Origin of the sequence: Reyranella sp. (assembly GCF_004297265.1) — a bacterium.
Lineage (GTDB): Bacteria > Pseudomonadota > Alphaproteobacteria > Reyranellales > Reyranellaceae > Reyranella.
On the sequence record NZ_SCUT01000061.1, the window covers coordinates 1 to 57,671 of the forward strand.

The window sequence follows — 57,671 nt, forward strand, 5'->3', positions numbered from 1 at the left end:
GCCGACAGGTTCGAGCGATCCCAGTCGAAGAACACCATGAACGACGGCGGCGCAACCACCGGCGGCGGCGGCGGCGGAGCGGCCGGCGGCGCGTTGAACTTGTAGGTCACGCCGGCCAGCGCCAGGATGTTGTTGTTCTGGAAGCTGACATTGCCGAATGGCGTGTTCACGCTCGGATTGGTCGTGCCGACGTAACGGCCTTCGATCAGGAAGCGGAGCTGCTCGCTTACGTTGTAGGCGACGCCGACCATACCCTGATAGGCGAACTGCGTGCTGCCCAGCGAGGAGTTGCTGTCGACGAACGCGACACCCGCGCCGGCGCCGATATAAGGCGTGATGACCGAGGTCGGCATGAAGTCGTACAGCAGGTTCGCCATCACGCTGAGCTGACCAACCTTGCCGTTGATCGCCGTGCCCGGAATGTTGGCCGAAGTCGGGATCTGCCCGTAGCCGGCCTCGAGTTCTACGCGCGGACCGACGAAGTCGTAACCGGCCTTGCCGCCAACCGACCAACCGGTCCATGTCTGGGTATTGGAATTGGACCCGATGAACCAAGCGGCACCGCCGCCTGCGCCGATGTAGAAACCCTCTTGGGCGTTGATCGTCTGGGCACCAGCAACGTTCGGCAGCAATAGTCCCAGACCCAGCAGAGCCAAACCAGCTTTCTTCATAATTCTCCCCACGCTCAAGTGAATTTTAGCGGGCTATTGTTGTAACCATACCACAAGTACCACGCTCAACTCATGGAACAGTTTTGTTATCGCACAACCAGTCTCTCACTGTGGCCTCCAGGCAACACTCCTAAAGGCAGTTTGCCTCCTTAGCTTCGAATGCCACTTCGCTCCACGGCGCTGTAGAATTTTCCACCGAGTACGGCCGCGATCTCTCCTCTGCTTCCTGCGGCGCATTCCTGGATGCCAAGATCGTTCAACAAGGCGGCCAGGCTGTCGTCCGTTGTCGTCGGGCCGCAGCGCGGCAGATTGGGAACGGCGCCGAGGCCTCTGGCCACCAGCCGGTACTGTCCAGCATAGGGTGGAAGATCCGGAATGAGCAGGATATCGAGCACGTCACGGTCATCGGGGGCGGCGGCTCCCGCGACGCCCAATCTCCCGAAGTTCAGTCTCTTGCGACGTGGATCGGCGCGAATTCTCGCAACGTCGAGCGCCCTCCTCACAGGCCGAAGTGGATCTCTATGGATGAAGTTCCCCACCGTGCCAGCGTAGCCGGGGTGGAGCGTCTCGATGGTTGCTTGCGCAGCCTCCACCAGAGCGTCCCGCTCCTTGCCGAATGAAGTGCCGCCACGATGCCAGACGAAGAGGCCGGTCGCCGCCACGTGGCGCCACCCTGCCGCCGCCGCCCGGAGGCAGAAGTCATTCTCCTCGCCGTAGCCGCGCCCGAATCGCTCTTGGTCGAAGGCGCCGACCTGATCGAGACAGGCTCGGCTCACTGCCATGCAAAAGCCGACACCGGTTGGAATTTCCACGATGGGCATGGCCGTCGACGCACAGAGGCGGTCCCATTGCGCGACGCCGGCATCCGCCGGCAGGCGATTTTCGCAGAGCGTGGCCGGATAGCTCAGGATCGTCGCGGCATTGGAGAGAGGCGTCGCCGTCGCCGTCCTCGGCGTCCGCAGCGCCGCCAATAACCGATCGAGCCAGTCGCCGAACACCCGGGTATCCGAATTCAACAGGACGACGTCGCGACCGGGATGAAGCGCAATGCCGCGATTCACGGCCCCGACGAAGCCGATATTGCGCTCGTTTTCCATCAAGGTGATCAAGCCGCCTTCGGCCAATGCCTGCAATTCACTCCGCAACAGCGGGTCTCGCGAGGCGTCGTCCACGACCACCAGTTCGAAGGCCTCCCTCGTCACGGCCCCGAGCACACTGTCGATCGCCTGAAGCGCCAACGCCCGGCCGCCATAAACCGGCACGACGACATCGACCGTGGCGCGCGCGGTGTCCGGACGCCGGTGGCCCAGCAGGCGCCGGATATCGGGCATCGGAGGATCCGCCGGAGCAGCGGCGCCTCGCCCCTCTTCTCGGCCAAACCTCAGCCAATGGGCGAACGGCTCGTAGCCGGCCAGGGCGACATCCGGATTGTTCCGGCGATAGTCGAGGGGCGAGAAGCCTGGAACGGGAGACCAACCGCGCCCCGATCCGACCACCAGGTAGTGGAACGCCGCGGCGTCCGGCGACGAGAACGAACGGCCCGCCGAACGCGCATAGTGCGCGACATCGACGGTCCCCGGCGCAAGGCCGTGCTGGCGGCAGATGGCGCGCGTCCATCCCGGCAGCATTCGCGCCGTGGCCACCGCCGCGCCGCCACCATGGCGCAGTACACGAAGCAGCAGATCGCCGGCCCTCCTTGGCGATCGCCGCTCTCTCACCCGATCACCCACCGGTCGCGCAATTCCAGGAGCGCCGCCAGAAGCCTGTCGGTATCCGCCGCCAGTTCCCTTGGCAGCACGTGGCCTCGGCCGAGCCGACGCAGGCGTGCAGCCGGCGCACCGATGTCGAACGCGATGACGGGCAGCCCCTGCTTCAGTGCAGCCGTCAGCACGAACGACCAGGTTTCCGGCCAAATGGCCGGCAGGAAGACCGCATGCGGGGCGGCTTCGACGAGCAGGCGTCCCAGATCGTCCGACAGAAAGGGGCCTCCGACCGTGACACTTTGGGGCAGCGGTTCCGATGCGGGGCCCACGACCGACAGCAGCAGAGGCGCGCCGGCCTGCCCTGCCACATCAGCAAGGGCCTGCACGACGCGGAGGCCCTTGCTGACATTCAAGGAGCCCAAAGTGACGATGCGCAGGGGCTCGGTCGCGAGAACCCGTGGCGTATGTTCGGGCGGAACATCCGCGTCGCTCTCCGGCTCCCATACCGCGATCGGCTTGGACAGGTAGCGCCGCATCCGCGCGGCGACATCGTCGCTCGGTGCCACGATGCGCTCTGCGCCGCCAAGGAACGCCAGATGGTCACGTCGCCAGGAGAGCGGATCGAATTCCCGCATCTCGGCACCGTATTCCACGACACACTGAACGCAAGTTTCGGGCGGCGCCACGTCGCAAAATGCGCCGGTGCCGGTAACCAGGTCGATTCGCGGACACAACATGTAATAGTCATGCAGGACGACGTCATAGGGTACGCCCAGCCGCGCGCCTAGATCACGCACCCATGCCATCATATCCAGCGGACGATCGATGAGGTGATTTACCACGAGCCTCGTCACGCGACGCCGGCGGGCAAAATCGACAAGCTTATCGCGACCGGATGAGAGATCGAACGTTCGGTCGCCGATGACGACGAGAGTCGGCGCGTTCAGGATCGTTCTGGCACGGAGAACATTACGACCCGTGTCCTCGATATCCCGCTCATAGAGATCGAGGAAATGGCTGCTCCCGCCGCCGCGCCCGTGATGGAACACAAGCACGGCCTCGGCGCGTTCGCGCCACGGCGGACGATCGGCCCGGGCCTCCACCTCGTTGCGTGGAGATTTCTGCGCGTGCGGCTTCTCGAGATAATGGAACAGGGGATCCATTCCCGGCGGCCGCTGCAGGTTTTGCCGCCGATAGAACGCGGGATCGAAACCGGGGGCCGGCGCGCGGCGGGTCCGCCAGCCCAGAAGCGCGTAGTGGAGCAAGGGAGCCCGCGCAACACGCCGGCGCTGCGCCTCGTCGTCGAACTGACGGAGGTAGAAATCCCGGTCGAAACCGCGTTCGAGCACCGCCAGCCGCGGTGCCATGACATGAAGCACCGCAGGGCAGAGCACGCCGCCGAGCACGCGCCCGAGCACCATGCCCTCGACGAACAGGGTGACAAGCCCTGCGAATACCGCTTTGATCGCGACATCGGCCGCGAGTCGGACCCGTCCGGTCTGTCGTGGGTATGGTTTGTATCGCGAGGGCGTGCGGAGGCGCATCGCGCTAGTGATCGAGACGTGTGCGCCGCGCCGTGAGTGACAGCGCCGGATGGAAGAAAGGATCGTCGAGGACGGCATCCTTCCAGCTCTCCAGGAAGTGCCGTCTCTCCTTCGCATAGCGCTTCGCTACATTCGATCTGCCTCGTGTCGCGGACTCGTGATGCTTCAATACCGCGTAGGGCGTGAAGACCGTCTTCCATCCGCGCTGCCTCAATCGCAGACAAAGATCGACGTCGCCGAGTTCGATCGGATATCTCTTCGCGTCGAAGCCGCCGATCGCATCGAATTTGCCCTTCTCGACAGCCAGGCAGGCTCCCGTGACGGCCGAAACCTCGTGCGGGACGGTGAAGCGGTCGAGATATCCCCGGTGCTCGGGCCCTGCGCCATTGTCGATATGAGCTGCATAGCCGCCCAGGCCAAGCACGAGCCCGGCGTGCTGCAGGCGCCCGGACGGATAAACGAGCTTGGGCCCCACCGCACCGACATCGGGCCGCACTGCCCAGCTCACGAGAGTCGCCAGCCAATCCGGCTGCATCGCCGCCGTATCGTTGTTGAGGAAGACGAGAACCTGTCCTTCGGCAAGTTCTGCGGCTCGATTGCAAAGAGCTGAAAAGTTGAATGGCCCCGCCACATCGACGACCCGAGCCCATGAGTGCATGCGCACGCGCTCGAACAGATCGTGTGTGGCCGGCTCCTTGCTGCCGTTATCGACAATCACCAGATCGAAGTTGCGGGGCTCGGTCTTCTCGAGGCCCGCCAGGCACGCCGCCAGCAGGTCGGCACGGTCGCGGGTTGGAACGATCAGCGTGGCTGTGGCCCGTTCCATGGTCGGCCTGGCCACGATGACCGGAGTGCCCGTCTCCGCCGGCTTCCACGGTTTCGTGAGCAGAAGGCGGCGTATATGCCCCACGGGGCCGGCTTCCGCGGCAAAGAGCGCGTTCCACGCGGAGGGCCGCAACAACGCCGCCAAAGGCCGATCGGCATGCGCCTCAAGCGCCCGGCGGCGAAAATAGACAGCGCGCCCTACATAAGGTCGTGCCTCGTGGAAGATCGGACTCCAGTCGGGCTTGAGTTCGGGCGCGACGTGCCGTCGTCTGGCATCGATCGAGTCCTCATCGGCGTAGAACATCGAGCAGTCGGGGCGACCTGCCGCGAACTCGACCAGCGCCGCCATCGCGTAGTCTGCAACGACGTCGCCGGCCACGACCGGAAGAACGATGTCGGACGCTTCGAGCCCTTCCCACAGGAGCCCGGCCCTCGCATCGGCTTCGACACGGAAGGCCTGTCGATCCCCGCGATGTGTCATCTCCGCACCGACGAGGGTCAGCGACCAATTCGGATAGGTCTGTCGTTGGAGTGAGGCGAAGGTCGTATCGAGCGCCTCGGCTGATTTCTCGTCAATGGTATGGACGATCACGCGGATGTGAGGGCCCTGACGCCAGCTGTCCCGCTGCGCTTCCAGCCCCGCCAGATCCAGATCCCGGCCGTTGAGCGCGCGCCATTCGTGATAGCGCTCGAGGGGCGTGGCGCCAAGAACGTCTTGCAGGATCCCGCTCGCATCGCCACGAAGACCCACTGCGCCCAACCCCGCCGCCAGCAGGGTCTTGCCTGCGCTCCGCCCCCGCGCGAGAGAAACGACCTCCCGGAATGACAGGACTTCGCAGGATGCGAGGTGGAAGTCGGTAGCGGCACAACCGTCCGACAATATGATATTGACCCGGCGAGTGCCCTGCGGAACCAATCCCAGCCATTCTCCGGCCCCGAAAAACGCGGCGGGCAGCGCGGCTTGCACCTCTCCCCCGTCAGCGCCGAAGCGAATTGCGAGGCGGCCGGCCGAGCAATAAAGCGACGTCTGGTATCGCAGGCGCATCCATTGGCCGGCGGGCACGTTTCCGGCAAAGACCATCTCTAGTTGCACATTATTCGCAACTGTTTGGCAGGAATCGACGGTCTTGAGGGAGGTGCTGCGTTCAACCACGATCGACGACCGAGCAAGCCCCTGAAATTGATGCCGGTTTCACAACTTTATCACTCCTTGGTGCACATATTGCATCGCACAATTTCACGGCTTTGCTTATCATACGGCTCCTGAAGTCCTCTCTGAAATGAAGACGGCCTGCCTGTCGACAGTCGCGACGCAGGAACAACACAATTTCGCGTTTTGTTTGGGTTAGTAGTTTGATGTTACTTACGTTCTTTGTAACGACATCGAGCGGGGAGAAGAATTTGATGTTGTGCGCAGGGTCGAAGACGACGTTTTGTTGCGTCGGCGAACGAGCCTTCCAATGACGCGTCGGGACGAAGTAGCGATTGTGGGTTATGCCTGCCGCCTCCCCGGCGCGCGGGACAGTGGCGGCTTTTGGAGGCTCCTGCGCCACAACCTTTGCAGTGTCAGCCAGATCACGCCCGACCGCTTCCCGACCCAGGCATACTATCACCCATCACCGGACCAGATCGGCCGCAGCTATTCTTTCGCCGCCGGCGTAATCGAAGATGTGTGGGGCTTCGACGCCACCGCCTTCGGCATGAGTCCGCGAGAGGCCGAGCAGGTCGACCCACAGCATCGTCATCTCCTCGAAGTGACCCATGACGCGCTGGCGCACGCCGGCATCCGGCCGTCGCTTCTGGCGGGCAGTCCCGTTGGCGTCTATGTGGGCGCATCCTCGGTCGACCACGCCGCGCGCTTCTTCGCTGATCCCTCCGCTGCCGGAATGCACATGATGACGGGCAACTCGCTCAGCATCATGGCCAATCGCATTTCCTACACGTTTGACCTGAAGGGTCCGAGCCTGGCAGTCGATACTGCCTGCTCGTCCTCGTTCGTCGCGCTGAATCTCGCGGCGGAAGCAATCCGCAGCGGCGCTATCGAGACGGCAATCGTTGGCGGCGTCAATCTGCTCCTGTCGCCGTTCTCCTATATCGGTTTCTCCCGCGCTTCCATGTTGTCGCCGACCGGGCTCTGCCGTCCGTTCGATGCATCGGCGGACGGCTATGTCCGCTCCGAAGGCGCGATCGTAGTGGTGCTGCGTTCCATGTCCTCGGCACTGAAATCCCGCAGCCGCATCCATGCGGTGATCGTCGGCTCCGGCGTCAACCAGGACGGCCGCACGACCGGCATGTCACTGCCCTCCGCCGAATCACAGAGGCTGCTCCTGGAACAGGTCTACGGAGACTTCCGGGTCGACCCCGCCGACCTGGGCTTCGTCGAGGCGCACGGCACCGGCACGCGGGTCGGCGATCCCATCGAGGCTGACGCGCTTGGCAAGGGCCTTGCGCAGAAGCGTACGCAGCCCCTGCCCATTGGCTCGGTAAAATCGAATGTGGGCCACCTCGAGCCGGTGTCCGGGCTGGCGGGCCTGCTGAAATCGGTCATGGCCCTCGACCGGGGTCTCGTTCCCGCGACCCTGCATCAGCGCGCGCCGAACCCCGACATTCCGTTCGACGATCTCAATCTGGAGGTGATCGCTCAGAATCGCCGCTTGCCCGACCGGCGGGGCCCGGAACTGGTCGGTGTCAATTCCTTCGGATTCGGAGGCACCAACGCGCACATCATCTTGCGCAGCGAGAAGTCCGTCGCGCATCTCGTTCAGGTCGGCAATGCCGCCGCGCCACCGCCACTGCTGTTGACGGCCCACAATGGCGAGGCCTTGACGGCCCTGGCAAGCCGCTATGTCGACGCGTGGCCCGCCACGACACGCGAAGCCACGGCCTTCATCTCGGCCGCCGCCTATCTGCGCGATGCGCTACCGCACCGCCTCGTCGTAAGGGGCAAGACGACGGACGAGATTCGGCATCATCTCGCCTCCTTCGCAAAGGGCGAGGAGGCCGCCGCGGTCCTCACCGGCCAGGCGCTGGGCATCGATCAGCCGCTCACCTTTCTCTTCTCCGGCAACGGCTCCCAATGGGCCGGCATGGGCCGCGACGCGTGGGAGAGCAATCCGGTCTTCCGCGATGCGCTCAGGGACATCGACGATCATTTCGCCAAGGCTCAGAAATGGTCGATCGTCGATACTTTGTTCGCCGATGACCTGGCGCCACGCCTGCGGCGGGCAACCTATTCGCAGCCCCTGCTTCTTGCGCTGCAAGTCGCCACTGTCCGTGCGCTCGAAGAGCGAGGCATCGTGGCGAGCGCCACCCTGGGCCACAGCGTCGGCGAGATCGCCGCGGCCTGGTGTGCCGGCGCGCTCAGCCTCGACCAGGCCATCGAAGTCGTGGTCGCCCGCAGCCGCAACCAGGAAAGCGTGCGGGGCAGCGGGGGCATGGCGGCGCTGATGCTGAGCGATCGCGAGGCTCGACGCTTTCTCAAGACCGCCGGCGCGCACAGCGTCGAGATTGCGGCCATCAACAGCTGGCGCAGCGTTACGGTCTCGGGAACCTTTGCGGATATCGACCGCGTGCTTCAGGCCGCGGCCGACATGCGGATCAGTGCACGGCGGCTCGACCTGGATTATCCATTCCACTGCGCGTTGATCGATCCCGTGCGCAGTCCGCTGTTGCACGAATTGCAGGGACTGCGCCCTCTGCCTCCCCACAAGAAGTTCGTGTCGTCGGTCACCGGCGGCGCGGTTGCTCCGGAGACGCTCGGCGCAGACCACTGGTGGCGCAACGTCCGTGAGCCCGTCCAGTTCGAGCCGGCGTTGAACGGCCTGTTGAACGACGGCATTCGCGTCTTTCTCGAAGTTGGGCCGAGACCCATTCTGGCCAGCTACGTGCGCGACGTGCTTCGCGAAGCCGGAGCGCGAGGCGTCGTCATCGAGACGCTGAGCGAGAGCGATGGGCAGTCCGCCCTCGATCCGATCGAGCGGGCAGCGTCAAAGGTTGCGCTGGCCGGTGGCAAGATCGAGATGCAGCGGTTCTTCGGCCCAGCTCCGGCTTCCGCCATCGTCCTGCCGCACTACCCCTGGCAGCATGCCCAATTCAAGGTGCCGACGACCGGCGAAGCCAGCACCACGCTGCTGCCTCATGCCCATCCTCTTCTCGGCGCGGGTCTCCGCAAGGACAGCGCCGAATGGTTTTCCACGGTCGATCCGGCTCTCTACCCCTGGATTGCCGACCACAAGGTCGGCGATGTCCCGGTGCTTCCGGCGACGGCCTATGTGGAGATCATGCTGGCCGCGGCACGTGAAACTCATCCGGAAGGAGCTCTGGAACTTCGCGACCTGGATATCCTTCGGCCGCTCGTCTTCGAGGGCAAAATCACTTTCGAGATCTCGGTGCGGTTGGCGCACGAGACGGGAGTGGTCGAATTGCTGTCGCGACAGCGCGGCGGAGGCGCCGGCGCCGACTGGACTCTCAACGCTCGCGGCATCATCGGCCGCTCGCCGATTGCCGGCAAGGCGACCCTCCCGCCGGCGACGCCGGCACATGCCATCGTCGTCCCGCAGAGCAGCGTTTATGCCTGGGCCCGCGATCTCGGCTTCGACTATGGACCGACGTTCCAGCGCGTCCGGCAGGTCGTCTTTCCCGCGCCGAAGTTCGCGGTCGCCAGTCTCCATCGGCCGGAAGCACTGGTGAACGGGGCGCGTATCATCGATCTCACGGCACTGGATGCCGCGTTCCACGCCCTGTTCGCCACGGAAGAAGCGGGCGTGGCAGACATGCCGATGAAGCGCATGCTGCCTGTCCGCTTCGGCTGCATTCGCGTGTTCCAGTCCGGCACGATCGCCACGCGCATCACCGCACGCACCCTCAGGCAGTCGCCGAGTTCGATTGTCGTCGATATCGACCTGTGGGACGAGAGCGGAACAATCGTCGCAACAGCCCAGAATGTCCGTCTCGTCGAGGCTCCCGCCGAGCTGGCCGCGGACCCCAAGTCGCTCAGCTATCGCACCGCCGCTTGGCATCTTGAGCGCGCCGGCAAGCCTTCGACGCTCGCCTCCGGGCATGTATCCGTGGAACGACCCGCGGGGAGCGCAGCCGCCCTCTCCGAAGCTTTGCTTCTGCTGGAGGCTGGAACGCTACGTGCAACATGGTCGGCACTCCAGAGTCGCCCGCCTTGCGGTTCGCAGGAGCATCAAGAGCCGGCCGATGGTGGTGATGGCGCATCGTGGGCTTCGTTCCTCCGAACTGCGCTGCTCTGGCATCTCGAAGCGAAGAACCTCGCCGTGGATCTCGACGGAGCCCGTATACTGGTTCCCTCATGTGATCTTCCCGAGATCGACTCCATTGTCAGCACGCTGCTGCTTCGTCACCCGACAATGGGTGCGGAAGCCGCCAGCGTCTCGCGTCTCGAGAACATCATCCGTCGCCTGAGCGACGGGGACCCGACGGCCGTGAGCGAACTCGGCTCGCCGCACTGGCGCAATCTGGGTGTGGCCTCCAATCAGATTGGCTGGCTGCGCGATGCCGTCATTCGCGACGTCGCGGCTTCTCTGTCGCGTCACGACAGTAAGTGCCTGTTGCGCCTGTTGATGATCGGCGCCGATCATTTTGCCACGGCCGTCGATCTCAGCCTGCGCTTCGCCAACGTCGAGATCACCCTGACCGACTTGGACGACGATCGCCTCGAACAGGCACGGGCCGCCATCGGCGACGGCGCCCCGCTCGTGCGCTGCCTGGCCTGGTCGCAGCTGGAGACTCTGCGTCCTGCTTCGCTGGACCTCGCCTTCGCTGTCGATGCTCTGAGCGAGGCCGCCGCCGGCAGCGACGACGGGATCACGATCATTACGAGGCTGCTGCGCCCAGACGCGCCGCTCATCGCGGGCGAGCTGGCGCCCAGCGCCTTCTGGGACATCGTTCGCGGCAGCCGGCGGCGCTGGTGGGCGCGCTCGGCGAATGCCGAGTTCCCGGTCGGTGCACTGTTGACCGACCAGGAATGGATCGACGAACTCGAAACGGCGGGCTTCAGCGCCATTTCGGTATCTCCCGCCTTCGGCGAGGCACGCGTCGGCGTGGTCGTTCATGGCCTGGCCGGCAGCAGTATCGATCGCAGCACGACGGCCGCGGTCGAACCAGCCGTCTTCTCCTGGCAGGGCACTGCGGCGGCCGATCTCCAGGCCCTCGTCGGCCATCGCGGCTCCGAGGCGACGCGACTGGACCAGGCCGCGACGACCGATCACGTACTGTCGATCTCGTCGGACGACGGCTCGGCCGACCCGGTGGGGGCCCTCGCCGGTCATCTCGACGCGATCGCCGACCGGTGCCGGCGGCTGGCGGACGCGTCGGCCCGCCTCTGGATCGTCGTCGATTTCGGCCAGGTGGATGAACTCGGCCCCCTCGAGCAGCCGCTCTGGTGTGCGCTGATGGCCGCGACGCGGGTAGCGCGCAACGAGTATCCGGGCCTCCACATTCGCTGCGTCGGCCTGGCAGGCCAACCGCGCCTCCATGTGATCAAGCGGGCTGCCGACGAGATGCTGATCCCGGGCGAGGAACGCGAAGTGTTCATCCAGGGCGACAACCGCACGGTCTTTCGCCTCGAGCGGGGAACCGCCGCTCCGCGCCCGCCACAGCCTCCGGCGAGCGACATGGCATTGCGCCTCGTGACGCGTCAGGGCTCGGGCCGGGGCGCGCTCGGCTGGATTCCGGAACCGCGCCGGGCACCGGAGGCTGGCGAGGTCGAAATCGAGGTCGCGACCACCGGCCTCAACTTCCGCGACGTGATGTGGAACCTGCGCCTTCTGCCGGAAGAGGCCCTGGAAGACGGTTACGCCGGTCCCGGTCTCGGAATGGAGTGCGCCGGCACGGTGGTCCGCACGGGGCCTGACGTCGAAGGTCTGGTGGTCGGCGATCGTGTCCTCGCCTTTGCGCCTGGCGCCTTCGCCAGCCACCTCGTTGTGAAGACTTTCGCGGTGAGCAAGTTGCCGAGCCAGCTGTCGTTCGAGGACGCCACGACGCTGCCGGTCGCATTCCTCACCGCCTATTACTCCCTTGTGCATCTTGCCCGCCTTGAAGCCGGCGAAATCGTCCTGATCCATGGCGGCGCCGGCGCCGTGGGGCTGGCCGCCATGCAGATCGCCAAGCATCGCGGCGCGACCGTCATCGCGACGGCCGGCAGCGGTGAGAAGCGCGCCCTCCTGCGTAGCCTCGGCGCCGACTTCGTCTGCAACTCCCGCACCCTCGCCTTCGCCGAAGACGTGATGAGTTTCACGAATGGCAAGGGCGTCGACGTTGTCCTCAACTCGCTGGCCGGCGAGGCGATGATCCGTTCGATGGATTGCCTCAAGCCGTTCGGTCGCTTCATCGAGCTGGGCAAGCGCGACTTCTACGCCAATACCCATCTCGGATTGCGGCCATTGCGCCGCAATCTGAGCTACTTCGGCGTCGACATCGACCAGCTCATCGGCGCCCACAAGGCATTGTCCCAGCAGCTGTTCAGGGACGTGATCGGCTTCTTCGCCGAGGGTGAATTCTCGCCGCTTCCGCATCGTGTCTTCGACGGAGCGCATATCCCCGAAGCGTTCCGGCTGATGCAGCGCGCCGGCCATATCGGGAAGATCGTCGTGACGCCGGCCCGGCAGGCCAGCGTCTCGGAGGCGTCCGTCAACACCTTCCCGGTCGACGCCGAGGGTTGGCACGTCGTGATTGGCGGCACCAGCGGGTTCGGCTTCGCGGCTGCGGAATGGCTGGCCGATCGGAATGCCCGCTACATCGCGCTGATCAGCCGCTCGGGTCTTCTGTCCGACTCCGTCGCTACCCAGGTCGATGTGTTGCGCGAAAAGGGCGTGGCCGTAGAGGTAGCGGCCGTAGACGTAACGGACGCCGGCGCCCTCGACCGCTTCATCGATCAACTCGGCAGCGACCGCCCGATCAAGGGCATCGTGCATGCGGCCATGGTCCTCGACGACAGATTGATCCAGGGCATCGACCGCGAGTCGATCGAAACGGTCCTGCAACCCAAGGCCACAGGCGCCTTGCACCTCGAGAAACTCGCCGGAAGGTTGGCGCTCGACTACCTCCTGCTCTTCTCGTCGGCCACGACGCTGTTCGGCAATCCGGGACAGTTCAACTATGTCGCGGGAAACGCCTATATCGAAGGCATCGCCCGTCGCCTGCGCGCAAAGGGGCTTCCCGCGCTCGCCGTTGCCTGGGGGGCGATCGAGGATGCCGGCTATCTCGCTCGGCATATCGAGGCCAACGCGGGCCTTAAGCGGCGTTTTGGCTCCACGTTGATGCCCTCCCGCATGGCGCTGAACGGGCTGGACTGGGCCTTCGACCGCGAAGGAAACCAGCTTGCCGACGTCTGTGCGATCGCCAGGATCGACTGGGCCATGGCCAAGCGGGAGCTCGCGGCGGTACGGGCCCCGACTTTCAACGCCGTCGATACCGGCGCCGTGTCGCGGCAGGCCGGCCAGGCGGCCATCACTCTCGAGCGGTTGCGCGCCATGCCACCGGAAGAAGCGACGGAGGCCCTGCTCGACATCGTCGTGGAGGAAATCGCACGCGTTCTCCGCCTGCCTCCCAAGGAGGTGGATCGGCATCGACCGCTGGCCGAAATCGGCATGGATTCTCTGATGATGCTCGAGTTGCGAACGACGGTGGAGGCATCGCTCCAGATCGAGTTGCCGATGATGTCGCTGGCGAGCGGCATCACGCCGGCCGATGTGGCACGCCGCGTCACACCGCTCGTGACGGGTGAGACGACGCGCGAGGCGGTGCCGAGCACGCTGGCGACCCTATCTTCCAGTCACTTCGCGGAGCAGGCGGCCAAAGCGGATGCCTCGGAGCAGCGCGCGGCCATCAGCGCCGTGATGCATCGCGTCAAACAGATCGATGGTCCGTTATGAACCAGCCGCGATCGAACGCCGCTCAGGAGACGGTCGATCGGGTACGGCAGGCACTCGGTCAATCCGCCGCTCCCCAGGCCAGGCCGGGCCCCGGTCCGGCTCCGGGGGGCGGACGACGGGATTTCGATTTCACGACGCTCCCCGAGTACGAGATCCTGAAGATCTGGAAGGCGGTAGGCGATATCACCAGTATCGGCAACCCCTTCTATCGCCTGCACGACGGACGCGCCGGCAACACGACGTCGATCGACGGGCGAACGGTCGCGAATTTCTCCTCCTATGACTATCTCGGCCTGAACGGACATCCCGAGATCGCAGCGGCGGCCAAGGCCGCGATCGACCGGTTCGGTACATCGGTGTCGGCCAGCCGGCTCTCGGCCGGCGAAAGGCAGGTCCATCGCGATCTTGAGACGGCGCTGGCGCGCCTGAGCGGTACCGAGGACGCCATCGCCTTCGTCAGCGGCCATGGCACGAATGTGTCGGTGATCGGCGAGTTGCTGGGACCGGAAGACCTCATCGTGGCGGACGCCGTCATCCACAACAGCATCGTCGAGGGCGCCAAGCTGTCGGGCGCGAAGCGCATCCTCTGTCCGCACAACGACCTCGACGCCTTCGAACGCGCGTTGCGACTCAACCGGGCACGCTATCGACGGGCCCTGATCGTGGTCGAAGGGCTCTACGGCATGGACGGCGACGTCCCGGACCTTGCCGGCCTGATCAAGCTCAAGCGCCGGTACAACGCCTGGCTCATGGTCGACGAGGCGCACGCGACCGGCGCGCTCGGCCACACCGGTCGTGGTATCGCCGAGGAACAGGACATCGACCCGGCGGAAGTAGAGATCTGGATGGGCACGCTCAGCAAGACGCTGGCGGCTGCCGGCGGCTATATCGCGGGAAGCCGCGCCCTCATCGAACTGATCAAGTACACGTCGCCCGGTTTCGTCTTCAGCGTCGGCCTTTCGCCGCCGGTGGCGGCGGCGGCCACGGCCGCAGTCGACGTGATGATGCGCGAACCCTGGCGTGCCGCCGCGCTCCGCCGCAATGGGCTGGCCTTGCTCGCGAAGGCGAGGTCGCGCGGCCTCGACACTGGACTGAGCATCGGCGCGTCGGTCGTTCCGGTCATCGTGGGCAACTCACCGCAAACGGTGATGCTGTCCGAACGCCTGCTGGAACGTGGCTTCAACGTCGTGCCGGCGGTTTTCCCTGGTGTTGCCGAGAACCAGGCGCGGCTCCGGTTCTTCGTCACGTCGGAGCATACGCCCGAGCAGATCGACACGGTGATCGACGCCGTGGCAGAGGAGCTACCGAAGATTCGCAGCGGCTCTTCATTCGTCAGCACCATCGCCGGTCGCTGATCCGACATGGACTTCAGGACGATCGTCATCACCGGCGCGTCCAGCGGGATCGGCGCCGCTCTCGCCCGATCGCTCGCCGCACCGGGCCGCACGCTCGCCTTGCTGGGCCGCAATGCCGGGCGCCTCGAAGCGGTGGCGGCCGCCTGTCGGGCAAAGGGCGCGACGTGCATGATCGCCAGCCTCGACGTTTCCGACACCGATGCGCTCCAGGCCTTCCTCATGGAAGTCGGCCGGGAGACGGCCATCGACCTGCTCATCGCCAATGCCGGTATCCTGGACGGGCGATCGGCGGGCGAGGCCGTGGAGCGCGGCAGCGTTGCGCGCCGGGTGCTCGAAACCAATCTCCTGGCGACGCTCGATGTCGTCCATCTCGTGCTGCCCGCCATGCAGAGGAACGGGCGCGGCAGCATCGTCCTCGTGGCCTCGCTTGCCTCCCTGGTACCGCTGCCCGACGCTCCCGCCTACTCGGCCTCCAAGGCGGGCCTGTTGTCCTACGGACTCGCGCTGCGTGATGCCGTCGCCGCTGAGGGAATCAGGGTCGTCGTCGCCTGCCCCGGCTTCGTCGCCACCGCGATGGCGGACCGGCATCTCGGGCCTCGTCCCGGCGAGATCTCGGCCGACGACGCGGCGTCGCGGATTCTCACCGGCCTGCGACGCAATCGGGGCATGGTCGGCTTTCCCTTCGTCCCGTTCTGGCTCTCGCGCCTCAGCCTGCTCGTGCCGGAGGCGATCCGCCGCCGTGGCATGAAGAACACCCGCTTCCACGTGGGTCCGTAGGAGGACTGTCGCCGGGGCAACCGTCGACCGTGGCTGCCATCAGTGGCTCGACCTTTTCGCGCCGCTTCACCCCGAGAGTGCTTCATCGAGCGAAAGGCGCCTCTCGATAGCTCAGCTCTCGACGGCCTGCCGGCTCAGTACGGCCATTGCGAAGCAATGCTCGCCGGTCTGCCATCGGCGGTAGCGCTCGCTCCCCTCGACGCTCAGCATCTCACGCACGCGGCGGCGCAAAAAGGGCGGCACCCAGGCGACGGCGCGCGCGGCGCGGGGGCTTCGCTCGCGGAGCGATCGTCTGGCGCCTTCCGAGACATCACGAAGTGTGTCGACGGCCAGTCCCCCTAACCGCGCCAGGCGCTGGAAGCGCGCCCTGGCGTCGGCAAAGGTTGGCGACGAGTCAGCCAGGAGAAGTCGTCCAGAGAGTTTCAGGACCCGTATCGCCTCGCTCATGAACTCGGCTTCGGGGAAGTAGTTCAATGCGTCGACACAGACGAGGCAGTCGAAACGCCGGTCCTCGAACGGCAAGCGGGTCGCGTCGCTTTGCCGCAGATCGATGCCGAGCCGCCGGCCCCGCCAGGCAGCGACGGCGGATGCGTCGACGCCGATGGCGGAGCGCGGGCGGTACCGTCTCGATAGGTAGAGCAACCCGCCGCCGCACCCCGCTGCGACCTCGATCACGGCACTGCGCCGCCACGCTTCGGCGTCGAGTCCCGCGAGGGAAAACAGCTCGGCATAGAGTTGGAGCTGGAAGGCGTCGCCGGCCAGCGCAGGATCCGTAAGGATCTCAGCATCAACCGGAGCCAAGCCGACATTGAACGTCGTCGCCTGCCGGCTGCCCGGCCAAGCATATACCATCTCGTAGACAAGGCGGCGAGCCCAGGGGCTCTGCGGTATCAACGAAGTCAAACCAAGCCCCTGCTACAATACGGATGACACGAGATGGGTTAATCTCTCCGGATCATGCCAGCCGACCGCGAAATCCCCCTCACACGATCGAACCAAGGCTGGCTGTCGGTACCGGAGCAGTGGCTTATTGCATGGATCGTCCCGCGGTTGCCACGCTGGATGGCGCCCGACTTCCTGACCGCTCTCGGCTTTGTGGCCTCCGTCGCAGCCTGCGTGGCCTACCTGCCGGCAGCAGGGAACCCGGCATGGCTTTGGGTGGTGAACGCCGCCCTTGTCGTCAACTGGTTCGGCGATTCGCTGGACGGGGCCGTCGCCCGGCGACGCGGCATCGAACGGCCCCGGTACGGTTTCTTCCTCGACCAGTCGATCGACGTGCTGAGCCAGTTCCTGTTCGCGATCGGCCTCGGCCTGTCCGGGTTGGTCCGCATGGATGTCGCAGCCATCGGTCTTGCGACGTACCTCATGATGACCGCCCAGTCCCTGCTGCGCGCCGAGGTCTCCCGCACTTTTCATCTCGCCAGCGCCGGCTTCGGCCTGACCGAAGTGCGCTGCCTCTTTCTTGCACTCAACGCCGCGTTCTATCTGAAGCCGCCCGTGCCGCTCGACATCGCCGGAACGAGCCTGGGTTATGGTGACATGCTCGGCATCGTCTGGATCGCCGCCAATCTCGGCCTCTATGTCGCGGGCATGATAGGTCAGCTCGGCCAGCTCACCCGCGACGAGCCGCCGGCCGGGAAAGACCACTAATAGGAGATGCCAGCGCTGGCATGAGCTGTCGGAAATGAATCGAATGAAACGGCATATTTCTGTCATCGGGCTGGGCTATGTCGGCCTGCCCGTCGCCGTCGGTTTCGGCCGTGCCGGCTATCAGGTACTGGGCTTCGACACAGACAGCCGCCGCATTGCTGAACTCTCCCGTGGTCACGACCGCACGGGCGAGGTCGAGGCGGCTCTGCTCAAGGCACCCGGCCTGCGCTACTCCTCGGATCCCCGGGATCTCGCCGCCGGCGATTTCCACATCGTGACGGTGCCGACGCCGATCGACGCCAGCAAGCAGCCCGACCTCGCTCCGTTGAAACGCGCCTCCGAGACTATCGGCCGGACGCTCAAGCGCGGCGACATCGTGGTCTACGAGTCGACCGTCTATCCCGGCGTCACCGAAGACGTCTGCATTCCCGTGCTGGAAACGACCTCCGGGCTCAAATGGAAGACCGACTTCAACGTCGGCTACTCGCCGGAGCGCATCAATCCCGGCGACAAGGAGCGCCGCTTCGACAACATCCTGAAGATCGTGTCGGCCGACACGCCCGAGGTGCTCGACATCGTCGATGCGACCTATCGGGCCGTCGTGACGGCCGGCACCCACCGGGCCGGATCGATCAAGGTCGCCGAGTTTGCCAAGGTCCTCGAGAATACCCAGCGCGACATCAACATCGCGCTGATCAACGAGGTGGCGCTGATCTCCGACCGGCTCGGGATCGACACGCGCGACGTACTGGAGGCGGCCGGGACCAAGTGGAACTTCCTGCCCTTCAAGCCCGGCCTCGTCGGCGGCCATTGCATCGGCGTCGACCCTTTCTACATTGCCCACAAAGCTGAGGAAGTGGGTTATCACCCCCACGTCATCCACTCCGGTCGCCGGGTCAACGACAGCATGGGCGTGCACGTGGCCAACCGGGTGGTGCGCAGCGTAATGCGGCATGCCGGCAATGGCCGCCCCATCGTCACGGTGCTGGGCGTCACGTTCAAGGAGAATGTCCCCGACATCCGCAATACCCGCGTGGTCGACATCGTCCGCGAACTCGAGGATTTCGGGATCACGGTCCAACTTCACGACCCGATGGCCGACGGTGGACTGCTGCGGGAGGAATACGACCTCGGACTGACCCCGCTCGAGGAATTGAAGCCGGCCGATGCGGTGGTCCTGGCGGTCGCCCACCGCCTCTATCGCGAGGGCGGCTGGTCGCTCGTCAAGCCTCTGCTGAAGCCGGCTGCCGGCGGCTTCGTCGCCGACGTGACGGGCCTGCTCGACCGTGCCGCCACGCCCGAGGGTGTCACGCTCTGGCGCCTCTGAGGTGCCAGAGCCGAGCCGTACAGCGGCAGTGGAGAACTAACCCTTCGACGCCAGCGTGAGCGGCGGCCGGCCTGCGGCATTGGCCGCCATGTCGATACCCGAGCCGTAGTAGCCTCGGTAACGCGAGTAGTAGTCGCCATGATCGCCATAGCCGTAGCGTGCGTGCTTGGCCAGATTGACACGATTGATGACAACACCGACATGGGAGCTGACGTTCAGCAGCGCCGATATCGCCGTCTTCACGACTTCGCGCGGAGTCTTCGCCCACTGCACCATGAACACGGTGTAGTCGGCCAGGCGTGAGATGATGCGTGCATCCGAGACCGCCATCACCGGCGGACCGTCCAGGATCACGAGATCATAGCGCTCCGCAAAGACGCCGAGGGCTGCCTTCATGGCATGCGACTCGAGGATTTCCGGCGCGTTGGGCGTACTTGGACGGGCGCAGATATAGTCCACGCCCGACAGGTCGTGGCGCCGGGTGCACTCCTCCAGCGTCTTGATGCCCATCAGGTATTCGTCGATCGTGCCGCCACGATCCTTGAGGCCGAGCGCCGCCGAAAGACGAGCCTGGCGGAGGTCGAGGTCGACGATCAGCACGCGACGCGACGCGTTCATCTTCGTCAGCAGCCCGCCGAGAGCGGCCGCGAACGTCGTCTTGCCCTCGCTTGGCGTCGACGAGGTGATCGCGATGATGCGCGGCGGCCGGTCAAGGCTTCCAAGGCTGATGGCGGTAAACACCGCCCGTATCGACTCCGCGGCCGGCGACGTCGTGTTCTCGAGCACGTGCGTCACGACGTTGGAACGCGTGGTCGCCGGTCCCTTGACCTCCGGCACCATGCCGAGGACCCCGACGCCGGTGGCTTCCTCGACCTGGGAGGCCGAGCGGAACACGCGGTCCAGCTTCTCGGCAGCGACTGCGCCGGCCATGCCGAGGAGCGAGCCGATGATGAACGCCCCCATCAGGCCGGTCTTGTAGTTCGGCGACGACGGCGCGCCCGACGGATGGGCATAGGCGAGGATACGGGCATCGGCGCGCTGAATGTCCTGCTGCTCGCGCAGTTCCTTGAAGCGCGTCAAGAATCCTTCGTACAGGGTGCGATTGGACTGCGCCTCGCGCTCGAGCTGCTTCAACTCGGCCTCGTACTGGCTGGCCGCTCCGGAAACCACCGACGCCTTGTCGACCAGTTCCTTGAGTTCGTCCTCTTCCGACTTGGCCGCGTCGAGCTCTGCCCGGACAGCGAGCGTGATGCGCTGCGTCTCGGTGATGAAGCGAGCCCGGATCGAGGCAAGCTCGTTGCGGACCTGCTGGATTTTCGGATGGTTCTCACCTAGCTGTGACGAAAGCTCGGCGCTCTTGCGGGTAAGATCGACGTCCTGGATGCGCAGCGCCGACAGGGTGGCATTGCCCGACACTTCCGGGATGTTGGCGAGTTCGCCCGGGTTGAGGCTGGCCTTGCTCAGCGCGATCAGACGACCTTCCCGCTCGATGCGGCGGCCCTTGGCGGCGGTGTAGCGGGCGTTGAGATCGGACAGCGTCTGGGTCGAGACGGCGCCCTCCGGGCTGCCGGCCAGGCCCTTGTCGCGGCGATAGGCGGCGACCGCCTCCTCCGCCATCTGCAGGTTGCGACGCAACTCCGCCAGGCGCTGCTCCAGCCATTCCGTGGCGCGCCGGTTGGCCTCGTTCTTGGTGTCGATCTGGTCGGCGAGATAGGCCTCGGCGATCGCGTTGGCGATGCGCGCCGACATGGTGCCGTCGGGGCTTTCCACGGTGATCAGGATGACGAAGGTACGGCCGAGCAGCGTGACGCTCAGCCGGCCGGCGACGGCGCCGATCGCGGCGCGGCGGCGAGGATCGCTGTCGTCGGCCGGTCGGCCGGCGCGTGCCGGCGCAGTCGCGGGCGTCGCCTGCTGCGGTTTCGGCGGCGGTGCCAGCAGGGTGGAAATGCCGGTGCTCCACAGGTCCCGCAGCGGCTGGAGGGCATTGTCGATGAAGCCCGGTGGCTTGGTGCCGTTGAATTCGGGATTGTTGGCAAGGCCGAGCTTGTCGACGACGCGGCCGATCAGGAACTCGGACTGGATGACTTCCAGTTCGCTCTGGATTGCACCCATGTTGAGCGTGTCCACGCCCGACAGCGCGGCCTCGGTGCTCACCACCTTGAAGGTTCGCGTGTCGAGCATGATGCGCGACGACGCCTTGTAGAGGGGCGTGGCCTGGGCGATCACCAGCGCCATGAGCGCGGTCGCGATGAGGCCACAACCGATGATCAGCGCCTTGCGGCGGTTGAGCAGGCGCAACCACTCCCAAAGCTCGTTCGGCGATTCGACAGGACGCACCGGCGCAAGCACCGCCGCTTCCGATGCGGGCACCATACGATTCTGGCTGGGCTCATCCGCAATCTGGTCCGCCCTAGGCAACGATCCCATCCCACTACACTCCGCGAAAAAGACAACTCGCGACGACACCCGATCGAGCAACGCACCACATCGGTCCCTTCTCGGAACCGCATCCTGCACGCCACCGATCCTGCGGGCGGCCCCACGCCGCCCCATCCCCAAGTCCTACGCCGACGTTCTACTTCGAACGCCTTACGCCAACCTTCAAAACCAACGCTCCGGCACTCGGATGATGTCGCCCGGCCCCACCGGGGAATCTTCCGTAACCGTCTCTTCCTGCCCCTGCTGCGCATTGAACCGCTGAATGGTGATGCGCGTCTTCGAGGCACGCCGCGTGTACCCACCGGCGATTGCAATCGCCTGCAGGACGTTGATCCCCGATACGTAGGGGAACGATCCCGGACGGCTGATCTCGCCGATGATGTAGAACGGACGCCGGGATACCAGGTCAACGCTGACCCGCGGATTCCGGAGATAACCGCCCGAACGATAGCGGTCGGCCAGCATGGCCTCGATTTCCGGCGTCGACATGCCCAACACGACCACACGGCCCGCCATGCGCGGCGAGATCATTCCGGTCGAGTCGACCTCATATTCCCCGGACAGTTCCGTGTCTGACAGGACCGTCACACGCAACCGGTCGCCGGGCGCGACGCGGTATTCGCCGAGCCGCAGGTTCTGCGTGCCCTGCGAGGGCTGCTGGATCGTCATCGTCGACAAAGGCGGCTGCGGATCGCAGGCACTAACAGCCAGTGCCATTGCTACGAGGAGCGCGCCGAGGCAGCGGGAGAGGAAACTAGTCAGATTCACCGGATCACCGCGCTCCAACGACTCGAATAGAGATCACTTCCCTAGTGAACGACGGACCACCGTCGGCGACGTTGGTCGACCGTCCGCTGGTATGTTCGTACAGAGGGCCGATCTGGACCTGCGGGCGCAGGGAATACAGCAAACCCAGAGACGCGCGCCAGTAGTAATCGGTGCGCGGCCCTACGCCGGAACCTGGCACAGGGTTGTATTGTGCAAGATTGATGCCCGTACCCCCCACCATCTTCCAGGCGTCATGGATATCGTAGGTGAAGTCGATGCCGAGCGACGTCGAGATGTAGTTCTGGTAGTTGCTGTAGGCCGATTCGTTGACTGACCGCATGAACGCCGGCCGGATTGTCAGCGGCTCGTAACCGTTCCAGGAGCCCGACAATCCGAACGTCAAGGCCGGGGTAGAAATGCCGTCCACCAGGAAGGTCTGGTTCGTGTAGCCGACAAACCCCTCCAGACTGGTCTTTTCCGTGAGCTTGAAGGTCGCTCCGACGTTCACGTACCAGCCGTTCGAATCGCGCTGCTGCCCGTAGGAATTGATGAACTGGTCATAGATGCGCTGGTTCAGGCCGGGCGTGACCCACACGTCGATGCCATCCGCGATTTCGTACCCGACCCGAATCTGCTCTTCATACTCCATGCGATCGCGGCTTCCGGCCGGTAGGCCGCCCACGGGGACGATGCTGTTGTCGATGTATCTGTAGCGGGTAGCTGAAACCTTCGCGTCGTAGAAGAAACGGTTGAAGCGCTGATAGAGGCCGATCTGCACCGGAAGGGAATCAGCTACCGTCGGTGAGCTTGCAACCAACGCGTTGGGCGTGCCCAGTGCTTCCGTCTGGCGGCGGACGCCAACGAGGCCGGTGACGTAGAAATCCTGTTGGATGTCGAAGCGGCCGTCCGCCTGGACATAGCCGTTCCAGTAGTTCTGGGAGGTCGCATTCGAATAGAAGCCGAAGCCGCCGCCTGCCGCCACGCGCAGCGAATGGTTCAGCCAGTCGGACTTCAGCTCCAGGATCGGCTTGATGAGCGTATAGGGCGATCCAACGGTCGGCGCCGAGGTGGCGTAGACGTTGCTGTCGTACCCCCCTTGCACCTCGATCGACGGGTAGAGGGTGAAAGCGCCGATGGCGATGCCGGTCTCGCCTGCCCCCACGGAAGATACTGGCACGTCCGCCGGAATATCCACGGCCGGCGTCTGCTCGAACAATATCTCCGCAGCCGGCGACGCCGATTCCATCTGGGCATGCGCGACCGACCCCGCGCATGTCAGGAGGACCCAGCCGACAAAAGGCGACCAAATCAGTTGCGATCGATGCGCACGAATTGCCATGGGTTCTTGAGGCCATCCGGGTAGCGGTCCGAGGGTCGGCTGGAAGAAACTTCCCGGCAGACTCCCCTGGACACTACCTTGGACTCTGCTGCTGCGGCGTCGTCGGGTCATAGATAACCGGTGGGAGCGGCCCAGGCGGCCCCGGGAACGGAGGCGACGGGGGTTGGGGATTTCCGACCGGCGTATACGGCTGCTGCGGCGGCGGCGGCGGAAGGGTATTCACGAGGCTCACGAGCGTCGGACCGGAGGTCCCTCCCGGCTGGCCCAGCTGTTCCGCAATGAACTGCTGCCAGGTGGTGCCACCTACCGGACCATAGTTGGCGCCGTAGTACTGCGTGTCGTTGGGAGGAGGAATCAAGGGACCGCCAGCCGTGGTCAGGCCTTCAAGCCCGCCCGGAGGACCACCATCGGGGGCGATGTTCTGCAACGGCGCCGCATTCTGCAACGGGCCGGCATTCTGGAGCGGGCCGTTGCTCTGCAAGGGTCCGGCACTCTGCAAGGGACCTGCGCTCTGAAGCGGGCCGGCCGTCTGTATTGGACCGGTGCCCTGCAATGGCCCGGCATTCTGCAGCGGGCCCCCACCCTGTTGAGGTGCCTGCTGAGCCTGCTGCGGATCACCGGCCGGACCACCACCGGCGACTGCCGGTCCGCCGGGGCCTGCGCCCTGCATCGGGCCGGCCCCCTGCATCGGACCGGTTCCAGGCTGACTGGGACCTGCCCCTGGCTGGGAGGCGCTCTGTGGCGCCTGTGCGATCTCGGGACTAACTTGCGCAGACGCGCTTACGGCCCAAAGGAGGACCGATATCGCCGCGAAACCCTGCGTCCAGAGTGCAATTTTTAACATGTTACCCAACCTAACCGCGCCTCTGCGTGACGACGGGGTCAATTTTACGGAGGCAGCACACCCACTTGGCCCACCTCGAGAAGCTCGATTAGGTCCCACCCAAGTCAACGTACAAACTAGCGAATTGCATGCAAAAAGCCAAGGCCCCTGATCCGGTCCTGAGTTCCCTCATCCACGTAAGGATTTGCGACCCGAAGATGCCCTTGCCGTTAAAAATCTTGGCACCGAATTGTGGCAACATGCGAGAACAAGCTGCAGCAAAGACGCAAACAGGAAATTAACGGCCACCCAGAAGTCATTCCGTTCAGGTCGATGGATGCCTTGGGCCGGAACATTCGGTCATGGTTCGATCGGCCAGCGATTCGAGAGCCGCTCCGAAGCCTTCATAGTCTCCACATGAAACCCGCCAGTATCCTGCGGACGCCGAGCGGCCAAGCAGATCGACATCGGAATCGGCACTGCCGACAAAAAGCACCGGCCTGCCTGATTTGAGACAGGCGTAAATCTTGGACGGCATGACATAGCCGACGAAGGCATCGCGCAGGGTCACGAGGTGCGCGGCGGGTGCCCGGAGCAACCCGGCCAGCCTCTCCAACGGTATTGGGGTTGACCGATGGAACGGCAGACCTGCACTTCCGAGACGCTTGGCAACGTCCTCCGCGCCGGCCCCTGTGGCAGAAAGCCACAGCAGGACACGCCCGCTTCCCTGCCGGTGATGGAGTTCGTAGCCCCGCACGACGGTCTCAACCTCATGAGCAACGCCATAGTTGCCGGAATAGAGCAGCACGCACTTGCCAGCGAGGTCCGCGGGCAGGGGCTCGACGGGGCCATCCGGCACAAACGTCACGGGAGAGCCGTCCCGCACCAGGGCAATTCGGTCGGCTGGAACGCCCGTCACGCTCAAACGTCGCCGCTGGTCCTCGCCCAGGACCTCGAAGCCATCGACACGACGGCGCCAGAAGTTCGTCAATGCCAGCAGGAGGCTGAGGCCACGCGAGGGCCGGTCCCGCGCCGCGATCAGGCATTCCGGGTGGAAATCCGTGATCCGGTAGATGAGCCGTCCGCGCCACAGCAGCTTCAGGGGCACCAGCAGGTGAATGAGGAACGGCGGCGACCCGGTGAACAGGATGCCGTCGGCGGCCCGTAGCGGACCGAACGCCGCAAGGAGCAGGCGCAAGTTCGTGGCGATCGTCCACAGCATACGACCCGACAGCGACCCCCGCGGCACCGGGCGTGCCGGAAGACGGATTTCAGTCAGGCGGCCCCTGCCCCTTTCCTCATGGACCTTCGACCCGGCGCCCGTCGTCAAGCCGACCAGCGTGACCTCGTGTCCCTGCTGCGCCAGCCTCTGCGCGCGCATCTGCATGTACTGCCCGACGGCGCCGAAATCCGGCGGCAGCCAGTCGGCGATGATGACGATGCGGCGCTCCCTTGCCGGATCGAACGGGCTCTGCTCGAACAGTTCCGTCACGCGGCGGCTCCCGGTCGCGCCGCGCCGGCGATCGAACGGTAGAGTTCGGCCATCCGCCGGGCAACGGCAGGCCAGCCATAGTGATCGGTGACATGTGCCCGCCCCGCCTCGCCCTGCCGGCGGCAGAGCTCCGGGTCGGCGAACATCACCCGCAAGCCCGTGGCAATGGCGGAAGGCGTCGGGTCGACCACCAGCCCCGCCTGAGTATCACGCACGATCTCCGACATACCGACATCGGGCGTGGCCAGGACGGGTACGCCCCGCCGCATGGCCTCGAAGGCGGCGATCCCGAAATTCTCCGACAGCGATGTCATCGCGAAAAGGCGAGCCGCCGCGAACAATGCCTCCTTATCGGCGCCCGAGACATGCCGCGCGATGATCGTCACCCGGTCGGCGACACCGAGGCGCGCCGCCTCCGACGCCAGGAATGCGGCATGCCCGCCATCGTCGCCGGCCATGACCGCGCGCACCGAAGGCGCCTCGGCAAGGGCCGCGATCACGCGGTCGAGCCCCTTCTCCCAGCTCAACCGCCCGAACGACAGAACCATCGGACCGCCTGAAATCGCTGCGGCCACATCAGGCGACAGCGCCGCCTTCGACGGCGGTGGCGGATCGTCGACGCCGTGCGGGATCATCACGATGGGCGGCAGACACCAGCCGAAGCTGGCAATATGCTGCGCCTCGACCGTCGACGTCGCATGGACCGCCGCGGCAGCCTCCAGATTGGGCCGGTCGATCAGACGGATCCAGGCTTCCTTGACCCATCGGCTCTTCCGCCGGATCAGCTCGGGCACGAGCATGCCTCTCGGCGAGATCACGTAGGGGATTCCATGAGCGCGCGCCGCGCGGGCGCCGGCGAGGATCGGCCACAGGAATACCGAATGCAGGTGCACGGCGTCGAAGCCCGCGATCGATGCCGCGAGGGCTCGCCCCATCGGCGGAGACCAGTAGAGCCGGCGCAGCACGCGGCTGGGAAAGTAGGTGACCTTCACCCCTTCGACGTCGACCGGAGTCATCAGCGGCACATCGCTATCCGACGGGCCGTCGACGCTGGTGGTGAACACCTGCACGTCATGACCGGCCGCGGCGAGTTCCCGGCAAAGCGCATGGACGGAACGGATCGGCCCGCCATATCTCACCGCCGGCAGATAGGTCGGAACGACGTGAAGAAGGCGCAACGGCTCGTCCACTGATTCGCAAGGGCTTGATGTACCGTGGCAATTGATAGCATAGGTGTTGCAGGAATGGGCTCCGCGATCGAATGAAGCTCCGAATAGATTTCCGGCCGTCGATCGTCGTGGCGTTGCTCGCCGCAGTCGCCTTCCTGTTCTGGCTGGCAACGCGCATTCCGGGCGTCTTCTGGTTCGCCCTGCCCTTCGCGCTCTTCTATTCGGTGCTGGTGGCCCTCGCCGCTCTCGCCCTGCTGCGAACCCGCATGATCGAGCGCTGGATGGACTGGGACGAGCCGGGCCGGCTGTTGATCCTGGCCCCTCACGAAGATGACTGCGTCATCTCCGCCGGCGGGCTCGGCCTGCGCAACGGCCGCCTGGGCGGCATCACGCGCGTGGTCTATCTGGCGCGGGATGAAACGCCCGACCTGCCCGAGCGGCGCGAGGCGGAAGCGCGCGGCGCCTGGAGGGTCGCCGGCCTCGGCGAGGACGACCTGCTCTTCTTCGACCTCATGCCACCGCTCAAAAGTCGCGATCCGGAGAAACTGCGCAAGGCTGCTGCGGTCCTGCGCGGCGTCATCGACGAATTCAACCCGACCGTGCTCGTCATGCCGGCTTTCGAGGGCGGGCACGTCCATCACGACATGGTTGCGGCGTTGATCGACCGGCTGCTCACACCGGCCGACCGGTTCGCGGTGTTCGAGGCGCCCGAATACAGCCCGTATGCCTCGTTCGTGAACACGCCTCACCGCATCCTGGCCCTTGCCGCGCGCTGGCTGTTCGGCCTCGTCGCTTACAACGGCCCCCCGGACGGCGTCGACGGACGCACGATCCTGAAGCTCCGCATGTCGCCGCGGGAACTGGCTGACAAGCGGCGCATGCTGGCCGCCTTCGTGAGCCAGAATGCCCCCTCCCTGGTGACGACGCGCGGCTATCCCGACCGGTTGATCGCATGCGCGAGGAACCTCCACCGGCGCCGCCCCTTCGATTTCGACCGTTCCTATCTGCGCCTCGTGCTGGCCCTGCGCCGTCGCCTGCCGGCCCGTCTCGTTGACCGGATCCTCCCGGTTCAGCTCGGTACGATCGGCCGCATGGGGACGATCACCGACTGGGACGCCGAATGGGGCAAGGCATGACCGGCCCGGCCGCGGACCTCACCCACGCCGCTTACGAGTCGCCGGACATCGTGGCGCTCTATGCCCGGCCCGACGGGCTGCAGAAGCCGGAGGAGACGCTGCTGGCGCAGCTCCGTCCCTCGCTCGGCACGATGGACATGCTCGACATCGGCGTCGGCGGAGGACGAACCACCCGCCACTTCGCCCCGCTCGCCAGGACCTATCTCGGCGTGGACTATTCGGCCGCCATGATCGCGCACTGCAGGCTGGCGTTCCCGTCTTTCCGGTTCGCTGTCGCCGATGCCCGCCACCTCGGGTTCGCGGCGGATGAGAGCTACGACTTCGTCCTCTTCAGCTACAACGGCATCGACCATCTCGACCGGGCCGAACGCTTGACCGTGCTGGGCGAGATGCGCCGCGTCCTGAAGCCCGGCGGCCTGATGGTCTTCTCCAGCCACAACTCGAACTATCTCCCCTCGATCGTCGACCGTTTCCGCTTCCGCATCCACAGCAGCGTGCGCGAGACGTTGCGATCGTTGAAATGGTCCAGCGTGTTCTGGGCGAAGAACGGCCTGCTGCAGTACCGCATGCCGCTCGCCTCGGGTCGCGTCCACGACGGCACTCATTCGTTCCGGTCAGCGGCCCTCTACTATGTCCGGCCCGACATCGGCGTGGCCGAGCTCCGCCACCTGGGCATGGTGGACATCGCCTGTGCCGGCAACGAGAGCGGCGAGTTCCTGGCGGGCGACGATCCGCGGCTGCGCCAGGATCCCAATCCGTGGATCTACTACATGTCGCGCAAGCCGGGACGCACCTGACATGGCCCTGTCGGTTGAGCTCGTCACGTCGGTCGAAGCGTTCGAACGCCTGCGGACGGAGTGGAACGAGCTGGCCGACGCGATGGAATTCCCGGAGATCTTCTATCGCTGGGAATGGAGCTTCCTCTTCTTCCGGCACTGCCGGGCCGGCGACGGGCTGTTCATCGTCGTGGCGCGCAATGCCGCCACCGGCCGGATCGCGGCCCTCGCGCCGCTATGCCTTCGCCGCACACGATCGTTCGGCATCGGAGTCACGGTGGCCGAGACGATCGTCGCAGGGCTGGCCGACTATCAGAATTTCCTGGTGCGAGCGGGCGTCCACCGGGGCCGCGCCGTCAACGCGATCCTGGACTTCCTCAGGGTCCACGCCGATCGTTGGCACGTCCTCGATCTCCAGCAGTTCTGCAGCCGCGATCCGACGACGTTCCAGATCGTGAATGCAGCGCAGGCGCATCATGACTGGACGGTACGTACGCATATGCTGACGCCGGTGGCGGTGCGCGACCTCAGGCCGGGGCGCGCGATCGAGGACACCGGCCGGCTGCGCCGCATCCGCCGCCGGCTCGAGGCGCTACCGGCGCGCGGCTTGGAGGTACGGGTCGCCTGCAGCGACTTCGAGACGCTCTGGCCGGCCTTTCGCGCCCTGCACATCCGGACCTGGCCCGGCAGTCCTCTGGGGCGGGAAAAGGACGGGAAATTCTTCGAGGCGCTGGTCGCCAGCGAAGGCATGCGAGGTCACCTCGATCTCTCCGTCGTGATGTCAGAGGGCAAGATCGCGGCGGCGCATTTCGGGTTCATCGATGACCGGAAGGCCTACTACTACATGCCGGCGCGCGATCGGGCGTTCCGGCGCGACCGCGTCGGCGCGGTGCTGCTGCTGGCACTCGTCGATCACTACGCAAAGACGCGAACGAAGTTCGATTTCATGCGCACCCTGGGCGCCTACAAGACCTGGTACACCGACACGATCGACGTGAACTACCGGATCGTCATCCACGCCAACGCAAGCTTCAGGGCCTTTGCCTACGGCCTGTTCGACGTTGCACGCCGCTTCCTCGTGGAACTCGGACTGCCGCGCGCGTTGCTTCGTTTGCTGACGGGGAGACGGCCCGCGCACCGGTAAGTTGGGCAGTGTGCATGCGAATTCGACCGTATTCCGCACCTGCGAAGTACAGAATCGCCCCCGGAGCGCTTTTTCCTTTCGTTGGTTTCGTTTATTTCTTTCGTTTCGGTTGCGGCCCCACGAATGCAACCGAGTCGCAGTGTCGGAACGAGCACAGGATCGATGGCGAGGCGGACGCGCTCGCCGTTGATCGGCCCCTGATTCAAATCATACCGCTCTGGGACCGTATTTGTCGACCAGCGCCAGATAGGCCATTGCCTGGCCTTCGAGCGTGAAATTCTCGGCGATCATCTCGCGTGGCGCATAGAGGCCGGCCTCGACGCCGAACCAGAACTTGTCGAAGGATGGCAGGAGGTCGCTGCCGCCCTTGAATTTCATGCCGCATCGCTCATCCCAGTACGGCACCGATGTCACCGGCCCGAATCGCACGAGATGCGGCGCGTATTTCGGGTCCTTCCACAATCCGCCATGGTCCCACGCAAGGAGCGGAACGTCCGAAGCCAGCATCTGCTGGGCGGCCAGGCCCTGCGTCTCGTGATGGCTGAGGTAGATCATGGCCCGTGTACGCCGGCTGAGGTCGTGCAACCGTTCCTCGCGGTAGAATCCGTAGCGAAGTGTCTGCACGGTGAGGCGGCGGCGCCGGAGTTCGTCGAGCAACGGCTCGACGATGGTGCGCATGTAGCGGCTGCGATGCCGGGCCACCTTGTCGTAGATCAGGACGTCGACGTCCTTGTTCGCACGCTTCGAGGGGGACCAGCGATCGGTGTCGATGCCGGCAGGCCAGACGCTGATACTGCCCGGCCAGACCGCCGAGAACATCCGCTCGACCCAGGGGCTCGGTACCAGGATGCGGCATATCCTGCGGCGGCGCAGCAGGTCCGGATCGTCGCTGGGATGATTGTAGATCGACGTGCCGAACAGGATGGGGGTTTCCAGCGGAATCTTCGCCAGCACGTGCGGCTGGCCGACCACACACGCCAGTTCGTGCGGATTCTCGCGGATATGCCCATAGTCATTGACGCGGTACGGCACGTTCAGACGGTCGAGGCCCGCGCACAGGTTGAGGTAGACGCGCATCGTCCCGCCGGGTTGCTTCGGACCGCGCAGCGCCCAGCGCACCATGCGCCGCGGATAGCGGTCGAAAGGTACCCATCGGTCGGAATCGGGCTCTTCATAGAAGAGATTGAGGGGCGCGCGTGAAGGCACTAGGACCACGCCCCGGCAGTTTGCGGCCGACCGGCCATGATCTCGCGGTAGAGCTTGGCCATGTCCGACGCAACATCGTCGATCGACCGCGTCCGACGCATGTTGCTCGACAACCGCGCCACCTCGGCACGATCGGTGGCGGCGACCCGGATCGCTTCAGCCCACGGCCCGGGATCGTCGAACGGCAACAGCCAACCGTCGACACCATGATGGACGCGCTCGGAAATGCCGCCGAGATCGGCACCCATCACCGGGATGCCGAGCGCCCGCGCCTCCTGCACGACGATCGGCCCCGTCTCCATGTAGCGTGACGGCACTGCAAGCACGTCGATGTCCGCCAGGAACTCCGGCACCTTTTCGTGCTCGACCAGTCCCATCAGCTGGATGCGGGGATCCTTCCGGGCCGCCTCCTCCATTCGGCGGGTAAAGCGGGCGTCCTGGCCGACGCCGGCAATCCGCAGGAGGACCGGCAGGTCGGCGGGCAGCTCGGCCAGCGCGCGCACGAGCAAGTCGGCGCCCTTGTAGCGCTCCAGCCGGCCGAGGAAGCCGATCACGATCTGCCGGCGATCGACACCCTGCAGCGGCCGGGGCTTGCGGTCGGAGAACTCCGCACTGGCCGACTGCCCCGACACCACCACCTTCTCGGGCGGAATCGCATTCTCGGCCAGCGCGGCACGCACCCATTCGCTGGGCGCCACGATGCGTTCGCTGAGCGTGGCCATCGAACGCAGCTGCCGCGCTTTCGTGGCTGCGGCCGCCCGCGCCGAGAGCAGGGTCGCCGCGCGCGGGGACAGGCGCGAGATCACGCTGTCGGTGACATCCCATCGTGGCAACTGCGCCACGAGATAGGCTGCCGGCGACGGCAGGCCACGGTCGAGCGCCCAGCACCGCGCGCAACGGCGGTCGTCGATACGGCCATCGCACGGGCGTTCGTCGTTGAGCAGCATCGTGCCGCGCATGCAGATCGGCGACGGCACGTGCATCGTGACGACGCTGGGAATGTCCATCCGCGCCACCTGCCGGAGATGACGCAGGCCGGCGCCGCTCGTCCAGGAATGCAGGTGGAACAGGTCCGGTCTCGTGGCCTCCACGATCTCCTGGAACATGGTGCGCCGCCTGCGCACGTCCCTGTCGGTGACGCGCTGGATCTCGGGCGCATCGATCGGATAGCGGACGACTTCCACGCCGTTCCACGAATACCGGTCATAGGTGCCGTCGGTCGCGGCGATGATCGAGCCGTCCATCGAATGCCGTGACAGCGCCGTCACCAGGTCGCGCACATAGACCTCGGTGCCGCCGGTCGAGTCCGGGAAATAGAAGCCGACACAGTGTACGATGCGAAGCCGCTTGCCCTCCTCGGTCGCTACCGGCCTGCCGACAGCCTCGGAAGTCATTGCTGCAACTTCCTGAGCCGCAGCAGCCGTTCCGTGGTCGCAAAGCCCAGCAATCTGTAGGCAAGGGCCAGGGCCGGACGCACTGGCGGCACAAAACCGGGATCGAGCCGGTAGATCCAGTCGACGACTTCCGCCGCTTCCTGCGGATAGGCTCGCGCGAACGCCCGCACATTGGGCCACAGCATGCGAATGGCGGCGCGCTTGCGGCGGAGCGTGAGTTCGCCGCGCGCCTCGAGCAGGCCGAGCGTCTTGCGGTAGATCGAGATGTGGGTCCAGTAGCCGAGGTCGCGCCTGAAGCCCGACGTATGCTGCAAACGCCCGCCGGCATGGCGCCGGTGAACGAAGGCCGGCTCGCGGTAGACCGCCAGGCACGGCCGGCGCAGTGCGACCTCGAGGATGAACAGCCGGTCGTCGCGCAACGCGAAGTCCTGCCGGTGCGGGATGCCGCGGATGAGATCGCGGCGGAACAGGAAGGCCGAATAGTGCGACGACCAGCCTTCGCCCAGCTGCTGGGCGACGAAGTCGTCGCAGTCGGCCCACGCATTGACCCGCCGTTCTCCGGTTTCGTTGTCGTAGTCCTCGTAGCCCGCGACGACCAGGTCGGCGCCGGTCTCCCGGGCGAGCGCGAGCTGACGCTCGTTGGCATGGTCGCAAAGCCAGTCGTCGGAATCGAGGAAGCGGACATAGTCGCCGCGCGCGACCTGGAGCGCCGTCTCGACCGCCCAGTCCTTGCCCCAGTTCTCGGTACGGATGGCGACGATGTCCCGCTGCGCCTGCAGCCAGTCCCAGGTTCCGTCCGTACTTCCGTCGTCGACGACGACGATCTCCACGTTTGCGTCGACGGACCGGCACGACTCGACGGCCTGCGGCAAGGCCCACAGGCGGTTGAAGGTCGGAATGACGACGGAAATGTCGCTCACGCCGTCACCTTAGCCGGTTCCCGGAGGCAAGGGCATCGGCTGCTTCGAGCAGGCCGTCGGCGGCTCGCGCCGGCGAATAGGTTTCCATGCGCTCGGCCAGCGCGCGGCGCGTCATGCCAATGTCGAGCGCGAGAACCGACGAGATTGCCGCCGCCAGTGCCGGCACGTCGTCGAGGGGCGCCACGGCGCCGGTGATCCCCGGCTCGATCAGGTCGGGCCCGCAGCCGACGGCGTCGGACACCACCGCCGGGACGCCGCAGGCCATGGCTTCGTTGACCACGAGGCCCCAGGTCTCGACCGCGGTCGACGGCAGCACGAGCACGTCGGACGAGGCATAGACCGATGGCAGTTGGCTCTGGTTGACGAATCCCAGGAACCGCGCATCGACACCGCCGGTTCGGGCGGCCTCCTCCATCCGGCCCCGAAGTTCTCCGGCGCCGGCAACGACGAGCTCGACAGGCTGGCCGTCTGCGGAGAGCCGCGAGACGGCCTGCGCGACATCGAGCGGCCGCTTGCTGTCCACCAGCCGGCCGACGAACAGCACGCGCCGGCGCCCGTCCGCCGCGCGTGGTGTCCGCGCCCCATCGCTCAAGCGCCTGAAGAAATCGTTGTCGACGCAGTGGGGCGAAAAGAACATCCGGCCGGCCGGCACACCATAGTGTTCGAGATATTCGCGGTTGCGCCGGCCGACATAGAGACAGGCGTCGAACTGTTTCAGCATGTGCGGGAAAACCACGCCCTTGACGCGGCCGACCGCCCCGCGGCGCTGGCCCGCGAGCTGCGAATCGCCCCGCACCATGACCGGCACGCGCGCGCGCCGGCACGCCCTCACCGCCTGCCAATAGGACCGGAGCGACCAACCCGGCACCACGAAAGCATCGAAGCGGCCCTGCGAAATCAGGTCGGCGATCCCTGGCGTGTTGCAGCCCGCAAAGGATTGGGTCGAAGGCACACGGGCCACGTTCTCCAGGAACCGGTTCTCATAGCCGGACAGGAGATCGACATCCCAGTCGAAGCCGACGCCGTAGCCCGCCTGCCCCTGCCCGGCTGCGTCCTGCCGGTGGGCGAAGTACACGGTGAGATCGCAGCGCCGCGCAAGTTCGCGGAACAGCGGCGTGTAGTACTGGATCGGATGGCTGGCCAGGTAGCCGACGCGCCGCCTCATGGGCCGCCTCGGGCGCAGGCGCGATCCAGCGCCTCGGCGAACAGGCGCGTCGACTCGCGTGCCGAATAGCCCTCGAAGACGCTGCGGTCCACGGAAGCCGCGTCATGGGCCGGCCGCTCGATAAAGGCCCGAAGCGAAGTGGCCACGGCGTCGGCCGACGGCAATGCACTCTCGGTCAGGGTCAGGACCTCCCCGACATGGGCAGACCGGATCATCGCGACCGCCGTGCTGTCGCGGTGGAGCAAGGCGAAGACCGGGCGTTCCGACAGCATCGCCTGGAAGACCTTCGATGGCGTGTAGTGCGCCTCGGTCGATCCCAGCACCAGCACGGCACTGCTGTGCATGAGATGGTTCAGCGTATCGACATAGCCGATGCGATGGGGATGCTCGTCCACCATTTCCTCGACCCCGGCCGCGCGCGCATGCGGCAGCACGCGATGGCCCAGCGGATCGTCGGGCGAACTGCCGGTGCCGATGAAATGGACGGCAAGCCTCCCGGCAACCTGCGGCGCCTGCTCGCGCAAGGTGCGCAGTCCGGCCAGGAACGCGTCGAGCACGACGAAGCCGGCCGGCAGCAGCGCACCGGCATAGATCATGTGGAAGCGGCCGTCCGCGGGATCGAACAGGAAGGGCGCCCGCCCGAGGCTGCGCACCAGCGCATAGTCCTCCGGCGCGGTCCCCATCGGCATGTAGGCCAGCACCGTTTGCGACGCGACCCCGGGATTGCGCTCCAGCATGCCGGCCACGTAACCCGGCGCCATGCCGGTGATCAGTGCCGCATCGCGTACCGACCAGGGCTCGAGGATCTCGGCCAGCTTGTTCGAAGCCCAGGCGCGGCAGAAGGGCTTCTCGTTGCCCGTCCAGCGATTGACCCATGGATCCTGATAATCGATGCCGAACGGCAGGCCGTGGCGGATATGCAGGAGGCGCCCGACCGGCGCGAGGAAGTTGGACGGGATCGTCACCATGACGAAATCGATCTCGCGGGCCTTCGCCATCTTGGCGAGCACACGATAGCAGCCCCAGAAGGAACGGATGCCGATATCGCCGACCAGTCGCACGGGGCGCGTCGACAGGGTCTTCGCGCGGATCACCTTGAGACCCGGGGCCACCAGCCGCTCGAGGTCCGGATCGGGTCGCTCCTCGTATTCCGCCGGGTCACCCGTCACGACGACCGGCTCCCAGCCGAACTCCGGCAGATAGCGCGACCACAGACGCGCCCTTTGCGCGCCCACGAGATTGCTCGGCGGGAAATGTCCGCTGACCAGGGCGAGACGACGTGTCACGGGAAACGAGTCATGACCGCGCCAGACGGGCGCGCACCTTGGAATAGAGGTCGATGTAGCGCGTCACCACGGCATCGGCCGAAAAGTGATCGACGGCGCGACGGCGGCATTCCGCGCGGTCGAGTGTGCCCACGCCCTCTACCGCCTCGCAGCCTTCCTCGATGGACCGGATCAGGAACCCGTCGACGCCGGGGCGAACGATTTCCGGCAGAGCGCCGCGTGGGCACGAAATCACCGGCGCGCCGCAGGCCAGCGATTCGGCGAACACAATGCCGAAGGGCTCGTCCCACTGGATCGGAACGACCATGGCCCGCGCGCCGCCCAGCAGGGCGTTCTTCTGCACATCGTCGACCGGCCCGACATATTCGATGCCCCCTTTGCCGATCTCCGGCTCGATCTTCTCCCGCCAGAACCGGCCTTCCGGATCGTCCCGCTCCGAATGGTTGCCGGCGATGATCAGCCGGCGGCCGGTGCGCCGCGCGATCTCGATCGCCCAATGCGCGCCCTTGATCTCCTCGACCCGGCTCAGGAAGACCAGCGGCGCATCGTCGGGAACGGATGGCCCGAGCGTCAGGCCTTCCGTATCCGCGAAGTTGGGGATGCCGTGCCACTCGCCACCCGCCGGCCGGCCACGGCGCGCAATGTAGTCGCTGCAGCCGGTGAAGGTCAGGCGTCCGGGTGCCGCCAGCCGGACGGCGAGGCCGACGGTGCGGTGCGTCGGCTCGCGCTGGAATGACATGATGAGTGGAATGCGGCCGCGCAGATGCGGCAGCAGATAGGCGATGCGCGAGAAGCTGTGCACGACGTCGGGCCTGTAGGCCCGCACCGCCCGGGCGAGGGCGAGCGTGTTCAGCACGGTGTCACGCCTCGACAGCGAACTCGACCCCGGCCAGGGGAAGAACCCGTCGTTGGGACATTCCGACCCCGGTCGCGCCACCAGCGCGACCGTGTGGCCCGCGGCCCGCAGCCGGCGAACCAGCACGTCCACGATGCGCTCGATCCCGCCATAGAGACGCGGCGGGACCTCGATCTCCGGATCGGCCGTCAGCAGCAGGCGCATCAGGATCCGGCCTCCCGTCGCGCGAAGGCGGCAGCCACCGATTGTAGCAGCACGTCCTGCTCCCTCTCCCAGTTGTAGCGTTCACGGCCGAGACGCCACGCGCTTGCCGAAGCCTCGGCGAGGACGGGCGGCGAGGCAAGCGCGTCGAGCGTCGCGGCCAGACCCGCCGGATCGGCCAGGGCGCACAGCCTGGCCGCCGGTCCGAGATCGGTCGCCAGCAGCTTCTGGCCCGGCGTATCGCTCAGGATCACCGGCACACCGGCCAGCATGTAGGTGAAGATCTTGTTCGTAAGGCAGATGCGACGATTCTCGCTGATCTCGGTTTCAAGCGACAGGCCGACATCGTAGTCGGCAGCCAGCCTGACCATCTCGCCCGGCGGAGCCATCGGCAGCAATCTCACCCTGTCGGCCAGGCCGAGCGAGGCGGCCAACGCCAGCAATGAATCGCCATGGCCCCAGCGGTTGCTGCCTCTGATGTCGAGCGTGACACGCGCTTGCGTGCGGGTCATCGCCTGGATGAACGCCTGGAGGCCGCGATCGAGGCCGATCGTCTGGGAGAACCAGTAGGCCCGAAGTGTCGGCGTCCCCTTCTGGGACCGAACGGGTCTCGGCTGGAGCGGCGCCATGGACAGCGGAAAGACGTTCAGCACCGTGACCGGCTCGGCCAGCCCGTAGCGCGCCGCATAGGCCTTGCCGATCAGGGGAGCGGCGGCGGTCATGTGCGAGCACGACGGCAGGATGGCCTGCTCCACGATCCCGATCATCTTCATCCGGAAAGCGTCGCCCGGCGTCCCGGTGCCTTCGCCGGAATGGAAGTCCTCGGCGTCGAATCCGAGGAGCGCGCGATGGCGTCGCGCCGCCGCGGCCACGGCCGGCAAGGCCGCAACATAGTGGGCGATGTAGAGGTCGGCCGGCACTTCGGCGGTGCGCCGCATGAGTGCCGCAACCGGCGCGCGGGCACTGCGTGCGGCCACGCCGACCGGGACCGACAGGCCGAGGGACACGAGCAGCCGGGCGAGCGCTGCGGCCGCGCGTGCCACGATCCCTTCGTCCCGCGCGCGCGGCACCCGGATCACCTTCCAGGGAGCCGCCGCCTCGATCTCGTCGTCGGCCTGGCGCAGCGCTTCGTTGTAGTCGCAGACGATCGCGGTGACGTCGTAGCCCGCGCCATGCAGCGCGTCCGCTTCCTTCAATACCCGCGGATTCGAGGCGAGATTGCCGGGACTGACGATGCAAACCGTGCGGCGCATGGTTCGGCGGTCAGGCCGGCTCCGGCGATCTGGAGTCGATGCGCAAGGGCGACGCGAGCTGCATGGCGAGGACCCCGTTGCCGAGGCTTTGCTTGAAGTCGTAGGCGATGCCGCCCGGGCTCGACGCGGCGACCCGGAACGGGATCGCGTTGGCGACGGCGTGATCGACGACGATGGTGAGCGAGTTCGTGGAGATGTCGAAGCTGTAGTCACCCGACGCCAGGAAAAGCGGCTGGAGGCTCAGCGTGCAGACATGGCGCCCCTGGCTCGGCAGCGGGGTCTGCGAGAAGATGCTGGACGAATAGAAGCCCACCGGAAGGTTGTTGGCGTCACGGAGGTGCAGCTCGAGCCCCAGGCCGGGCATGTTGGCCGTCTCGACCTCGATCCGGAGATTGAACGGTGTTCCCGGCTCGTAGGTATCCGTCGGCATCCCCTGCGCATCGAGCAGGTCGGCGGAGATGATCGCGGAGTGATGGCCGCGTCCCCAGTCTCGCGACACCTTGCCCTTGCTGAGCGACGCCGAATAGTGGGCGATCGCGTTCTCGATCGGACCGTCGAAGATGAGCCGGCCGCCCTTCAGCACAATGCCGCGCCGGGTGAGCGCCGCCACCGCCGCGAGATTATGGCTGACGAACAGGACGGTCCGTCCTGCACTCGCAACCGCCGACATACGGTCGAGGCAGCGCTTCTGGAATTCCGCATCGCCGACCGCCAGCACCTCGTCGACGAACAGGATCTCTGTCTCCAGGTGGGCCGCCACCGAGAAGGCCAGCCGCGCATACATCCCGACCGAGTAGCGCTTGACCGGCGTGTCGATGAACTTCTCGACGCCGGAAAAATCGACGATCTCGTCGAACCGTGCCAGCACCTCCTGGCGCGTCATGCCGAGAATGGCGCCGTTCAGGAAGATGTTCTCTCGACCCGTGAGTTCCTGGTGGAAGCCGGTACCCACCTCGAGCAGGCTGGCGACCCTGCCGTTCAGCTCGACCCTGCCCAGCGTCGGCTCGAGGATGCGCGACAGGATCTTGAGCAGCGTCGTCTTGCCAGCACCATTGTGGCCGATGATGCTGACCACCTCGCCGCGCCGGATCTCGAAATCGACGTCGCGCAGCGCCCAGAATTCCTCGACCTCGTCGCCCTCGACGACGGCACGGCCGCGCAGCATGTCGACCGCGCGGCGCGCCATGCCGCGGGCGCTGCGCACCAGCGCCTCGCCAAGGATGGCCGAATACTCGACCTGGTGCCCGATGACGAACTTCTTGCCGAGCTTCTCGGCGCGGATGACGACGTCGGACATGCTCAGATCAGGTCGGCGAAGCCGCGCTCGGTGCGGCGGAACGTGTGGATGCCGAGCCAAAGCATGCCGGCAGCGACGAGCATGCTGACCGCGAAACCCGGCAGGTAGAGCGGACTGTCGCCGCCCAGGATGGCCCAGCGGAAACCATCGATCACGCCCACGATCGGGTTCACGCTGTAGAGCAGCTGCCATTCCGGCGGTACGACCTTGGTGGAAAAGCCGACCGGGGAAACGTAGAGACCGACCTGGATGACGAACGGGATGATGAAGCGGAAGTCACGGTACTTCACGATCATCGCGGCCGCCCACAGCGCCGGTCCGATGGCCACCAGCACCGCCAGCACGACGAAGACCGGCAGCAGCAGGATGTGCCAGTCCGGCACGACACCGTACCACGCCATGACTCCGATCAGGATGAGCAGGCTCACGCCGAAGTCCACGAGGGCCACCATCACGGTCGCGAAGGGAATGATGATGCGCGGGAAATAGACCTTGCTGACGAGTTGCGAGTTCGTGATGACGCTGTTCGACGCGTCGCTCAGGATCGACGAAGCGAGAGTCCATGGCAGCAGGCCGGCGAAGACCAGCACCGCATAAGGCGCGTCGCCTTCGGTCGGCAGCCTGGCAAGCTTGCCGAACACGATCGTGAAGACGACCATGGTCACAAACGGCCGGACGAAGGCCCAGGCCAGGCCGATCACCGTCTGCTTGTAGCGCACCGCGACGTCGCGCCAGGCAAGGATGAAAAAGAGTTCGCGGTATCGCCAGATGTCGGCCCAGTACTGCCGGTCGGCACGTCCGGCCTCGAGGATGAGCCGCTGCGAAGGGCGATCACTGACTATCATAGGCCGGAACTCATACGACGCGGCTGGGCCATCAGGCGAGCATAGAGTGCGCGCGCAGCGGCGACAAAATGCGACCGCCGATAGGGTTCGACGGCCGCCGGATCGGCCTTGCCCCTCTCCAATTGCTGCTCGATCGCGGCGGCCAGCGCCGCGCGGTCGGCGGGATCGACGATCACACCGACACGCTCGTCGGGAATGGCATCGGCCGTGCCGCCCCCCTTCCCGCCGACGACCCGCAAACCGCAGGCCGCCGCCTCGAGATAGACGATGCCGAACCCCTCCTCCGTGCTCGGCATCACGAACAGGTCGGCCAGACGGTAGAGGTCCGGCAGTTCCGCATCGGGCACGAATCCCAGGAAACGCACGGCACCCGGCGCCAGTTCGGCGGCGACCGCTTCGAGACGCTGCCTGTCATCGCCGTCGCCCGCCACGACATGGACGAGATCGGGGAATTTCCTGCGCAAACCCGCGAGGACGGAGAAGACCGGCTCGTGGCCCTTGTAGCGCTCGTTCGAGGCGAGCCGCCCGACCGTGAGGAGGACGGGGCCTGCGCCGAGCTTCAGACGGTCGCGCAACGCGGCGGGCGCCGGCCCCGGCGTGAAAACATCTTGCACCGTATCCGGCAGAACGCGCACGCGTTCCGGCGGCAGGTCGACCCGGGCGAGCAGAATACGACGCGTCTCGCGGCTGACCGTGCTCACGAGATCGGCGTTCCGGATCAGGCACTGCACGAGACCTCGGAGGTCCTGCCAGACATCGGTGCCATGCGCCTGCACCCAGTAACGCGCGCCGAACAGCCGGGCGAGCAGGAAGCCCAGCGGCGCCATGAAGACGTGACCGCAGAATACGGTGTCGATGGGCCGGAAGCGCCACGCCGCGACGATCGCCGCCAGCGAATAGCCGAGCCGGCCGAAGATCGGCGGCTTCTGACGCACGCCGGGAGGAAGCGCCATCCCACGGGCGTCGCCGTGGCGCGGCAGGACAAGGATCTCCGTATCACCGTCGGCCAGCGCGTCGAACAGATCCTGATTGTAGCGTGCGATGCCGCCGCGCGCGCCGTAGCAGTCGCCGACGAGAGCGAGGATGCGAGTCCCCATTGCGTCGCTTAGGCCGCCGCCGGGCCGGTCCAGCCGGCGCGCCAGACGTTGAGCGCCCAGGCCCGCGAGGCCGCGGAGAAATCGATCCCCGGTTGCCGGGGTGCGCCGGCCGCGTCCTGCAGCCAGCGCCCGAGCGGCGTCGAAAAGCCGGTCTTGCGCCGGTGGCGGACGCTGTCCGGCAGCGGCGGGCTCGGCACCTCGGCAATCGCATCCTTGGCATTCATGCCGGCCAGCACCGGGCCGGGCGGAAGCGCCGCGATGAAGAACGGGTCGACGAACGGCACGCGGATCTCGACGCCCTGCGACATGCCCGCCCAGTCGGCATCCCGCAGAAGCTGGTTGCGCATGTAGAGCGATGTCTCCAGCGCCGCCACGCGGTCGAAGTCGCCCAGACGATGGCCGGCCTCGAGGGCGGCGGCGATCCGGCTGAGCGGCGCGAGGCGACGCAGCCCTTCCTGGACCAGTGCCGGATCGAGGACGTCGTCGAGCTCCCACGGCATGTAGACGCCGCGCCGCAGCAGATAGGCCCCCGCCCAGTTGCCGCCATACTGCAGCACCCCTGCCGCCTTGGGATGCAGGCGAAGTCCGGCGGCGATGGCGCCGGACAAGCCCCATCGCGCCAATGCCCCCAGGCCCGGCAGCCAGGAGACCGGCCGCAACCAGTGTACGCTGCGCGGCACGTCGGTGAAGGACGGGTAGCCGCCGAAGCATTCGTCGGCGCCGAGCCCGCTCAACGCGACCTTGATGCCCGCCTCGCGCGCGGCCTTGGCGACGAACCAGGTGTTGATGCCGTCGACCGTCGGCAGGTCCATCGCATCCATTATCGCCGGCAGGTCTCGCTCGAACTCGGCACGGTCGACGGTGCGGACGATATGGCGCGCGCCGTAGCGCGCCGCCACTTCGGCCGCCAGCGGGGCTTCGTCGAGCGCCAGTCCCTCGAATTCCGCGAAGCCCAGCGTCACGGCGGTGACGTCGCGCGCGCCCAGCCCCGCCATCGTTCCCAGCAACACCCCCGAATCGATGCCGGCGGAGAGGAACACCGCGACCGGTACGTCCGCGACGAGATGATGGCGAACCGAATCACGAACGGCTTCCGCGACGCGTCTGCGAGAGTCACCCGGCGCCGCGGCCGGCGCAGCCCGCTCGGTCAGGGCCGTCGCCACGTCGTAGTAGCGCTGCGGGAGGCCGGGTCCGGTGGCGTCGACGGTAAGCATCGTCCCGGCCGGCAGCGACTGGATGCTGCGCCAGACCGTGAAGGGTTCGGGTACGCTGCCGAAGAGATGGAACCCGACGATCCCGGCAGGATCCGGGTCGCGCGACACCGCGCCGCCCGCCAGCAACGCCTTGGCCTGCGAGGCGAAGCGCAGGGTCCAGCCGTCATCGGCCCAGTAGAGCGGCTTGATGCCGAGCGGATCGCGCGCCAGCAGCATCGTCCGCTTGTCCGCGTCCCACAGGCCGAAGGCGAACATGCCGCGCAGCCGGCCGACCATCGCGGCGCCGTACTCTGCATAGAGCTGCAGCAGGACCTCGGTATCCGATCCGCTGCGGAAGGTGCGCCCCCTCGCCTGCAGTTCGGCCCGCAGTTCGCGGTAATTGTAGATCTCGCCGTTGAAGGTGATCGTGAGGCGTCCATCGCTCGCATGCATCGGCTGCGCGCCACCTTCGGACAGGTCGATGATGGCGAGCCGGAGATGGCCGAAGCCCGTGCGGCCGTCCCCGCTCACCCACAGGCCACTGCCGTCGGGCCCGCGCGCGACCATGCGCTCGCTCATGCGAACCAGCTCGCCGCGGTCGACCGGCGGCGCAACGTCGAGATAGGCGTGGATGCCTGCTATGCCGCACATGATCCGGCCCGGAACCTAGCGCGCGCCGGTGCCGCGGAACACCACCGCGAAGGTCCTGAGGACGATTACCATGTCGAGCCACAGCGAGCAGTGCTTCAGGTAGTAGAGGTCGTACTCGAGTTTCGAGCGCATCGCGTCGGCTTCGTGGGCATAGCCCTGGTTGATCTGCGCCCAGCCGGTGACACCCGGCCGCACGATGCCGCGCAGCGCGAAGTGCTCGATGTCGCGGACATAGCCCTTTTCCAGAGAGGCCGCCTCGGGCCGCGGGCCGACCCAGCTCATGTCGCCCTTCAGGATGTTGAAGAGCTGCGGCAGCTCGTCGAGCCGGCAGCGCCTCAAGAAGTGGCCGCTTCGCGTGATGCGGGGGTCGGATGAGGTCGTGAAGCTGGGGCCCGGCACCCCGACGAACATCGTGCGGAACTTGATCATCCGGAAGGCGCGACCGCGCCGGCCGATGCGGGTCTGCAGGAAGAACACCGGCCCCGGACTGTCGAGCCGGACGATCAGCGCCACGACCGCGATGATCGGAAGCAGCAGCGGCAGAAAGAGAACGGTCAAAGTCCATTCGAGGGCTCGCCGGACGACGAGGTACTGGCGCGACGGCAGCAGCGATCCGAATTCATTGGGCGACAGGCCGCTGAGCGGCGTGCGGCCGGTCATGTTCTCCACGACATAGCGCCGGTCGAGTACCGGCACGCCCGCGATGGCCGCATCGGCAAGGGCGGCGAGCTGGCCCTCTCCAAGGTCACGGCTGAGATCGGCCACGATCGCATCGACTCTCAGGCGCCGCTGGCGCACATCGCCGAAATCGAGCCAGCGGCAGGTCGGAAGCTGCGGCAGCGAGGCGATCGCCGAATGAGGCGTCACGGCGTAGTTGCGGACGAGGTAACGCCCGCGAAGCTGTGCGATCACTGCCATCCAGAGCATGGTGAGAAACCCGCTGCCGAAAAGCTGGACGCGCGAATAGTCGAGACGCAGCAACAGGAGGATGGCGGCGATCAGGGCGTAGGTGATCACTGCCACCGGCGCGACCTGTGCCGCATTGAGCCCGGCCCCCGGAAATGCGTCCAGCCGACGGCCGCAGTACCAGACGATCGCGTAGGCGACGGCGGTGGTGACGATGGTGAGCTCGGACGCGTCGAACGGGCCGACGAACGGCTCGTCGGTCGCATAGAGCGGGATCGGCAGCACGACGCAGAACAGGAAGCCGAGCACGGCATCGACCCAGGTTTCGATGAAACGCTGGGGCGCCGACCGCATGCGCGGCATACCGGACGTCCGTTGTTCCGCGGATGACTCCTCTACCTCAGCCGTGATGGCTCTCGGCACGCCGTCTCCCCATGTGGCATCATCGGCCATTCCCGCAGGACCCGGCCGAACGTCTCCACGCTCATACGCTGCGCTTCCTCACCCGAACTTCCCGTTCCGGGCATGCCACTGCGGCATACTTGCACCCGCGATGACTATATCGCCATCATTCCTGCGGCGTAAAGCTTTGCTCTGACCGGTCCCGGCGGCCGAACGACTGCGCCCACCCCATGCCGAGCAGGGCTGCCGTCACGAAGCCGATGGCTGGGATCTGAAGGCTGAAGTCGATGAGGGAATGAAGGATCGGAACGGTGGCGACCGAGAAGGCTGCAATCGGCAGGTAGCGATGGGCGAGGCGGCGCGTCAGGGCGCCGCGCAAGCAGACCGCCCAGGGCAATGCCACCACGACCATCGCGGGGATTGCCGCGACCACGCCGAGTTCGACCACCGTCTCGAGCGGGGTCGAGTGGGCGATGTCGTTGGGCTGCAGGCTGTTGGAGGGCTGCAGGAGCGCGAAGACGTCGCCGAAGCCGCCCAACCCCCAACCCAGCCAGGGGGACATCGCAATCGCCTGGAATGCGGCCGCCCAGATCCGCAGGCGCGATGAATCGTCGGCCGCGGCGGCAAACTTGTAGAGCATGCCACTGCCGGCGACGCCGCCGACCACGAGAAAAACCGCAAGTCCGACGAAGAAGATGCGGCCAAGCTCCGGGCGCGATCGCCAGCGGCCTCGCATGAGAAGTAGGCCGAGGATCAGCATCCCGGCCACCGACGCGCCGAAACCCGCGCGAGATGCCGACATCAGCATGCCCCCCAGCATCAACAGCGAGAGGGCAAGCAGGACGACGCGCGGGCCGGTGAACCAGTCCACGAGGCGGACGTCGTCTCCTTCGTCGTAGCCGTACGGGACGTTGACCTTCCTGCGGTGACCGCTGAAGACCAGCGCGAGGGCTGCGACCACGCACATGCCCATGTAGCAGGCGAACGAATTGCTGTTCACGAAGGTGCCGCCCATCAAACAGCGATCGCCCAGAGTGAGTTCGAACTGCTTGCGCAAGTAGCCGCCGAGGTAGCAGGAGTTCGTCGACATCTGCATCGCAATGCCATAGCTCACCACCAGAACGCCGCTGGCGACGAGCGCAACGAGGAACCATCGCGCATTGTCGCGGTCGCGGCACAGGGCGCGCGCCATCAGGAAGATCAGCGCGCAGGCCAGGCATTTCAGGAGCGAGTTGCGGGCCGCGTCGGCGGCAATCGCCGGGATCGGCGCATGGGCACTGCCCAGGATCTCGGCGGCACGGGTGAACAGCCAGGCGTCGGCCGTGAGGGGCGTCCATGTCGTCATCTGCCACAACGCGAATGCCGCAAAGAAGAGCCAGCAGCCGACCAGCACCAGCAACGGCAGACGTTCGAGCGCCCCCACGGCATGCCCACCGCGGGCGCCGAGCCCGAGCGAAACCGGAATCGCGATCAGGCCGAGCATCACGCAGAGCGGAGCCCATGCCCAGTCCCGATTGGCCCCCATGGGCAGGGCGGCCAGCACGACCATGGCGAAGAAGACGAAGACCACGATCTTGTCGATGGTGCGACGGACGAACCACTGCCAGTCGCGAAGCACGACCACGCCCGGTTCGTGGCCCTTTTCAGTCCATTGCGTCATGACTTCTTTTTCCGGCGCTCCGTCAGCAGACGGGTCAGCTCTTCCTGGGCGCCGGCCTCGTTGCGGACGAAATAGCGGACGAACAGCTCGTCGACCGGGGTGCGGATGGCGTCGGCGAACCACTCGTGGTTGGGCGAAAGCTGCCAGGTCCGCGCGACATAGAGGGCGACCGTCTCGCGTTGGGCGGTCGTCAGTGCCTGCCAGTTGTCGAGGACCAGCCTCAACCGCACCGGCCACAGCGGCAGAAGCATGGGTGCGGTATCGATCGACATCAGGAGCGGCGCGACCGACGCCTGCGAGGGTCCGCCGAGCGCCAGCCGGACGGACGAGAGCCGCAGCCACTGTATCCCCCTGGCGGGGTCGTCACCCAGGCCCGCGCGGAGGTCATCCTCGGCACGTTTCAGCCATTCGGTGCGCTGCTGGGCAGTGGGTGCGAAATTGGGCGACAGGGCCGCGCCGGCCAGCAGCTCGGACCGCTGGAAGTAACGACCCGCCGTCGGGTCGAGATCGACGGCGCGGTCGAGCCTGTCGATGGCATTCAGCAAGGCGTCGAGGGATAGTCTGTAGTTAAGGCGGAGCGCCGTTGCCGCACTGTCGGCCTGCTGTGCCTGCCATGCGCTCTTCATCACCGGCCATGCGAACCAGACGAGAAGAAGCCCGCCGAGGCCCAGCAAGCCACGCAGCAGCCCATTTATCGAGACGCCCAGAAATCACTCCCCCAGTATCGTCGGGACGCATCACGACCGTATTTTGCACTCAACCGCTGTATTTCTGCATTGTCAAAGGGCTTGGGTGGGCGACGCCTGGGCGGCCGGGGCTGCAGGCTCCGTTGGCGCAGCGGCCGGCGGGACCGTCGGTGCCTGTGATGAAGCTGGTTCCAGCGGAACCGCCGGATCGGCGACGGGCAGGGAGTCGAGCGTATGAACCTGCACGTCGACCGAGGCATTGACGGTAACCTCGGATGATCCGGTGAATGTGCCCTTGATCGGCATGGCCTGCTCCGGGTCTCGACCGACCGCCACGCGGATCAGTCGCTCGCTGCCCACGATGCCGTTGGTCGGGTCGAACTCCACCCAGCCGGCGCCCGGCAGGTAGACCTCCATCCAGGCGTGCGGATAGGCATGCGTCGTCGCCTCGCCCGGCGCAGTGTCGAGCGCGGGATCGTAGAGGTAGCCCGTGATGAACCGCGCCGCGAGGCCGAGCGAACGGCAGCATTCGATCATCAGGAGCGCATAGTCGCGGCAGGTGCCGCCGCCGGTCTCGAGCGTGACGGCGGGTACCTGCGTGCCGATCTCGAAGCGCATCGCGTATTTCAGCTTCTGCTGGATGCCCACGCAGAGCCGCTTCAGGAGCTCGAACGTATCGTTGCCGCCCTCGCCTTCCATGAACTGCTTGGTCCACGGACCGACGATCGCATTGGGGTCCGGATAGGCGCGCTCGATGTAGCGTGCGAGGTCGGGCGCCTCTTCCGCCGCATAGCTGAAGGGCAAGGTCCGGGCGAACTCCTCGATTGGCGGCAGCTCCGGCGGCACGCCGAAATGCTCCAGCTGGATCGTGCTGAGCAGTTCGAGCACCTGGGTGGTGCCTTCGAACGAGGCGATGGCGATCGAATTGCCAAACGGGTCGTGGATCCACCGGACTTGGGCGGCCGGTTCGATCACCAATCCCGTGCGAAGAAGCCGCAGGTCGTGGCTGTCGCGCGGCCGGAACATCAGCCGGTGTTCGCCGAGCGACACCGGCTCGGAATATTCGTAACGAGTGCGGTGGACGATCTCGAGGGTGCGCATGCGAGCGCGATAATGCCTCAAGGCCCCTGCGGTTGCATCCGCGCTGAAACCGGTAAGTACAGGGCCCCTGAGCCCATTGTCACGGGCGCGTCAAGAGATCCGGCAATTATCCCCCTGCAGTTTCTCGAGGGGAGAATCATGACCAATGTCGCCATGCAGGCACCGCCGATCGAACCGGCGGCCCCCAGCCCACGCCCCGATCTCGACAAGGGCTTCAATCCGCTTTCCCTGATCCTGTTCGTCGGCTTGCTGACGGGCGGATTCCTGTATGTCGTGTACAGCGTCTACGCCGACGTCAACGCGGCGGGCACCAGGATCACGACCCTCCTGCCGTTCCTGTTGCTCTTCGTGGCGCTGCTGATTGCACTCGGCTTCGAGTTCGTGAACGGCTTCCACGACACCGCCAATGCGGTCGCCACAGTGATCTACACCCACTCGCTGCCGGCAGAGCTCGCCGTCGTCTGGTCGGGGGTCTTCAACTTCCTGGGCGTACTGACTTCCACCGGCGCCGTCGCCTTCGGCATCGTCTCGCTCCTGCCGGTCGAGCTGATCCTGCAGGTCGGCAGCAGCGCCGGCTTCGCCATGGTCTTTGCCCTGCTGATCGCCGCCATCATCTGGAACCTCGGTACCTGGTGGCTCGGTCTCCCGGCCTCGAGTTCGCACACGCTGATCGGCTCGATCATCGGCGTCGGTATCGCCAACGCGCTGGCGCGCGGCATCGACGGGACCTCGGGCGTGGACTGGAGCAAGGCGACGGAGATCGGCTACGCGCTGCTGCTCTCGCCGCTGTTCGGCTTCTGCGCGGCGGGCCTGGTGCTCCTGTCGCTGAAGGTGCTGGTCCGCAATCCCGCGCTCTACGCCGAGCCGAAGGGCAAGGAGCCGCCGCCGTGGTGGATCCGCGGCATCCTCATCCTGACCTGCACAGGCGTAAGCTTCGCGCACGGCTCGAACGACGGACAGAAGGGCATGGGCCTCATCATGCTGATCCTGATCGGCACGGTGCCCACCGCCTACGCACTGAACCGCACGCCGGCGCCGAGCCAGATGGAGTCCTTCCAGGCGGCCTCGGCCGCCGCGGCGGTCGTGATCGAGAAGCAGGCCGCGGGCTACAATGTGCTCGGCAATCCGCGGCCCGCCGTTACGAGCTATATCTCGCAGCGCAAGATGAGCGAGGGTACCTACGTGTCTCTCGCCGCGCTGGTGAAGGAGATCGCCGACCAAGTCGACAAGTACGGCTCGGTCGACAAGATCCCGGCCGAAGCCGTCAGCAACACGCGTAACGACATGTATCTCGCATCGGAGGCCCTGCGCTTCATGATGAAGGACAAGGAGAACTCGCTCACCAAACCAGAGGCGGCCGCCCTCAACATCTACAAGAAGGAACTCGACATGGCGACGCGGTTCATCCCGACCTGGGTCAAGGTCGCGGTGGCGATCGCGCTGGGCCTCGGCACCATGATTGGCTGGAAGCGCATCGTCGTCACGGTCGGCGAGAGGATCGGCAAGAGCCATCTCACCTATGCGCAGGGCGCGTCGGCCGAGCTGGTGGCGGCCGGCACCATCGCCGCCGCCGACATCTACGGCCTGCCGGTGTCCACGACGCACGTCCTGTCGTCGGGCGTCGCGGGCACGATGGCGGCCAACGGCTCGGGACTGCAATGGGCCACGGTCCGCAACCTGCTGATGGCCTGGGTGCTCACCCTGCCCTGCGCCATCGCCCTGTCGGCCGGCCTCTATATGCTCTTCCTCCAGATATTCTGAGGAAGCGATTTGACGGACACGGCAGCGGGCCTATCGTTTCAACAACAACGAAACAGGAGGACCGCCGCCATGCTGTATACCTGCGATCCGAGCCCGCGCCGTCTCGCTGCCGCAGCGAAGCGGGGCGCCCGAAGGACCTCCGGACCGGTGATAGACATCCACTGCCATATCGTTTCGCCCGAAGCGGCCGCATTGGTTGCCGCCTCGGGAATCGCGCCTGACGAGCCGATGGGCCGCTTCTCCAACGAGGCCACGCGTGCCGTCCAGAAGGCCCAGACCGAGACGGTCCGCCCCATGCTCACCTCGGTCGAGCGACGCATCGCCGACATGGACAAGATGGGCGTCGACATCCAGGCGATCTCGCCGGCCCCGCCGCAATACTTCTACTGGACGCCGCCGGAGCTCGGCCGCGACGCGGCACGCCTGATCAATGACAACATTGCGGCTACCGTCGCCAGGCACCCGGACCGCCTCGTCGGACTGGGCACCGTGCCCATGCAGGCTCCTGAATTCGCAGTGGCTGAACTCGAGCGTGCGGTGAAAACGCTCGGCCTGCGCGGCGTCGAACTCTGCACCAACGTCGCGGGCGCCGACCTCTCCGAGCAGAAGTTCCGGCCGGTCTTCGCCAAGGCCGAAGAGCTGGGCGTGCTGGTCTTCCTGCATCCCAACGGCTTTCCCGACGGGCGCCGCTTCTCCGAACACTATTTCAGCAACGTTATCGGCAACCCGCTCGATTCCACCGTGGCCGTCAGCCACCTGATCTTCGGCGGCGTGCTCGACGCCTATCCCAAGCTCAAGGTCTGCGTGGCGCACGGCGGCGGCTTCCTGCCCGCCTATGCCGGCCGCATGGACCATGCCCACGGCGCGCGCTCGGACTGCCGTCTCTGCATCAAGAAGAAGCCGAGCTGGTACCTGAAGAAGATGTACTTCGACACGATCGTGTTCGAGGAGAGCCAGCTCGAATATCTCGTGAAGACCTACGGCAGCGATCGCATCCTGATGGGCACCGACTATCCATTCGACATGGGCATGTACGAGCCCATCGAATTCGTGTCGGGCGCAAAGCTCACGGCTTCCGACAAGCAGGCGATCCTGGGTGGCAATGCCGCAAGGCTCCTGAAGCTGAAGAGCAAGCGGCCCGTTCAGGCGAAGGGATAAGGCCCCGGAAACGTCCCGATCGGGACGAAGTGCGTGATGAGCCCCGTCCCTTCCTGCCAATGATGCAGCAACATCGCCGAGGGCTCGATGTATGACGCCGGCCTGGCATCGGGCCGGAGCTGCAACGCGATCGTCGTCGTCGTCGATGGCGCGGTGCACAAGGTCGTGCCGCCGAAGCGCAACTGCATGACACGATGGACATGGCCGCACAGGAGACGCTCGACCTGCTTGTGTCGCGCCAGGACGGCGGACAGCCGCTGTCCTTCACGACACGAATAGGGATCCATGTAGGGAATGCCGGTGTCGAACGGCGGCTGATGCATCATCACGATCGTCGGGCGCGACGGTTCCGCCGCCAGCACGCGATCGAGCCAGGCCGCACCCTCCTCGCTCATTGCGCCGTGGTGCAAACCCGGCAGGGTGACGTCGACGGCCACGACGCGCACGGGACCTCGATCGCCGACCGCGTAATCGATGGGGCCCTGCGCCGGCAGCCACGAGTGTCCGGCAAATGCCCGCCGGAAGGCTTCGCGCTCGTCATGGTTGCCCGGGATCGCCAGCACCGGCACGTCGAGCGATGCCAGCAGCCGGGTCAGCATGGCGTATTCGTCGGCCTGGCCATGATCCACGAGATCGCCGCTCAGCAGCACAAGGTCGGGTCGGGGATCGAGCGCGTTCACATGCGCAATCGCCGCTGCGAACTGCGCATTCGAATCGACGACTCCCTGGTACAGTTCGCCGTCCGGACGAACATGCGGATCGGAGAGGTGCGCGATCAGCATTCAAGCCGGCTTGCGGTCGAACCGCTCCAGACCTTCGCGCCCTTTCGGCGTAATCGCATAGACACCGCGCTCCACCCTCTCGAACCAACCATAGACATCCTGTTGCAGGATCTGGGCCGCTTTCGGGGCATCGCAGGCCGCGCGCAGCGCCGCGACCTTCATCGGCCCGTTCGCCGCCAGCAACTCGGCGCAGCGCAGCGCCTCCTGGCGGTAGGCGGTCATCAGCGGCGCCCGCATCGCCTGGCCGCCGAGATTGGGATCGCCCACCCGGCGGGCATGTTCGCCCAGCATGCGGCCTGCCTTGCGCTTGTTCTGGCGCGGCGCGTAGGGCGCGGGATCGAGCACCACGTCGGCCTTGCCCTTGGCGACCACGATGAAGCCCAGCCCCAGCCGGCGGCACAGCTTCTTCACGTTCTTCATCTGCTTGGGCCATTGGCCCACCGCAAGATAGACGAGATCGGTCAGCGCCAGCCGGTCGACGCCCTGCAGGACGAGCCCCAGCCCGAAGGTGCGCTTCAGCTCGACCACCACGGGCGGCTCGCTGCCGCGCACCGCCACCACGTCGCAGCCGCGCACCTCGCCTTTGACGACATAGCCCTGTCCTTCGAGCAACGCCTTCACAGGCGCGTATAGGTCGCTCTCCAACGTCATGGCGGCGCACGCTATCATGCTAAGAAAGCAGGCAGATGAGGAAAAAAAGATGACCGAATTGCTGGACCGGGGCGCCGCCGCCATTGCCGCCGCCGTGCGGACGGGCAAGACCAAAGCGCGTGACGTGGCCGAGATGGCCATCGACCGCGTCGAGGCGCGGAACAAGCAGCTCACCGCCATCGTCGACTTCGATCCCGCCGAGGCGCGCGCCTCCGCCGATGCCGTCGATGCGAGACGCAAGCAGGGCTTCGACGGCGCCATTCTGGGTGTGCCCTACACCGTCAAGGACACGACCTGGGTGCAGGGCCGAACCGTCACCAACGGTTCGCTCCTCTACAAGGACTTCAAGCCGCCCCGCGATGCCGTCGCCGTCGAGCGACTGAAGGCCGCCGGCGGCGTCTTCCTCGGCATGACCAACACGCCGGAGATGGCGGCCAAGGGCCACACCGAGAACAAGGTCTACGGCCCCTCCCGCCATCCGATGAATCCTGCCCTGACTCCGGGCGGCTCTTCCGGCGGCGCTGCGGCGGCGCTCGCCGCCGGCTTCTCGCCGATAGCCCTCGGCACTGACGGCGGCGGCTCGGGCCGACGGCCTGCCTCGCATTGCGGCGTCGTCGGCCTCAAGACCTCGGCCGGCGCCATCCCCGCTCCGTTCGGTTTCGGCGGCGCCTATGGCCCGCTCTACGGTGTGACGGCGCCGATGGGCCGCACGGTCGCAGATGCCAAGGTCGCCTTCGAGGTGATGGCCGGCCCCGACCGGCGGGACCCGCATTCCGTGGCGCTGCTCGACGTGCCGCCGCCCAGCAGCCCACGCATCGCCGTGAGTCCGCGGCTCGGCCTCGGCGTCGCCGTCGATCCCGATGTCATGGCGGCTTTCGAGTCTGCCGTTGCAAAGCTGCGCGCTGCCGGCTGGCGCATCGAAGAAGCCGACGTCACGTGGCCCGACGAGACGTCCGAAAGCGCTTTCGCGGCGGTGAACAGCTCGGCCTCCGCCCTCCTCTACGGCAAGCAACAGGCAGCCGACCACAATCTGTTTGGCGACAACCTTTCGGGCCTGATCGAGCGCGGCCGGTCCGTGCAAGGAACCGATGTCGTCGCCGCCTTCCGCTTCGCCGACGCCTGTGCCCGCGCGGTGGCGCAGTTCTTCACCGAGTACGACTACCTGCTGACGCCGACGACCGCCTGCGTCTCCTGGCCGGTCGAGCAGGTCTATCCGAAGATCATCGAGAACAGGGAGGTGGGGCCGCGCGGCCACGCCGCCTTCACGCCGCTGTTCAATCTCGCCCTCGTACCGGGCATCTCGATCCCCTGCGGTGCCGGTCGTGAGGGACTGCCGGTCGGCCTGCAGATCGTCGCGCCGCGCCTACACGACCGTCCGTTGCTGGCGATGGCGCAGCGGGCCGAGACGGCGCTCGGCGTCGGCTGACCGGCTGCCGGCACAGGCTTGGGGAATCATGCAGCCGATTGAAATCCTGATCGTCGTGGGCGTGGCGCTTGTCGTGGCCATCGCCGTCAAGGTCTTTCGGGCACGCCAGGCGGCGCGAAATCGCGGGCCAGCCCACATCCATGAGGCGCTGATGAAGCGCGCCGAACTTCACACCGGGCGCAGTCCGTTCCTCAGGAAGGTCGTGAGCGAATTCAGGGCCAATGGGCATGTCTCCAACCGGCAGGCCGAAGCGGTCGCGAAGGCTCTGAAGCGGCTTGAGGCCCAGTGAGCAGGCCATCCGCATTGGACCAAACGGCGGCCTGACCGATAGTCGCCGCGCATTGGGGAGCGCGGAACTGAACGCATGACGCAACCGGGGAAAACGACGGCAGCCAACCTTCCGCTCTGGAAGAGGATCCTCTTCAGCCTGATCCTCCTGGTGGGCTTCCCGTCGCCGCCGTCCTGGCGATCGATTGCTCCTGCGTTACTCGCGCGAGGGCGCCGTCGTCGCGCGCGAGATGGGCGTGCCGGCGATCGACTCCAACGACGTCCTGAGGGACTACAAGGGCAACAGGGCCGATCTCTCCGATCGGCGCCTGAAGGCGATGGTCAAGCCGAACTGAGCCCCACGCCGTTCACCAGGTAATATGGACGCTGTCCGCCGAGCGATTGTGCGGACCGTGATGAACGGCCTCGACATTGTTGCCGTCGGGATCGAAGGCGAACGCCGCGTAGTAGCCGGGATGATAATCCCGCTCTCCCGGGGCACCATTGTCGCGACCACCCGCCGCCAGGACCGCGGCATGGAAGCGGTCGACGGTGGCGCGATCCCTGGCCTGGAAGGCGAAGTGCACGTGCGCCACGGCGGGACCGACATCGACCCATAGCTCGTCGGCGAAAAAATGATCCGCGCCCTCGACGAGCGGCACGCCGAGCGCTTCCATCGCCGCCTTGTAGAAGCGCTTGGACGCCTCGAGGTCCCTCACCTTCAGATGGAGATGGTCGATGAGCCGGCCGCGATGGGTCTCCATGACGATCCTCCCTCAATCGAACGCCAACGCCCTTATCCAGTGGCCGTTGCGGCCGCGCCTGGATTAGTGTGGCGACGTGTCTCGGAAAGTTGACAAGATCGGCGCCGCCGCCGCCCGGCGCCTCGCGCTGGCGGCACAGGGTTTCGGCATCCAGCGTCCCGGCGGCGCCTCGAACCTCGGCCATGTGAAGCGCGCCATCGACCGGCTGGGCTTGCTCCAGATCGATTCGGTCAACGTGCTGGCCCGCGCGCACTACCTGCCGCTGTTCTCGCGGCTCGGCAACTACGACAGTGCCCATCTCGACGAGCTGGCCTGGGGCCGCAGGAGTCGCCGCGGCCTCTTCGAATTCTGGGCGCACGAGGCATCCCTGCTGCCGCTCGCCTCACATCCGCTGCTGCGCTGGAGCATGGCGCGCGCCGCCGCCGGCACCAGCAAGAGCAAGGGCAAGCTGCAGGAGTTCGGCCGCGAGAAGGCCGCCTATATCGAGGAGGTCCGGCGCGAGGTCGAGGATCGTGGGCCCATCGCCGCCTCCGAGCTGGCTGACGGCGGCCCCAGGCGCGGGCCGTGGTGGGGCTGGAACGACGGCAAGCTGGCGCTCGAATGGCTGTTCTTCGCCGGCATCGTCACGACCGCGACGCGACGCGGCACGTTCGAGCGGGTCTACGATCTCACCGAGCGCGTGCTGCCGGCGAACATCCAGGCCTTGCCGACGCCCTCGCCCGAGGAGGCACAGCGGGAGTTGCTGCGCCTGTCCGCCCGCGCGCTCGGAGTCGCCACCGAGTTCGACCTGCGCGACTACTATCGCCTGCCCGTTGCCGACACCAAGGCGCGGCTCGCCGAATTGGTCGAAGCAGGCGATCTGATCCCGGTCGAGGTGGAGGGATGGAAACAGCCGGCCTATCTCGACCCGGCCGCCCGACAGCCGCGCCGGATCGAGGCGCGCGCCCTGCTCGCGCCCTTCGATCCGCTGATCTGGGAACGCGACCGCACGGAGCGGATCTTCGATTTCTTCTATCGCATCGAGATCTACACGCCAGCCGCCAAGCGCAAGCACGGCTACTACGTCCTGCCGTTCCTGCTGGGCGACCGGCTCGTCGGCCGAATCGACCTCAAGTCGGACCGAGCGAACTCGAAGCTGCTGGTGCCGGCCGCACATCTCGAACCCGGCATCGAGGCGCGCGACGTGGCCGAGCCGATGCGCGAGGAGCTTCGCCTGATGGCGGACTGGCTGGGCCTCGAAGACCTCGCCCTGCCTCGCGCTGGGGCACTGGGGCGCGAGTGGAGTAGGATGGGCAAGTGACACGCGTTGGAAGGAAACGAAGAGTATGAACGATCTGGTTCTCAAGGGCGGCCGGGTGATCGACCCCTCACAGGGCATCGACCGTGTGACCGACATCGCCTTCGCCGGCGGCAAGGTCGCCGCCATCGGCGATGGCCTGTCGGGCAACGACACGCGCGACGTCTCGGGCAAGATCGTGTCGCCTGGCCTCATCGACCTGCACACGCACGTCTATTGGGGCGGCACTTCGCTCGGCGTAGAGGCAGAGTTGCTCGCACGGTCCGGAGGCGTCACGACCTTCATCGATGCCGGCAGCGCCGGACCTGGCAACTTCCACGGCTTCCGCAAGCACGTGATCGAGACCTCACCGGTCCGCATCCTGCCGTACCTCAACGTCTCCTTCCCCGGCATCTTCGCCTTCTCGAAGGCGGTGATGGTGGGCGAGAGCGCCGACATGCGCCTGCTCGACGCGCGGGAGGCGGTGCGGGTGGCGCGCGAGCACAAGGACCTGGTGCTGGGCGTGAAGGTCCGCGTCGGCAAGTCTGCGAGCGGCGATTCCGGCATCATGCCGCTCGACATCGCGCTCGACGTCGCAGAAGAAGCAGGCTTGCCGATGATGGCGCATCTCGACTCGCCGCCGCCGTCGCGACACGAGGTGGTGAGCCGCCTGCGCCCCGGCGACATCCTCACCCACTGCTTCCGCCCCTTCCCCAACGCGCCGGTCCAGGCCGACGGCAAGGTGCGCGACGAGATCCTGGCGGCGCGGGCGCGCGGCGTGATCTTCGACATCGGCCATGGCGGCGGGTCGTTCGGCTTCGGCACGACGCGCAAGATGCTGGCCGCCGGCTTCCTGCCCGACGTCATCTCCTCGGATGTGCATGCGATCTCGATCGAGGGCCCGGCCTTCGACCTCCTCACCACCATGTCGAAGTTCCTCTGCCTCGGCGTCGACCTCGCCACGGTCATCAAGCTCGCGACCGCAAATGCCGCGGCGGCCATCAAGCGGCCCGACCTCGGCACGCTCAAGGTCGGCAGCGTCGGCGAGGCCACGGTGATCGACCAGGCAAGCGGCACGTTCGACTATGCCGATTCGATCGGCGAGAAGCTGATCGGCGACAAGCGGCTCCTGTCGGCGGGCGTCGTGCTCGCGGGCCGCTGGTGGCATCCGCTGTAGGCTGGCAATGCCCGCCGACGATCCCGCCTCTCCGGCCTGCCTCGCCCATGAAGCGGACGACGCCTACATGGGCTTTGCGACGCGCGCGGAAATCGTCCGGTTCATGGCGGATCTCGAAGCCGCTCCCGCCGCGCAGCAGGCCGACATGCTGCGCCGGATGCTGCCAAAGATCCGGGACGACGTGCTTCATGCCGAGCTGAGCGCCCGCCTGGCAGGGATTGCGCCGGTCGGATCAAAGGCTTGACGAATTTTTCACTTTTTCGAGGACGGATGGCAACCTTTGGGAAGGGGGCGCCGTTGGGATCGGCATGGCTGGATAATCGGCGTTGCCTCTGCCCCCGCTCAGCAACGCTTTTCTCCCCGTCCGGCCTTCAAGCCCGCTCCCGCGCCACCTCGGGAGCGGGCTTTCTATTTCCGGCCTAGGTGAGGAAGACGACCGCGAACAGCCGGGCCGG

45 protein-coding genes (1 of these 45 running past the window's edge) are annotated in these 57,671 nt (G+C 66.4%); 16 read left to right on the forward strand and 29 right to left on the reverse strand.

Annotated features, from left to right (window positions below; all coding sequences use genetic code 11):
• The 4 genes from EPO41_RS27535 to EPO41_RS27550 all read right to left on the reverse strand — a co-directional run.
• A partial coding sequence (locus tag EPO41_RS27535) for a porin family protein (protein ID WP_296332332.1) occupies positions 1-671 on the reverse strand: 671 nt, incomplete at its 3' end.
• A gap of 149 nt (positions 672-820) precedes the next feature.
• A complete protein-coding gene (locus tag EPO41_RS27540; RefSeq protein WP_296332334.1) occupies positions 821-2,314 on the reverse strand; it encodes a glycosyltransferase in 1,494 nt (497 codons plus the stop codon).
• Between the two features lie 71 nt (positions 2,315-2,385).
• Positions 2,386-3,918, reverse strand: coding sequence for a hypothetical protein (locus tag EPO41_RS27545; RefSeq protein ID WP_296332336.1), 1,533 nt, complete (start codon positions 3,916-3,918; stop codon positions 2,386-2,388).
• 4 nt (positions 3,919-3,922) lie between these two features.
• Complete coding sequence (locus EPO41_RS27550) at positions 3,923-5,896, reverse strand: glycosyltransferase family 2 protein (RefSeq protein ID WP_296332338.1); 1,974 nt, start codon at positions 5,894-5,896, stop codon at positions 3,923-3,925.
• Positions 5,897-6,203: 307 nt separating this feature from the next.
• On the opposite strand from EPO41_RS27550, the gene EPO41_RS27555 reads away from it, so the two are divergent.
• The 3 genes from EPO41_RS27555 to EPO41_RS27565 are packed head-to-tail and all read left to right on the forward strand — an operon-like array spanning position 6,204 to position 15,772.
• Positions 6,204-13,640: a type I polyketide synthase gene (locus EPO41_RS27555; RefSeq protein WP_296332340.1), complete on the forward strand. Its 7,437-nt coding sequence runs from the start codon at positions 6,204-6,206 to the stop codon at positions 13,638-13,640.
• Positions 13,637-14,995 carry an aminotransferase class I/II-fold pyridoxal phosphate-dependent enzyme gene (locus EPO41_RS27560; RefSeq protein WP_296332341.1) on the forward strand — a complete coding sequence of 453 codons (1,359 nt, stop codon included), beginning with the start codon at positions 13,637-13,639 and terminating at the stop codon, positions 14,993-14,995. Before EPO41_RS27555 ends, EPO41_RS27560 begins: the two co-directional genes overlap by 4 nt.
• A gap of 6 nt (positions 14,996-15,001) precedes the next feature.
• Complete coding sequence (locus EPO41_RS27565; RefSeq protein ID WP_296332344.1) at positions 15,002-15,772, forward strand: SDR family NAD(P)-dependent oxidoreductase; 771 nt, start codon at positions 15,002-15,004, stop codon at positions 15,770-15,772.
• 111 nt (positions 15,773-15,883) lie between these two features.
• Here the strand turns inward: EPO41_RS27565 and EPO41_RS27570 are convergent, their stop codons facing one another.
• A complete protein-coding gene (locus EPO41_RS27570) occupies positions 15,884-16,666 on the reverse strand; it encodes a class I SAM-dependent methyltransferase (RefSeq protein WP_296332345.1) in 783 nt (260 codons plus the stop codon).
• A 63-nt stretch (positions 16,667-16,729) separates the two neighbouring features.
• Between EPO41_RS27570 and EPO41_RS27575 the strand changes: the two genes are divergently transcribed.
• Positions 16,730-17,422 carry a CDP-alcohol phosphatidyltransferase family protein gene (locus tag EPO41_RS27575; RefSeq protein ID WP_296332347.1) on the forward strand — a complete coding sequence of 231 codons (693 nt, stop codon included), beginning with the start codon at positions 16,730-16,732 and terminating at the stop codon, positions 17,420-17,422.
• 43 nt (positions 17,423-17,465) lie between these two features.
• Positions 17,466-18,749, forward strand: coding sequence for a nucleotide sugar dehydrogenase (locus EPO41_RS27580; protein ID WP_296332349.1), 1,284 nt, complete (start codon positions 17,466-17,468; stop codon positions 18,747-18,749).
• A 36-nt stretch (positions 18,750-18,785) separates the two neighbouring features.
• On the opposite strand, the gene EPO41_RS27585 is transcribed toward EPO41_RS27580, so the two are convergent.
• The 5 genes from EPO41_RS27585 to EPO41_RS27605 all read right to left on the reverse strand — a co-directional run bounded on the left by EPO41_RS27585 (position 18,786) and on the right by EPO41_RS27605 (position 26,788).
• Positions 18,786-21,122 (reverse strand): AAA family ATPase, encoded by a 2,337-nt coding sequence (locus tag EPO41_RS27585; RefSeq protein WP_296332351.1) that lies wholly within the window; start codon positions 21,120-21,122, stop codon positions 18,786-18,788.
• A gap of 228 nt (positions 21,123-21,350) precedes the next feature.
• Positions 21,351-21,857 carry a polysaccharide biosynthesis/export family protein gene (locus EPO41_RS27590; protein ID WP_296332356.1) on the reverse strand — a complete coding sequence of 169 codons (507 nt, stop codon included), beginning with the start codon at positions 21,855-21,857 and terminating at the stop codon, positions 21,351-21,353.
• A 103-nt stretch (positions 21,858-21,960) separates the two neighbouring features.
• Positions 21,961-23,295 carry an outer membrane beta-barrel protein gene (locus EPO41_RS27595; protein WP_296332358.1) on the reverse strand — a complete coding sequence of 445 codons (1,335 nt, stop codon included), beginning with the start codon at positions 23,293-23,295 and terminating at the stop codon, positions 21,961-21,963.
• Positions 23,296-24,443: 1,148 nt separating this feature from the next.
• Entirely contained in the window at positions 24,444-25,610 is a 1,167-nt protein-coding gene (locus tag EPO41_RS27600; RefSeq protein ID WP_296332360.1) for a glycosyltransferase, read from the reverse strand.
• Positions 25,607-26,788 carry a glycosyltransferase gene (locus EPO41_RS27605; RefSeq protein ID WP_296332363.1) on the reverse strand — a complete coding sequence of 394 codons (1,182 nt, stop codon included), beginning with the start codon at positions 26,786-26,788 and terminating at the stop codon, positions 25,607-25,609. Before EPO41_RS27605 ends, EPO41_RS27600 begins: the two co-directional genes overlap by 4 nt.
• A gap of 83 nt (positions 26,789-26,871) precedes the next feature.
• Between EPO41_RS27605 and EPO41_RS27610 the strand changes: the two genes are divergently transcribed.
• From EPO41_RS27610 to EPO41_RS27620, 3 genes are read left to right on the forward strand one after another with little or no spacing between them, the layout of a single operon-like run.
• A complete protein-coding gene (locus tag EPO41_RS27610; RefSeq protein ID WP_296332365.1) occupies positions 26,872-27,915 on the forward strand; it encodes a PIG-L family deacetylase in 1,044 nt (347 codons plus the stop codon).
• Complete coding sequence (locus EPO41_RS27615; RefSeq protein WP_296332368.1) at positions 27,912-28,712, forward strand: class I SAM-dependent methyltransferase; 801 nt, start codon at positions 27,912-27,914, stop codon at positions 28,710-28,712. Before EPO41_RS27610 ends, EPO41_RS27615 begins: the two co-directional genes overlap by 4 nt.
• A 1-nt stretch (position 28,713) precedes the next feature.
• A complete protein-coding gene (locus tag EPO41_RS27620; protein WP_296332370.1) occupies positions 28,714-29,835 on the forward strand; it encodes a GNAT family N-acetyltransferase in 1,122 nt (373 codons plus the stop codon).
• Between the two features lie 207 nt (positions 29,836-30,042).
• Here EPO41_RS27620 and EPO41_RS27625 read toward each other — a convergent pair whose 3' ends face one another.
• From EPO41_RS27625 to EPO41_RS27695, 15 genes are all read right to left on the reverse strand, one after another.
• Positions 30,043-31,041, reverse strand: coding sequence for a glycosyltransferase family 1 protein (locus EPO41_RS27625; protein WP_296332372.1), 999 nt, complete (start codon positions 31,039-31,041; stop codon positions 30,043-30,045).
• Positions 31,041-32,435: a glycosyltransferase gene (locus EPO41_RS27630; protein ID WP_296332374.1), complete on the reverse strand. Its 1,395-nt coding sequence runs from the start codon at positions 32,433-32,435 to the stop codon at positions 31,041-31,043. Before EPO41_RS27630 ends, EPO41_RS27625 begins: the two co-directional genes overlap by 1 nt.
• On the reverse strand, positions 32,432-33,355 hold the full coding sequence (locus tag EPO41_RS27635) for a glycosyltransferase family 2 protein (protein WP_296332376.1): 924 nt from the start codon (positions 33,353-33,355) through the stop codon (positions 32,432-32,434). The genes EPO41_RS27630 and EPO41_RS27635 overlap by 4 nt, the downstream gene beginning before the upstream one ends.
• Before the next feature lie 4 nt (positions 33,356-33,359).
• Positions 33,360-34,520 carry a glycosyltransferase family 4 protein gene (locus tag EPO41_RS27640; protein ID WP_296332378.1) on the reverse strand — a complete coding sequence of 387 codons (1,161 nt, stop codon included), beginning with the start codon at positions 34,518-34,520 and terminating at the stop codon, positions 33,360-33,362.
• Entirely contained in the window at positions 34,517-35,806 is a 1,290-nt protein-coding gene (locus EPO41_RS27645; protein WP_296332379.1) for a hypothetical protein, read from the reverse strand. Before EPO41_RS27645 ends, EPO41_RS27640 begins: the two co-directional genes overlap by 4 nt.
• Positions 35,807-35,816: 10 nt before the next feature.
• Positions 35,817-36,866, reverse strand: a complete 1,050-nt coding sequence (locus EPO41_RS27650; protein ID WP_296332381.1) for a glycosyltransferase — start codon at positions 36,864-36,866, stop codon at positions 35,817-35,819.
• Positions 36,866-38,116: a glycosyltransferase gene (locus EPO41_RS27655; protein WP_296332384.1), complete on the reverse strand. Its 1,251-nt coding sequence runs from the start codon at positions 38,114-38,116 to the stop codon at positions 36,866-36,868. Before EPO41_RS27655 ends, EPO41_RS27650 begins: the two co-directional genes overlap by 1 nt.
• A 10-nt stretch (positions 38,117-38,126) precedes the next feature.
• On the reverse strand, positions 38,127-39,413 hold the full coding sequence (locus tag EPO41_RS27660; RefSeq protein WP_296332386.1) for an ABC transporter ATP-binding protein: 1,287 nt from the start codon (positions 39,411-39,413) through the stop codon (positions 38,127-38,129).
• 2 nt (positions 39,414-39,415) lie between these two features.
• Positions 39,416-40,258 (reverse strand): ABC transporter permease, encoded by an 843-nt coding sequence (locus tag EPO41_RS27665; RefSeq protein ID WP_296332389.1) that lies wholly within the window; start codon positions 40,256-40,258, stop codon positions 39,416-39,418.
• Positions 40,255-41,355: a glycosyltransferase family 4 protein gene (locus EPO41_RS27670; protein WP_296332391.1), complete on the reverse strand. Its 1,101-nt coding sequence runs from the start codon at positions 41,353-41,355 to the stop codon at positions 40,255-40,257. The genes EPO41_RS27665 and EPO41_RS27670 overlap by 4 nt, the downstream gene beginning before the upstream one ends.
• A gap of 8 nt (positions 41,356-41,363) precedes the next feature.
• Positions 41,364-43,199, reverse strand: a complete 1,836-nt coding sequence (asnB, locus tag EPO41_RS27675) for an asparagine synthase (glutamine-hydrolyzing) (RefSeq protein WP_296332393.1) — start codon at positions 43,197-43,199, stop codon at positions 41,364-41,366.
• Positions 43,200-43,214: 15 nt separating this feature from the next.
• Positions 43,215-44,468 carry a sugar transferase gene (locus EPO41_RS27680; protein WP_296332395.1) on the reverse strand — a complete coding sequence of 418 codons (1,254 nt, stop codon included), beginning with the start codon at positions 44,466-44,468 and terminating at the stop codon, positions 43,215-43,217.
• Between the two features lie 205 nt (positions 44,469-44,673).
• Complete coding sequence (locus EPO41_RS27685) at positions 44,674-46,167, reverse strand: O-antigen ligase family protein (protein ID WP_296332397.1); 1,494 nt, start codon at positions 46,165-46,167, stop codon at positions 44,674-44,676.
• Complete coding sequence (locus EPO41_RS27690; protein ID WP_296332399.1) at positions 46,164-46,793, reverse strand: hypothetical protein; 630 nt, start codon at positions 46,791-46,793, stop codon at positions 46,164-46,166. Before EPO41_RS27690 ends, EPO41_RS27685 begins: the two co-directional genes overlap by 4 nt.
• A 153-nt stretch (positions 46,794-46,946) precedes the next feature.
• Entirely contained in the window at positions 46,947-47,954 is a 1,008-nt protein-coding gene (locus EPO41_RS27695) for a transglutaminase family protein (RefSeq protein WP_296332401.1), read from the reverse strand.
• Between the two features lie 138 nt (positions 47,955-48,092).
• Here EPO41_RS27695 and EPO41_RS27700 point away from each other — a divergent pair, with 138 nt between their 5' ends.
• On the forward strand, positions 48,093-49,715 hold the full coding sequence (locus EPO41_RS27700) for an inorganic phosphate transporter (RefSeq protein WP_296332403.1): 1,623 nt from the start codon (positions 48,093-48,095) through the stop codon (positions 49,713-49,715).
• Positions 49,716-49,784: 69 nt separating this feature from the next.
• A complete protein-coding gene (locus EPO41_RS27705) occupies positions 49,785-50,873 on the forward strand; it encodes an amidohydrolase family protein (RefSeq protein WP_296332405.1) in 1,089 nt (362 codons plus the stop codon).
• On the opposite strand, the gene EPO41_RS27710 is transcribed toward EPO41_RS27705, so the two are convergent.
• Positions 50,858-51,655, reverse strand: a complete 798-nt coding sequence (locus EPO41_RS27710; RefSeq protein WP_296332407.1) for a phosphodiesterase — start codon at positions 51,653-51,655, stop codon at positions 50,858-50,860. The genes EPO41_RS27705 and EPO41_RS27710 overlap by 16 nt on opposite strands.
• A complete protein-coding gene (locus EPO41_RS27715) occupies positions 51,656-52,306 on the reverse strand; it encodes a DUF2161 family putative PD-(D/E)XK-type phosphodiesterase (RefSeq protein WP_296332409.1) in 651 nt (216 codons plus the stop codon).
• A gap of 49 nt (positions 52,307-52,355) precedes the next feature.
• On the opposite strand from EPO41_RS27715, the gene EPO41_RS27720 reads away from it, so the two are divergent.
• The 3 genes from EPO41_RS27720 to EPO41_RS27730 all read left to right on the forward strand — a co-directional run bounded on the left by EPO41_RS27720 (position 52,356) and on the right by EPO41_RS27730 (position 54,355).
• Complete coding sequence (locus EPO41_RS27720; protein WP_296332411.1) at positions 52,356-53,732, forward strand: amidase; 1,377 nt, start codon at positions 52,356-52,358, stop codon at positions 53,730-53,732.
• A 28-nt stretch (positions 53,733-53,760) separates the two neighbouring features.
• Positions 53,761-54,021, forward strand: coding sequence for a hypothetical protein (locus tag EPO41_RS27725; protein WP_296332413.1), 261 nt, complete (start codon positions 53,761-53,763; stop codon positions 54,019-54,021).
• A gap of 184 nt (positions 54,022-54,205) precedes the next feature.
• A complete protein-coding gene (locus EPO41_RS27730) occupies positions 54,206-54,355 on the forward strand; it encodes a hypothetical protein (RefSeq protein WP_296332415.1) in 150 nt (49 codons plus the stop codon).
• Positions 54,356-54,367: 12 nt separating this feature from the next.
• Here the strand turns inward: EPO41_RS27730 and EPO41_RS27735 are convergent, their stop codons facing one another.
• A complete protein-coding gene (locus EPO41_RS27735; protein ID WP_296332417.1) occupies positions 54,368-54,763 on the reverse strand; it encodes a VOC family protein in 396 nt (131 codons plus the stop codon).
• Between the two features lie 76 nt (positions 54,764-54,839).
• Here EPO41_RS27735 and EPO41_RS27740 point away from each other — a divergent pair, with 76 nt between their 5' ends.
• The 3 genes from EPO41_RS27740 to EPO41_RS27750 are packed head-to-tail and all read left to right on the forward strand — an operon-like array spanning position 54,840 to position 57,460.
• Positions 54,840-56,063, forward strand: a complete 1,224-nt coding sequence (locus EPO41_RS27740) for a crosslink repair DNA glycosylase YcaQ family protein (RefSeq protein ID WP_296332418.1) — start codon at positions 54,840-54,842, stop codon at positions 56,061-56,063.
• A gap of 25 nt (positions 56,064-56,088) precedes the next feature.
• Positions 56,089-57,216, forward strand: a complete 1,128-nt coding sequence (locus EPO41_RS27745; protein ID WP_296332421.1) for an amidohydrolase/deacetylase family metallohydrolase — start codon at positions 56,089-56,091, stop codon at positions 57,214-57,216.
• Between the two features lie 7 nt (positions 57,217-57,223).
• Positions 57,224-57,460 (forward strand): hypothetical protein, encoded by a 237-nt coding sequence (locus tag EPO41_RS27750; protein WP_296332423.1) that lies wholly within the window; start codon positions 57,224-57,226, stop codon positions 57,458-57,460.
• A 175-nt stretch (positions 57,461-57,635) separates the two neighbouring features.
• Here EPO41_RS27750 and egtD read toward each other — a convergent pair whose 3' ends face one another.
• A protein-coding gene (gene egtD, locus EPO41_RS27755; RefSeq protein ID WP_296332425.1) for an L-histidine N(alpha)-methyltransferase crosses the window boundary here: on the reverse strand, positions 57,636-57,671 show its final stretch. The gene runs 924 nt beyond the window's last position; the window shows 36 of its 960 coding nt (coding positions 925-960); its start codon lies beyond the right edge, outside the window; the stop codon is at positions 57,636-57,638.

Excerpts from the sequence above, each read along its gene's own strand:
- EPO41_RS27545 (WP_296332336.1), bottom strand. The coding sequence starts at position 3,918 with ATGCGCCTCCGCACGCCCTCGCGATACAAACCATACCCACGACAGACC.
- EPO41_RS27555 (WP_296332340.1), top strand. The coding sequence starts at position 6,204 with ATGACGCGTCGGGACGAAGTAGCGATTGTGGGTTATGCCTGCCGCCTC.
- EPO41_RS27560 (WP_296332341.1), top strand. The coding sequence starts at position 13,637 with ATGAACCAGCCGCGATCGAACGCCGCTCAGGAGACGGTCGATCGGGTA.
- EPO41_RS27565 (WP_296332344.1), top strand. The coding sequence starts at position 15,002 with ATGGACTTCAGGACGATCGTCATCACCGGCGCGTCCAGCGGGATCGGC.
- EPO41_RS27575 (WP_296332347.1), top strand. The coding sequence starts at position 16,730 with ATGCCAGCCGACCGCGAAATCCCCCTCACACGATCGAACCAAGGCTGG.
- EPO41_RS27580 (WP_296332349.1), top strand. The coding sequence starts at position 17,466 with ATGAAACGGCATATTTCTGTCATCGGGCTGGGCTATGTCGGCCTGCCC.
- EPO41_RS27585 (WP_296332351.1), bottom strand. The coding sequence starts at position 21,122 with ATGGTGCCCGCATCGGAAGCGGCGGTGCTTGCGCCGGTGCGTCCTGTC.
- EPO41_RS27590 (WP_296332356.1), bottom strand. The coding sequence starts at position 21,857 with ATGACGATCCAGCAGCCCTCGCAGGGCACGCAGAACCTGCGGCTCGGC.
- EPO41_RS27595 (WP_296332358.1), bottom strand. The coding sequence starts at position 23,295 with ATGGCAATTCGTGCGCATCGATCGCAACTGATTTGGTCGCCTTTTGTC.
- EPO41_RS27610 (WP_296332365.1), top strand. The coding sequence starts at position 26,872 with ATGAAGCTCCGAATAGATTTCCGGCCGTCGATCGTCGTGGCGTTGCTC.
- EPO41_RS27615 (WP_296332368.1), top strand. The coding sequence starts at position 27,912 with ATGACCGGCCCGGCCGCGGACCTCACCCACGCCGCTTACGAGTCGCCG.
- EPO41_RS27620 (WP_296332370.1), top strand. The coding sequence starts at position 28,714 with ATGGCCCTGTCGGTTGAGCTCGTCACGTCGGTCGAAGCGTTCGAACGC.
- EPO41_RS27630 (WP_296332374.1), bottom strand. The coding sequence starts at position 32,435 with ATGACTTCCGAGGCTGTCGGCAGGCCGGTAGCGACCGAGGAGGGCAAG.
- EPO41_RS27640 (WP_296332378.1), bottom strand. The coding sequence starts at position 34,520 with ATGAGGCGGCGCGTCGGCTACCTGGCCAGCCATCCGATCCAGTACTAC.
- EPO41_RS27650 (WP_296332381.1), bottom strand. The coding sequence starts at position 36,866 with ATGCGCCTGCTGCTGACGGCCGATCCGGAGATCGAGGTCCCGCCGCGT.
- EPO41_RS27655 (WP_296332384.1), bottom strand. The coding sequence starts at position 38,116 with ATGCGCCGCACGGTTTGCATCGTCAGTCCCGGCAATCTCGCCTCGAAT.
- EPO41_RS27660 (WP_296332386.1), bottom strand. The coding sequence starts at position 39,413 with ATGTCCGACGTCGTCATCCGCGCCGAGAAGCTCGGCAAGAAGTTCGTC.
- EPO41_RS27665 (WP_296332389.1), bottom strand. The coding sequence starts at position 40,258 with ATGATAGTCAGTGATCGCCCTTCGCAGCGGCTCATCCTCGAGGCCGGA.
- EPO41_RS27670 (WP_296332391.1), bottom strand. The coding sequence starts at position 41,355 with ATGGGGACTCGCATCCTCGCTCTCGTCGGCGACTGCTACGGCGCGCGC.
- asnB (WP_296332393.1), bottom strand. The coding sequence starts at position 43,199 with ATGTGCGGCATAGCAGGCATCCACGCCTATCTCGACGTTGCGCCGCCG.
- EPO41_RS27680 (WP_296332395.1), bottom strand. The coding sequence starts at position 44,468 with ATGCCGCGCATGCGGTCGGCGCCCCAGCGTTTCATCGAAACCTGGGTC.
- EPO41_RS27685 (WP_296332397.1), bottom strand. The coding sequence starts at position 46,167 with ATGACGCAATGGACTGAAAAGGGCCACGAACCGGGCGTGGTCGTGCTT.
- EPO41_RS27690 (WP_296332399.1), bottom strand. The coding sequence starts at position 46,793 with ATGAAGAGCGCATGGCAGGCACAGCAGGCCGACAGTGCGGCAACGGCG.
- EPO41_RS27695 (WP_296332401.1), bottom strand. The coding sequence starts at position 47,954 with ATGCGCACCCTCGAGATCGTCCACCGCACTCGTTACGAATATTCCGAG.
- EPO41_RS27700 (WP_296332403.1), top strand. The coding sequence starts at position 48,093 with ATGACCAATGTCGCCATGCAGGCACCGCCGATCGAACCGGCGGCCCCC.
- EPO41_RS27705 (WP_296332405.1), top strand. The coding sequence starts at position 49,785 with ATGCTGTATACCTGCGATCCGAGCCCGCGCCGTCTCGCTGCCGCAGCG.
- EPO41_RS27710 (WP_296332407.1), bottom strand. The coding sequence starts at position 51,655 with ATGCTGATCGCGCACCTCTCCGATCCGCATGTTCGTCCGGACGGCGAA.
- EPO41_RS27715 (WP_296332409.1), bottom strand. The coding sequence starts at position 52,306 with ATGACGTTGGAGAGCGACCTATACGCGCCTGTGAAGGCGTTGCTCGAA.
- EPO41_RS27720 (WP_296332411.1), top strand. The coding sequence starts at position 52,356 with ATGACCGAATTGCTGGACCGGGGCGCCGCCGCCATTGCCGCCGCCGTG.
- EPO41_RS27725 (WP_296332413.1), top strand. The coding sequence starts at position 53,761 with ATGCAGCCGATTGAAATCCTGATCGTCGTGGGCGTGGCGCTTGTCGTG.
- EPO41_RS27735 (WP_296332417.1), bottom strand. The coding sequence starts at position 54,763 with ATGGAGACCCATCGCGGCCGGCTCATCGACCATCTCCATCTGAAGGTG.
- EPO41_RS27745 (WP_296332421.1), top strand. The coding sequence starts at position 56,089 with ATGAACGATCTGGTTCTCAAGGGCGGCCGGGTGATCGACCCCTCACAG.
- EPO41_RS27750 (WP_296332423.1), top strand. The coding sequence starts at position 57,224 with ATGCCCGCCGACGATCCCGCCTCTCCGGCCTGCCTCGCCCATGAAGCG.